The following is a 56,871-nucleotide window of genomic DNA, read 5'->3' as shown; positions in this document are numbered from 1 at the left end:
CTGCGTCGGTCGAAGACGGCGCGCAACGCTGCACCTATCTGGTCGCATACGAAGGCGTCGCACAGGACTTCAACGCATGGCTCACGCACTATCTCGCGCATCATCCGCCGTTGATGCTGCAATTGCCGGCGCTGCGCGAACTGGAGATCTACACGCGCATCGACAGCCGCAGCGGCTTGCCGTTTGCGCACTCGAGCGCGATGCAACGCAACAAGGTCGTGTTCGACGATCCGGGCGCGCTTACCGCTGCGCTAGCGTCACCGGTGCGCGATGCGATGCGCCGCGACTTCCACGCGCTGCCGCCATACAGCGGGGCGACGCCGCATTTTGCAATGCGCAGCATCTACGGTAACCTCGCCGCATCCTGACCGCGCGTCGCGCGGCCAGCGACATGCCTTCGTTTGCGAGAGCTGCGCATGAACAAGCTGAATCCCGGCATCGCCGATCTGAACCTTCTGCGCGTGTTTCTCGCGATCTGGGACCTGCGCAGTCTGACGGCGGCCGGCGATCGGCTCGGTCTCACGCAACCGGCGGTCAGTCATGCGCTGCGTCGCTTGCGCACGCTGTTCGAAGACCCGCTGTTTTCGCGCACACCCAACGGCATGGTCCCCACCGACGCCGCTTACCGTCTCTATCCGCCGCTCGCGCAAGCGTTCGCGATCATCAACGAAGCCGTGCAGCAGCTCGCGAAGTTCGAGCCGTCAACCGCTCGGCGCGTGTTTCGCGTGTCGATGTCGGATATGTCGGAGTTCTACTTCTTGCCGCCGCTCGTCGCGCTGCTCGATCGCGAGGCGCGCGGTATCCGCATCGAGGTCGCCAATGTGCCGGTGGAGTCGGTCAGCGCGGCGATGCGCGCCGGCGAAATCGATCTCGCGCTCGGCTATGTGCCGGGTCTCGACGCGGGCTGCGTGAGCCAGACGCTGTTCGTCGACGAGCACGTGTGCGTGGTGCGCGCCGGTCATCCGCTGCGCAAGACCAGGCCGAGCCGCGAAGATCTGGCCGCGCTTCGCTACGTCTATGCGAGCACGAATGCGACCGGGCATCGGATGGTCGAGCAATGGCTCGACGAGCTGAACCTGAAGCGCGACGTCGTGCTGCGGCTGCCGCACTTCGTCGTCGCGCCCGAGATCGTGATGCATACCGATCTCGCCGTGATCTTTCCGAAAAGCATCGCGAAGCGCTTCAACCGCGGCAAGGCGTTCCGGATTCTGCCGCTGCCGTTTTCGCTGCCGCCGATCGAAATCCAGCTGCATTCCCACTCGCAGTTCGCGGCGGACCCCGGCATCGCGTGGCTGCGCGAGACCATCCATACAATGTTTCATCAGCCGGCGCGCTGAACACGCCCACACGTGCCCACAAGCGCCGCGCATATTAGCTGCACTGATACCCGTCCTGCTTTTCGGCTAATTTGACGCGGCTATCTGTCGCCTTGACACTGCCTACATCGTGCGAAGCCTTTTCAAAGGCCGCAATCCCCCCATTTCAGAGGCGAGCAGACATGTCTTCCGTTCAATCCCCGATCACGGCCGGGCGCGCCACGGCAGAGTCGGATCGCGCCCTCAGGAAAATCATCATTGCGTCGGTGGCCGGCAACGCGATGGAGTGGTACGACTTTTTCGTGTACGGCACCGCGGCCGCGCTCGTGCTCGGTCAACTGTTCTTCCCCGCGCACGCGGACCCGCTGATCGGCACGATCGGCGCGTTTGCCGCATTTGCGATCGGCTTCGTCGCGCGTCCGCTCGGCGGCATCGTGTTCGGGCATATCGGCGACCGCTATGGACGCCGCGCGTCGCTCGTCTGGACGCTGCTGATCATGGGCTTTGCGACCTTCGGCATCGGGCTGTTACCGACCTATGAGCACATCGGCATGGCCGCCCCCGTGGCGCTCGCCGGATTGCGCTTGCTGCAAGGCATCGCATCAGGCGGCGAATGGGGCGGCGGCGTGCTGATGATCAGCGAGAACGCTCCGCCCGAAAAGCGCGGCTATTTTGCGGCGTGGAGTCAGCTCGGTGTGGGCGGCGGCTTCGTGTTGTCGGCGGGCGCGTTCCTCGCGGTGCAGGCGCTGCCGCACGATCAGTTCATCTCGTGGGGATGGCGTCTGCCATTTCTCGCGAGCATTCTGATCTTTGCGCTCGGCGTCTACATTCGTCACAACCTGCCGGAGAGCCGCGACTTCGAGAATGCGGAGAAGGCTGGCAAGACCGCGCATATGCCGGTGCTCGAAGCGATCAAGCGTCATCCGAAAGAGATCCTGATGGCGATGGGTCTGCGGGTCGCGGAAAACGGCGGCGCCTATATCTTTCTCGCGTTCTCGCTCGTGTATGGCAAGTTCGTCGGCATTTCGAATTCGGTGATGCTGATGGGTGTGATGCTCGCGATGGTCGTCGAAATGGGCGCGATGCTCGCCTGGGGCAAGCTGTCCGATCGCATCGGGCGCAAGCCGGTGTACATGATCGGCGCGGTGTCGCTCGCGGTGATGGCGTTTCCGTTCTTCTGGCTGCTCAATACGCAGTCCACGCCGCTGATCTGGCTTGCGCTGGTGCTCGGCACGGCCGTCTGCCACGGCGCGATGATCGGCACGCTGCCCGCGCTCGTCGGCGAACTGTTCAGCACCGAAGTCCGTTATTCCGGCGTGGCACTCGGTCACGAAGTCGCGTCGATCTTCGCGGGCGGCCTGTCGCCGCTGATCGCGACCGCGCTGCTCGCGCACTACCAGGCCTACTGGCCGGTCGCCGTGTTCCTGATCGTGCTCAGTCTCATCACCGTCGTGACGCTGAAGTTCACGCACGAAACGCGTCATCGGTAACTGCAACGCGTTTTTCCCCGCTAAACCCAAAAGCATTCGCGAAGCGGCCGCTTGCGCGAATGCTTTTCCACGCCCTTACCGGAGACACGCGATGAGCGCGCCGAGTACACCCCCCGCAGAAAGTAAGCGCTATACCTATGAGTGGTATGTCGTCATCATCTGCATGCTCGCTTACATATTTTCATTCGTCGATCGACAGGTGATTGCGCTGATGATCGAGCCGATCAAGCGCGATCTGCAACTGACCGATACGCAGTTCAGCCTGCTGCAAGGCTTCGCTTTTTCGCTGTTTTATGCGGTGATGGGCATGCCGCTCGCGTATCTCGCAGACCGCTTCCCGCGGCCGCGCATCATCGCTGGCGGCATCGCGTTGTGGAGCGTCGCGACAGCCGCGTGCGGCATAAGCCAGAACTTCGTGCAGATGTTCTTTGCGCGCATGAGCGTCGGCGTCGGCGAAGCGGCGCTGTCGCCCGGAACCTATTCGATGCTCGCCGACCTCTTTCCGAAATCGCGGCTGGGCCGCGCGGTGGGTGTCTATTCGCTCGGCTCGTTCATCGGCGGTGGGGTGGCGTTTCTGCTGGGCGGTTATGTGATCGCCTTGCTCAAGCATGCGAGCGCATTCACCTTGCCTGTAGTCGGCGACGTGCGCGCGTGGCAGATCACGTTTCTGATCGTCGGCTTGCCCGGTCTGCTGATCGCGCTGCTCTTCCGGCTGACGGTACGCGATCCCGCGCGCAAAGGTCTCGCGCAGGATCGCAGCGGCCATGTCAAAAGCGTGTCGATGGCGGAGTCGCTGCGCTTCATCGGCGCGCATCGCAAGACGTTTTTCTGCCACTACCTCGGCTTCTCGTTCTACGCGATGACGCTGTACTGCCTGATGAGCTGGAGCCCCGCGTTCTATATGCGTCACTTCGGACTGTCGCCGGTCGAAGCCGGCTACACGCTCGGTGCGGTGCTGCTCGTCGCCAATACGGCGGGGGTCTTCGGCGGCGGCTGGCTCAGCGACTGGCTGCTGCATCGCGGCCATGCCGATGCGCCGTTGCGTGCCGCGTGCATTGGCGCGGCGTGCATGTTCGTACCGGCGGTCGCGTTTGCGCACAGCACGAGCCTCGGTTCATCGCTTGCGTGGTTCGTCGTCGCGATGTTTTTTGCGTCGTTCCCGCTCGCGACCTCCGCAGCCGCGATGCAGTCGCTTGCGCCGAATCAAATGCGCGCGCAGGTTTCCGCGATGTTTCTGCTCGTGTCGAACCTGATCGGGCTGGGTCTCGGCACCACATTGGTCGCGCTGATCACGGATAAGGTGTTCGGCTCGCCGCTCGCCGTCGGTCATTCGATGAGCGCCGTCAACGCGATCGCAACCGCGCTGACGGTGGCGCTGCTGTTCGTCGGCTGCAAGCACTTTCGCGCGAGCCTCGAACGAGAGGCGCTGCAGGCGCGCATGAACGCGCAGACGCAAGCAATGGCGGAAGCCGCAACGCCGCTCGCCGGTAACATCAATGGCATTGATGCAGGAAAGGCTTTTTAATCTATTTTGTTTATTCGATGTGTGACGGTAATCTCGGCATATCGTCCCCAGCAACACATCGGAAGGCAATCATGCAAGCTTCAACCCTGAAAGTCCGCGTCGACGCGTTGTGCGAAGAAGCGCACGGTGTCCGCTCGTTCAGCATTTCGCGGCTCGATGGGCTGCCGTTCGAGCGTTATGAACCCGGCGCCCATATCGACGTGACGAGTCCTTCGGGCGTGACGCGGCAATATTCGTTGTGCGGCGACCCGGAGTGTCTCGACTCGCAGATCTTCGCGGTGAAGAAGGAAGAGCAATCGCGCGGCGGCTCGCGTTCGCTTCATGAAGAGGTCAGCGTCGGCACCGAGCTGTCGGTCGGCGCGCCGCGCAACCTTTTTCGCCTCGAAGAAAGCGCGGACGAGCACATTCTGATCGGCGCGGGCATCGGCATTACACCGTTGCTGTCGATGGCTTATCGGCTCGCCGCGCGGCAGGCGCGCTTCACGCTGCACTACTTCGCCCGCAGCGAAGCGCACGCGGCGTTCATGACGCTGCTCACGCGCGAGCCGTTCGCACAGCACGTGAAGCTGCATTTCGGCGTAGAGCCCGACCAGCTGAAGCCCGCGCTCGATGCGTGCCTGCGCGATGCAGGCGCGAACGCGCATGTCTACACCTGCGGTCCGTCGCCGTTCATGGATCTCGTCGTCGCCAGCGCTGGGCAGCGCTTGCCCGCGGAGTCGATTCATCTGGAACGCTTCAAGGCGGAGCCGGCACCCGCGCCCGAGACGTCACTCGACAGCTTCGACGTGCAACTGGCTAGCAGCGGTCAGACGGTGCGGGTCGATGCGAAGACGTCGATCGTCGACGCGCTCGCGTCGATCGGCATCGAAGTGGACACGTCATGCGGCGAAGGCGTGTGCGGCACCTGCATGGTCGATGTGGTCAGCGGCGAGCCCGAGCATCGCGATCACTGCCTGAGCAAGGCCGAGCGCGCGAGCAATAGCGTGATCTGCTGCTGCGTGTCGCGCTCGCGAACCCCCGTGCTCGTGCTCGACCTCTGATTCGCTTCGGCGCAATCACATCTTCTCGAAGCTCGCGAGGATCTCGGTGATGAGGCCGCGCATCCACGCGATGCCTTCGTCTTCGTGGAAGTGCTCGTGCCAGTGCATCGTCACGGCGGCCTTCGGCAGCGGCACGGGCAGTGCGTAGATCCGGAACGCGTGGCCGCGATTGAGGATATGCGCGAGCCGTTCGGGCAGCGTCGCGAACAGATCCGTCGCGGCGAGCACGCCAGGCACCGCGACGAAGTGCGGCAATGCGAACGCGATATTGCGGCCGACGCCTTGCGCGCGCAGCGCGTCGTCGAGCGCATGGTGGCTATGTTCGAGCGAGCGCACCTGGATGTGCGACGCGGCGAGAAAGCGTTCGAGCTTCAGCGTGTCGCCGCTCGGCAGGTCGCGGCGCTTGCGCGTCATGCACACATACGATTCCTCGAACAGCAGGCTATGCCGCGTGCGCGGCAGTAGCGACGGCAGATTGCCGATCGCGAAGTCGAGCCGGCTCGAGCGCAGCGCCTCCTCGATTTCCTCTACCGGCAACGGCTCGACCACCAGCTTCACGCGCGGCGCGGACTTCTGCAGCGCCGCGCACAGCGCGGGCAGATACGCCATTTCGCCCGCATCCGATAGCGACAGACGAAACGTGCGCGTGCTCGTCGTTGGATCGAAACGTTCCGCGTAACGCAGCGCCTGACGCACGGTATCGAGCGCGTGCCCGACGATCTCCGCGAGTTCGAGCGCGACGGGCGTCGGTTGCATGCCCGCGCGCGTGCGGATGAAGAGCGGGTCGTCGAACATCGTGCGCAGACGGCCGAGCGAATAGCTGACCGCGGGCTGCGACAGCGCGAGGCGTTCGCCCGCCTTGGTCAGGCTGCGCTCTTCGACGATCGCCTGAAACACCCTCAGCAGATTGAGATCGACGTGGTCGATGGAAGTCATGGGGGAGCCTTGTAATATCAACCGAACTTATCCGGCAACCTGTTTTTAGTCGATTTGACGCATGATCGTCGCAAAGCGAGACTGATGTCAACGAGAGGATGCGCTGATGTGTGGCACGCGGGCTTGTCGCGGCTTCACTCGTCAAGGGTGCGTCTTCATTTCAACCCGCAACTTTCCCCGCATACGATGAGTACGCCCACCTATCAAACCATCGACACCAGCGCTTTAGCGAAGCGCGCCGAGGCCGATCGCATCGCGCCTTCCCTGTACTACGATCCCGAGCTGTTCGAAGCCGAGCTCGATCGGATTTTCTATAAGACGTGGATCTGGGTCGCGCACGACAGTGAGTTGCCGAAGCCCGGCGATTTCATCACGACGACGATCGGCCGCCAGCCGGTGATCGTCGTGCGCGACAAGAGCGGCGCGGTCAACGTGCTGCAAAACCGCTGCCGTCATCGCGGCGCGACGGTGTGCGAAGAACACAAGGGCAATGCGAAGGGCTTCACGTGCCCGTATCACAGCTGGTCGTATGCGCTCGACGGCACGCTGCGCGCGCTGCCGTATGGCGACGGTTACGAAGGCGTGTGCGAGAAGGGCGATCTGCCGCTGAAGAAGCTGCGTGTCGGCGTCTATCAAGGCCTGATCTTCGCGAGCTTCAACGAAACGATCGAACCGCTCGAAGACTTCCTCGGCGGCGCGAAACCGTGGATCGACCTGTTCATGAAGCAGGGCGCGGGCTATCCGATCAAGGCCAACGGCGAGCACAAGTTCAAGTTCAAGGGCAACTGGAAGATCCAGCTCGAGAACACCACGGACCTGTACCACTTTCCGGTCGTGCACAAGTCGTGGATGAAGTCGATCGACGACGAGACCGCCGCCGCGATCACCAGCTTCATGACGAGCGACCAGGCATTCTGCCGCTCGCTCGGCAACGGCCACAGCCTCGCGGTGCTGGTGCCCGAGATCGTCGATCTCGACAAGGACGATGGCGCGCCGCTGCCCGAGCGCTTCAGCGAACTCGCCGCGCAACTCGCGCAGAAACACACGCCGGAAGAAGTGCGCCGCATCGTGCGCTCGCTGATGGGCGTCGGCTTCAACCTGAACCTGTTCCCGAACCTCGCGCTGTCGATGGCGTTCTTCCGCGTGCTGCGGCCGATTTCCGCCGAGGAAACGGAGATTCGCCACGTCGCGCTCGGGATGGACGGCGGTCCCGAAGAAGCGAACCGTGTGCGCCTGCGCATTCACGAGCACTTCCAGGGCCCGTTCGGCTTCGGCAGCCCTGACGACGCGGAAGCGTGGGAGCGCGTGCAGCGCGGTTCGCATGCGGGAGCGGACGTACCGATCCTAGTCAATCGCGGCCTGAATCGCGAAACGACCGCCCCGAACGGCGAGAAAACCGCACACGCAACCGATGAAACCGGCATGCGCGAAGCCTACAAGCAATGGCGCGCAATGATGGAGCAGGCATGATGGACGACAGAAACGCACTCTTTTCCCACCAGACCTTTGCGCGCGCGATCGAATTCATCTGGCGCGAAGCCGAATTGCTCGACCGGCGCGACTACCGCGAGTGGCTCGAGTTGTGGGACCCGGCCGGCCACTACGTGGTGCCGATCGATCCGAACACGACCGACTACGCAGCAACGCTGAACTACGCGTACGACGATCAGCACATGCGCGAGCTGCGCGTGCAGCGCATGACGTCCGGCTATTCGGCGTCCGCGTCGGATGCCGCGCGCACGGTGCGCACCGTGTCGCGCTTCACGCTTGCGAGCGACAGCGCGGACATGGTCGAAGTGAAATCGTCGCAGATCATCATCGCGTACAAGCGCGGCACGCCGACGATCTTCGCGGCCGATCTGACGCACAAGATCAGCATGGCGAGCGGCGAGCCGCGTCTCGTCGAGAAGGTGATCCGCCTGATCGATTCGACCGATGCGCTGAGCGCGATCGGCTTCCTGCTCTGACGGATCATCATGCCGACACTCGAAGTCTATCTGCCGCAAGGCTACGCGGATGAACGCAAGGCGCAACTGATCGAGGGCTTGACCGATGCGACCGTCCAGGCGATCGGCGCGCCCGCGGAGTCCGTGCGCATTCTGTTGTCGGAATTGGCGGCGGCGAACATCGGTCTTGGCGGCAAGCTCACGCCTGCCGCGTTGCCGGTCGCAATCGCGATCCTGATTGCGGGGCGCACTGACGCCCAGAAGGTAGCGTTGATTGCGCAGCTATCCGAAGCAATGTCCACGATCCTCGACGTGCCGTTGCCTGCCACGCGCGTGATGATCAAGGACATCCCGAACACGGACTTCGGTCTCGGCGGCAAGACCGCGCGGGCGCTGGGCCGCTAGCTTCGCGATGCGCTCAGGCTTGCGACAGCAGCGGCAACGCAAAGCGGCAGTCGAGGCCGCCCGTTGCCGCGCGCTGCGCCCAGATGCGCCCGTCATGGCGGGAAACGATGTTCTTGCACAACGACAGCCCGATGCCGTTGCCGGCCGCTTTCGACGAAGAAAAGCCGTCGAACAGGCGGTCGAGCACCTCGTCGGACACGCCTGGGCCGTTGTCGATCACGTGAAGCTCGGCCATGTCGTCGTTGCGCGACGTGGCCAGCGTGATCACACGGCCGGCCTGTTTCGTTTCCGTCAGCGCATCCACCGCATTGAACGCCAGATTCAGAATCACCTGCCCGATCAGCACGCGCTCGCAACGAATCGGCAGCGGTTGCGTCGCTTGTTCGAGGTTGACGCTCACGCCCTCATCGCGCGCGCGCAGTTGGATGAAGTACGCGACGTCCGCAAGCACGTCGCGCAAATCCGCTTCCGTCGCGACAGGTTCGCGCTTGCCGACGAATTCGCGCACGCTCCTGATGATCAGCGCCGCATGCTCCGCTTGCCGGTCCGCGGCGCGCAGTCCCCAAACCGCGCTGTCGATCGCATCCGGTTGATTCAGGCGCTGGATCGCGCCTTCGATGAAATTGCGCACCGCCGCGAGCGGTTGACTCAGCTCGTGCGCGATCGCGGTCGCCATTTCGCCCATGGCGTTATAGCGTCCCGCGTATTCGAGCATGCGCGCTTCAGTGCGGCGCGTTTCCTCCAACGCCACTTCTTCGCTGACGTCGCGAAAGTGCACGAGCACGCCGTTGAGTTCACCGGCGATGTCGACGCGCCGGCACGTAATGCGGAGCCACCGTTCGACTCCGTCGCGCCGTTTGATCCGGTAACGCTGCGCGCCGGTGGAATGCTCAAGTGGCGCGTCACGCAACTGGCTGGCGAGGCGGTCGCGGTCCTCGCGCGTGCAATAGTCGAGTGCCACGCCGAGCGGCGCATCGGACGCGACGCCAAGCACGCGCCGTCCGGACTCGCTCAGATAAGCGACCTTGCCGCGGCGCGTAATCAGCGCGACGCCTTCGTCGAGATCCTGCATGTACTCGCGCAAACGCGTTTCGTAGCTGCGCAGCTTCTGGCGCATCGCCTCTTCTTCGCTGATGTCGCGAAACTGCACCATGACGACAGGTCGCCCGCTCAGCGGCACATACGTCGCAATCGCCTCGGACAGCATGTCGACGCCCGTGCGGGAGCGATAGCACCACTCATACGCTTGTGGTCCCTGTTGAGCCGAACGGTCCATTGCGTCGACGGCGATTTCGCGTCGGTAGCGTGCGTCGTTGCGCGTCATGTCGTGCGCCTTCAGCGGCAGCAGTTCGTCGAGCGTAAAGCCGAGCGCGACGCAGGCGGCGCGATTCGCCCACACGATCGCTTTGGTCTCCGCGTCGTGAAGCAGCACGCATTGATTAAGCGCATCGAGCAGCACGCGGAAATCATGTTCGGTGGGCGAGGTCATGGGAAACGGTTCAATGCGCAAATGCCGACGGCGTCAACCATACCACCGGTTTTGCGACGCATCGCTAAAGAAATCCTTACCTGCATGGGGAGATTTGCCTAAGCCGCGTCATCTCTTCCCAATTGTTCCAGTTTTTTGGCGTTTCTAGACTGGCTTCACCGTGTGCAAGCAGCACGCGTCCACTTACTAATCGATGTCACAGGATACGGAGACGTCCATGTCGCTCGCCGCCGCTGTCAACAATCAGGACTACCTCGTCCCATCCACCGAACAGGCACTGGATGACGCGATCGCCGAAATCGCGAAGAGACGCGAAGAGTTCGAACGCCTGTCGCACGTGCCGCGCGATGTGATCGATATGCTCAAGCGCGCGGGCATCTATCGGGCGGCTACGCCGAAGCGCTTTGGCGGCGATGCGCGCGCGCCCAGCGAATTTCTCGCGCTGATCGAACGCATCGCGACCGTGGACGGCTCCGCGGCGTGGGTCGCGAGCTTCGGCTCGGCCAACCTGTATCTCGCCGCATTGCCGCTCGCGACTCAGGCTGAGATTTACGCCAGCGGTCCCGATCAGGTGTTCGCGGGCGGTCTCTTTCCGGTTCAAAACGCGGCGCCCGAGGCGAACGGCTTTCGCGTCAACGGTACGTGGAAATTCGCGAGCGGCTGCAAGGGCGCGGACTGGCTCGGCGTCGGCATCGGCACGGGCAAGGCCGGCGAGGCGCCCGGTAAGCCGCGCACCGCGGTCTTCCGACCCGAGCAGGTCGAGATCGTCGAGAACTGGAACGTGGTCGGCATGCAAGGCACCGGCAGTCACGACCTGCGCGTCACCAACCAGTTCGTCGAAGAAGACTGGACCTTCGTGCGCGGTGGCGCGCCGAGCGTCGATGAGCCGCTCTACCGCTATCCGACCATCGCGTACGCGGCGCAAGTGCTGGCGGTGGTCAATCTGGGTCTCGCGCGCGCGGCGCTCGATGTCGCCAACACGATGTCCGGCGGCCGCAAGACGACGACCGGCGCGCCGCAACTGGCGGACCGTGCGTACTACCGCATCGAACTCGCGAAGGCCGAAGCGCAACTGCGCTCGGCGCGCGCGTTCTTCTACGAAGCGACCGACAGCGTGTGGCAGTCGATCCTCGCGGGCAACGACGTAACGCCCGATCAGGTCAGTCTGCTGCGCCTGTCGGCCACGCAGATCGCGCACCAGGGCGCCGACGTCGTGAACCGCGCGTATCGGCTGGGCGGCACGATGGCGATCTATCGCAACCATCCGCTGCAACGTCTCGCGCGCGACGCGATGGTGGTCACGCAACACGCCTTCCTCGGCGAAGGCAATTACGACGGAGCCGGCGCCGTGTTCGTCGGCGTGCAGCCGATTCCCGGCTACCTGTGAGCTCTCTTCAATCAATCGAACCAAGGAACGTTCCCATGAGCGACAACCGAAACCTGCCTTTGCGTGTGCTGTTCTGCTGCGGCGTCTCGCAGAACTTCTTCGACTTGCCGCGCGAACAGATCGGCGAAGTGTGGCAAGCGTACGGCAAGATGCTGAACGCGATCGAAGCGATGGAAAGCGTGCGCGTGCTGGGCGTGATGGACGACGATCGGCTCGTGGTCGGCAATGCCGATGGCGCGCCGTGGACGTTCTACATCATGGCCGACGTCGCCGACTTCGATACCGCGGTGGCCGTGTGCAATCTGTATCGGACGACGCCGGTCGGCGACTACAACCTGTGGCGCTACGGCAAGATCGAGGCGCGCGTGGGCCGAGCGCTGACGGTGCCGCCGGCGGTCGCCAACCATGCGTGACGCGATGACCGATGCGATGAGCGCAGCGGCTATCGACGCGCTGCTCGCGCGCGTCAAGGCGCTCGAAGCGCAGAACGCGGTGCGCAAGACGATCGCGCGCTACATGGCGCTGTGCGATGTGCCGGTGCGCGCGCTCGAAGGCGAAGCGCTCGCCGCGCTGTTCGCCGAAGATGCGATCTGGGAAGGCATCGGCCCGCAGTACGCGAACAAGTTCGGCCGTCTCGAAGGGCCGGCGCAGATCGTCGCGATGCTGCAGCGTTATCTGCCGCCCACGCCGCATTTCGCCACCAACGTGCACTTTCTGACCGCGGAGCACATCGAGGTGAACGGCGATACGGCGAAGGGTCGCTGGATCATGTTGCAGGCTTCGGGTTATGTCGATGCGAAAGCCGAACTGATCGCGGCACGTCTTGAAGTGGACTTCGTGCCCGCCGCTCACGATGCGGGCGCGACATGGCTGATCCGGCATTTCCGTACCGAGCGTCTTTTCGATGCACCGTGGCAAGTCAACCCGGCCCAGGGAGTTTCGGCATGAGCGCATTTCTGCAGACCTTCAATCTGAGCGCGACGGACAACGCCGACGCGCCGACGATCGCGATCAAGGACAGCATCGACATCGCCGGCTACGCGACGACAGCGTCAAGCCGCGCGCTCGCCGACGCACCGCCTGCACCGGAGCACGCCGAAGTCGTGCAGCGTTTGCTCGACGCCGGCTGGCGCATCACCGGCAAAACCAACATGCACGAACTCGCGTTCGGCATGACCGGCATCAACGACTTTAGCGGCACACCGCTCAATCCTCAGGACGCGACACGCATTCCGGGCGGATCGTCGAGCGGGTCCGCATCGACGGTCGGACAGAAGCTCGTCGACGCCGCGCTCGGCACCGACACCGGCGGCTCGGTTCGCGGCCCCGCCGCATGCTGCGGCGTGATCGGCCTGAAGCCGACGTTCGGCCGCGTGTCGCGGCACGGCGTGGCGCCGCGCGTGACGACACTCGACTGCGTTGGGCCGTTCACGCGCGACATGGACACGCTGATTCGCGTGATGACGGCGATCGATCCTTCGTTTCGCGCGGACGACGCGCATCGCGACGTTTCGCAACTGCGTATCGGCATGGTCGCAGTCGATGCTGACGAAGACATCGCCAAAGCGGTCGCGGAGGCTGTCGCAAAGACCACTCTCGCCGCGCAACCGATCGAACTCGCGTCCCTGAAAGACGCATTCACGGCCGGGCTCGCGGTGATCAACGCGGAGACCTCGCGCGCATTCGGCCATTTGGTGGAAAGCGGCAAGCTCGGCGCCGATATCGAGGCGCGCCTGCGTGCAGCCGCGACCACCAGCGCCGCCGATCTCGACGCGGCCGAACGCGTGCGGCAGGCATTTACCGACGAAGTGGACCGCGCGCTCGACCGTGTCGACGTACTCGTGCTGCCGACGATGCCCTCATTGCCGATCACGCTCGAAGCGGCACGCGCAGGCACGTCGGTGATCGGCATGTCGTCGTTGATCCGGCCGTTCAACCTGAGCGGACATCCGGCGTTGACGCTGCCCGTGCCGATCGAGCACTCGACGCTGAAGGCGGGCCTGCAGATCATCGGTCGCAAGAACGACGACGAAACGGTGTGCGCGCTCGCCGCCTATATCGAAGCGCGCCTCGCGCAACCCGCCTGAACGCAATCAAGGAGTCAGCAACATGTCGAACAGAATCGCGCTCGTGACGGGCGCCGCGCGCGGACTTGGTGAAGTGCTCGCACGTCGTTTTCACGAGGCAGGCTACAAGGTCGCGCTGGCCGATATCGCGATCGAACCCGCGCAAGCGCTCGCGCATGAACTGAGCAGCGACGGTTCGAGCGCCTGCGCGATCCGGCTGGACGTCACGCGCAAGGCGGATTTCGAAGCGGCGCGCGACGCGCTGCTCGAACGTTGGGGTGGGGTAGATGCGCTCGTCAACAATGCGGGCGCCTCGAAGGTCGTGCCCGTGATGGACATCACCGCCGAGCAGTTCGATCAGGTCATCAACGTGAATCTGCGCAGCGTGCTGTTCGGCTGCCAGGTATTCGGCCAGTACTTTGCGCAGCGCGGCGTGGGCCGCATCGTCAACATCGCGTCGCTGGCGGGGCAGAACGGCGGCTCGGCCACGGGCGCGCACTATGCGGCCGCCAAGGGCGGCGTGTTGACGCTGACCAAGGTCTTCGCGCGCGATCTCGCCGCGCGCGGCGTGACGGTCAACGCGATCTCGCCGGGGCCGCTCGATTTGCCGATCGTTCACGAGAGCGTTCCGGCGGACAAACTGGCGAAAGTGATCGAAGGAATACCGGTCGGCAAGCTGGGAGCGGCATCGTATGTCGCCGACGTCGCGGTGATGCTCGCTTCCGGCGACGCCTATTTCGCCAATGGCGCGTGCTGGGACGTCAACGGAGGCCTGTACATGCGCTGATGGGTCTGCATAGGCTGCGGCGGCTGTGTCATTCCGTGCGCTCGTCCGGTGAGCCCCACACTTCGAGCACGCCGCGCACGAGCGTCGGAATCGACGAAGCGCCGAGCTTCTCCTTGATGCTCGCGCGATGCACGTCGACGGTTTTCACGCTGATCGACAGGTCCGCCGCAATCACTTTGCTGGGCTTGCCCTCGATCAAACCGTGCAGCACTTCCTTCTCGCGCGACGTGAGCGAGTTGATCCGCTCGCGCAGTTCGAGCTGGCGCATGTGTTTCGCGTGACGCTGCGACGCGAGTTTCATCGCGCGTTGGATACGTTCGAGCATCTGCTGCGAGTTGTACGGCTTCTCGACGAAGTCGATTGCGCCGTGCTGCAACGCGCGCACCGACATCGGGATGTCGCCGTGGCCGCTGACGAAAATGATCGGCAAGGTCGCGCCGCGCCGGTTCAGTTCTTCCTGCACGTCGAAGCCGCTCACCTCCGGCATGCGGACGTCGAGCACGAGGCAGCCGGGCACGTTGAGGTCGAAGGCGCGCAGGAAATCCGCCGCGCTGACGAAGCCCTGCGACCGGATGCCGACCGATTCGAGCAGCCACGCGAGCGACGTGCGCATGCCGTTGTCGTCGTCGACGATATAGACGATGGGGGCGGCATCGGTGACGGCAGGGCGGTCGCTTCGCGGCATTGGAATGGGCAGACGCGTGCGTGGAAATGGCACGCGGGAATGATCGTCAGAGGGCTTTCATCATAGCTGGCCGGAAAGCGGCCGCAAAGCACTCGCTAACACTACCGGTTCATCTTCCGATGACCGGCAACCGAACACAGGAGACTTCACTATGTCGAGCCAAGCAATACACGCTGATGCCGGGATCGATGAAAACCGCCAGCAGTTCAGGCAGGCGATGGCGCACCTCGGCGCCGCGGTCAACGTGATCACCACGGCCGGTCCGCACGGCTGCTGCGGCATCACGGCGAGCGCGGTGTGCTCGGTCACCGATGCGCCGCCGACGCTGCTGATCTGCCTGAACCGGTCGAGCGCGATGCACGCGGTGTTCGTCGGAAACCGCGATGTGTGCATCAACGTGCTGCCCGCGAGCCTCGAAAGTATTGCGCGTCACTTCGCGGGCATGACCAGTCTCTCGATGGAGGATCGCTTCAAGCTGCCTGTCTGGGATCAGGGCGAAAACGACGTGCCGGTGCTGCGCGGCGCGCTCGCGAGCTTGCAGGGGAAAATCGTGGAAGCGAAGGAGGTCGGCTCGCACTCGGTCATGTTCGTGGAGACTACGCGGATTCGCGTGCGTGCCGACGGCGACAGTCTGATTTACTTCGACCGCAATTTTCACCGGGTGCCGCGCGCGTGGAAGGGGCAATGAGTGATTCGAAGCGCTGCTGGCCCGCTCAGGCTCCGGCAGCGCTTGCGTGGTCGCTCCGGACACGGCTCCCGTAAAGCCTCACCATTGCCCGGACCTCCTGGAACTCCTCACCATTCGCACTACTTCAGTAGCGCCATCTGCACGACCTTGACGATCACGAGGGCGATCGCGAGCAGCAGATAGCCACGCAGCACGCCCATCCATACGCGTTTGGCGAGGGTCAGACGGGGCGGAGGCAGTTCGTCGAGCGGCGGCATGCGCCAATTGTTGCGCGCATCTTTCGGATAGACCGGAGCCGGCTCCGCGGACTCGCCCCGCAGCTTGCGAATCCCGATACTCGCCGTATACCCGACGACGGCGAGCAACGTGCCGCCCGCAAGGACTTCAATGATCGTTTCCGCCGCGATGTCCGGATAGATCACCGACGCGGTCAGGATGATCGACAGCATCACGAGCACCCAGATCACCGCGCCGGTAAACAGATTGAGCTTCTTCGAATTGGCCCATGGACCGAGCACCGCGCGGTCATTGCACAGCAGCAGCAGGAACACGGTCGCGCTCGGCAGCAATACGCCGGCAAGCGTCTGCACCGCTTCGGTCAACAGGCCGAGCGGGCTGCCCGGAATCAGCACCAATGCCGCGGCGGCTGCGACGATCGCGAAGTACACGACGTAGAAGCCCTTCGCATCCGACACGCTACGGTGCAGCGAGTGGCGGATCTTGAAGACGTCGCCGATCGCATAGGCGGTCGATAGCGACACGGCCGCCGCGCCGATCACACAAGCATCGAAGAGCGCGATTGCGAACAGCACCGCGGGAGTACGTCCCGCGTATTTCTCGAGACCCGCGATCACACCGCCTGCGTCCGTGAAGTTGCCGAACTCGGGCCGGCCGTCGAACAGCGCCGCGCTGAACGAGATCATCGCGACCGCGCCGATCAGCACGAACACGATGCCGATCCACAGGTCGGCCTTTTCGTAGTTCATGAAGCGCGGCGTGATGCGCTTGTCGACCACATAGCTTTGCTGGAAGAACAACTGCCACGGCGCCACCGTCGTGCCGACGATGCCGATCACGAGCAGCATCACGTCGGACAGCTTCGAATGCGCGGGCCAGTTCGGAATGAAGAAGTCGCGGGCGATCTGGCCGACCGGCGGATGAATCGACACGAGCACCGGCACGAGCAGCAGGCTCAACACGCACAACACGACCGCGAAGCGTTCGAAGCGGCGGAAGTCGCCGGTGCTGACGGCGGCCATCGTCAGCGCCGCAGCGATACACACGCCCGCGATCTTCGAGACGCCGAAGAAGTCGAGCACGAACGTGATGCCGATGAATTCGGTCACGATGGTCAGCGCGTTCAGCAGGAACAGATCGACGACGCTGAACGCGCCCCAGAACTTGCCGAAGCGCTCGAAAATGAGCCGAGCGTGGCCGACGCCCGTCACCGCGCCGAGCCGTAACACCATCTCCTGATTGACGAACAGCACAGGTACCAGCAACAGCATGGTCCACAGCAGCGTGGTGCCGTAGTTCTGGCCGGCCTGGGTGTAGGTGCCGAACGCACCCGCGTCGTTGTCGCCGACCATCACGATCAGCCCGGGGCCGAGGATCGCGAGCAGCGTGCGCAGGCGCGCCCACCAGCTGGTGCGCGGCGCGATGTCATGGTGAGCGATCGTGCCGAGCGCGCCCTTGATATCGCCAACGTGTGCCGAATCGAGCACGGCGGTGCGCGCGGAGGAAATGTTCGTCGGAGTGGACATGTCGTTCTCTCCTGGTTGTATTTGTCGAAGGTCGGATCGCGAAACGCTATGCCACGCGCGACATCACGCGACGCCAGAAGGCGACGAGCAGACGCGATTGGCGGGGGTGCAGCACGAGCAGGGCGTCGTAAAAGGCGCGCGATTCCTGCACGCGCGGGAACTTCGAAAGAAGGAGGCCGAATTGCATGAGGGATCTCCGTGCGCCGGTTTCGACGCGCTGGTGGAAAGCCAGCAGACACGGAGGCCGCGTATGTCCAGGCGCGGCGGTGGAGGTCTACTCGCTTTCCTCAGTTAATAGAACGGGGAAGCGGCATAAGGGATAACTGTCACTGTCAGGCATGGCGGCTCCTTCTCGGTATGTAGCAGGCGCTGCGTACGCTCGCTACACACGTGTTTATCCACGCGTTCGCGCGCATTGCGTTGAACTGAATGCGTTGACTGACAACGCGCGCGCAAACGCGACCGCGGGCGCGAGGCTCGCGATGCGACGCCGTATCAGCGTAGGGACGCGTTTGAACGCGGCGTTCCTGTCATGCGGATACGACGTTACGTAAGGTGCACGGGAAAAGACTGCGGCGCGCACCGTCTGCCTGCTGGCAAGACGGCGGCTGATGAAGAGAGCGCGGACGTCCTGCCGGTCAGGCAGCGAATCTGTTCGGAAGTCGGCTACTGCAGGTGTCCAAGGCGTGAGCCCCATTGATGATGATTTTTTAATTCTAGGGGTCGCCTTCCGCCGAGGTCAACCTGTTTCTTAAGCAGAGCAGAAATTATGTGCGGCGCGCAACGCTGCGCACTCTGAATGACCTGCGGGGCAAGACCAATATAGGGGGAAGGTCGAACAGGCGGCATCGAACCATCTGACCGATGCCGCCGCGCGCGCTCACTGATTGGCGCGCCGTCGCACGGTCAGCCGGTTATGCACGCTTCTGACGCCGCGAACCGATCGCGCGGCGTTGCCGGCTCGCGCGATTTGCGATTGCTGGGGTACCGTGCCGCTCAGCGTAACGACGCCGTGGCGCGCGTCGACGCGGATGTTCGCCGAATTGAGGTTCGTCGTGCGCGTGAAAGCACGGCGGACGTCGCTGACGATCGCGCTGTCGGACCGGTTGTTGTTCCGGTTCGAAGCCGCTGGGGCCGACTGGCTTTGCATCGACGCGTCGGTCGGCATCTCGCGCGTCTGTGCGTTCGCATAGGTCGCGCAAGTCGCGATGGCCACCGCGAACACTGCGCCGAAGATTCTGCTCGCGCCGTTTGTCTTCATTCTTCCTCCTTTGCCGGATTGTCAGGAACTGCCGTTCGAGCTGCGTGATGCCAGCGGGGAAGAGGCGGCGCAACGCACTGCCGCCTCGCGACGAGTAATCGACCGTCGGCTCCGATTATATTCTGCGGCGCACGCGTCGATACCGATAGGTGAGAAGATTCGGGAGCCGCCGAGGTGAGAATATGCGCACCTGTACGCGCACTGCAAAACTGAAGGTGAGGGAATTCGGGAGTCGCCTGGACGGTGCGATAAGTTGCTAATGGTTTCCTAGGAAACTAATATCGCAATCTCACCGTTGCTTCCTTTTCTGAAGGTCCGCTCACGTCGATGCAAGGTTCCCGTCAGAAGCGCAATGCGCTCAGGCCGTCTCGCAGGAAGCCGGCGCGGGCTGCGCGCACAAGCCCCGTCAGCGATGTCGAAGCGCACGTCGGTTACTGGTTGCGCCTCGTGTCGAATCACGTGTCGCATGGGTTCCAGACGAAGATGGAAGCGCACGGCGTGACGGTCTCCGAGTGGGTGCTATTGCGCGAGATCTACGCGTCGGGGCCCACGTCGGCAACCGCGCTCGCCGCGCGCACTGGCATCAGCAAGGGCGCGGTTTCTAAGCTGCTGGCCCGGATCGAGGCCAAGGGGCTGCTCGAACGCGAGACGGTCGACGAAGACCGTCGCAATCATCTGATCGCGTTAAGCGATGCCGCACAGGCGCTCGTCCCCGAACTCGCGCAACTGGGCGATCAGAACGACGACGAGTTTTTCGGCCATCTGCCTGCGCAGGTTAGAACGGCGATCGTCGACGTGATGAAAAACCTCGTCGCGGTGCATGAGCTGAAGAACGCATCGATTGAATGAGCGTGGCGCTTGCGACGCGCGAAAGGTGAGGACTTTCGGGAGTCGCGCGCGAGCGATCCTTTTGCAACTAACCGGCCGCGCCAGCAACGCAACAAACGGCGCGGCAACAGGCATGCGGCAGGGCGCGCATCTTTGCCTGTCAGCCATAGGTGAGAATTTTCGGGAGCCGTCGATGCTCTATCGGCCGGCTGCATGCTCTGTCGATGTGCTAAACGCGCTTCATACAGTCGCCAAACATTGCATCCGTTGCATCGACTGCTCGCCGGCTGCGTAACGTAAGTCGTTGAATGTCCAGGCGATCTGCCGCATGCGCGGCCGGCATCGGCGAAGCGAACCGGCCGCATTGAGTCAAAGGTGAGCCTTTTCGGGGGCGGTGCGTGAGAGCAGTAACGCGCCCTCTGAAATGCACCCGCGAGGCCGCTTTTCAACGTAAAGGTGAGGCTTTTCGGGAGCAATGAGGACGATACCTGACGCCGATCCGCCACTGCTCCATGCCTGAGGTGAGAATTTTCGGGAGCGCAAAAACCGCCCGCAACTGCCCGTCAAGCCGATTTCGCGAACTCGCGAATATCCGCGACCGGCGTCTGCCCGAACGCATCGCTGAGCGCGTAGTCGATCAGCTGCGCCGCGCATTGCTCGGGCGTCGTCAGTTGGCCGTTGCGCTTCAGGTCTTCGAAGCGTGCGCGCATCGGAAATTGCTCTTCGCCGCTTCCGCGAATTTGCGCCTGCATGTCCGTATCGATCACGCCCGGTGCAAGGCTGCAGATGCGCAGCGCGCGATTCGCGTCGAGCGCGACGGCGCGCGCGTGATGATCGAGCGCGGCCTTGGTCGCGCAGTAGATGCTCCAGCCCGGATACGCGTTGCGTGCCGCGCCGCTCGAAATGTGCACGATGCGCCGGTCCGTAGCGTCGACGGCCGCGGCGGCGAGTGCGCTCGCGAGCATCAGCGGCGTCGCGACGTTCAGGCTCACGGCGTCGCCGACATCAGCCGCGTTTTGTCCCTCGATGGGCCCGATCGGCTGCACCATGCCCGCGTTGTTGATCAGCAGCACCGTCTGAGCGCCGCGCACGAAGTTGCTCAGTGCGTCGGTGGCGATCCATTGCGCGACGCGCGCGGGCTCGGCCAGCGGCAACTCGACCTCTTCGAGCTGCGCGGCAAAGCGCGCCTTCAGCGCGGCATGCCGCGAGCGCGACAGACCCAGAACCGTGACGTTGCGCGCGAGCAGTTGTTCGGCGAGCGCCGCGCCCAGGCCGCGCGTATGGCCGGTGACGATCGCGCGAATCGGAGAAGAGGAGGTCATGTCGTTCCTTGTGATCGTTGACGTGCAGAGGCGCCGATTTTCTCACGCCGCATTCACGCCTGGCGAAAGCGCTCGCGATACTGCATCGGCGTCACGCCAAGCCGCTTCGCAAACACGATGCGCATGCGGTCGGCGGTGCCGAAGCCGCAATCGTAGGCGATCGTCTTCAGCGCCGCGGCGCTGCTTTCGAGCAGCTTGCGCGCCGCATCCACGCGAGCGCGTTCGACGAACTCATGCGGCGTCACGCCGGTTTCCTGCACGAACACGCGCGCGAAGTTACGCGCGCTCATGCCCGCGACGTCGGCGAGCTGCTTGACGGTGAAGCTGTCGTGGATGCGCGCCATCACGTGCGCCTGCACTTTCGCGGCGGCCGAGGTGTCGTCCGCGGGCGCGGTCAGATACGGGCTGAATTGCGACTGGCCGCCTTGCCGCTGCGCGAACACGACGAGCCGCTTGGCGACCGCGAGCGCGGTATGCGGACCGTGATCCTCGGCCACCAGCGCGAGCGACAGATCGATGCCGGCCGTCACGCCCGCCGACGTGACGAGCGGCCCGTCGCGCAGATAGATGCGATCGAAGTCGACCCGCGCGCGCGGAAACTGCGCGGCGAGCTGCGCCGCGTGCTGCCAGTGCGTCGTCACGTGGCGCTCATCGAGCAGGCCGGCGTAACCGAGCGCGAATGCGCCGGTGCAGATCGAACCGTAGCGGGCGCAACGTGTCGCGAGGTTAGCGAGCCATTCGAGCAGGCGAGCGTCGGGCACTTCGTCGTGCGGCAGCGCGGGGCCGCCGGCGACCAGCGCGAGATCGAACGGGTCGCGCGCCTGCTCGAAGGTGGCGTCCGCCACCAGCGTCATGCCGTTCGACGCGCGCAGCGGCGCCGGGTCCGCTGCCAGCAGCTTGACCTCGTAGTGCTGCGCGGGCGCGACGAAGCGGTTCGCTTCGGAGAACACGTCGACGGGGCCGGCGACGTCGAGTGCCTGCACACCAGGGAAGATCGCGATCGCGACGGTGGGCATCGAATGAGTTCCTTTGACGGGAAACGTGAAGGGCACGCCGCGGCAGTCATTGCCGTGCGGTTGGCAGTGTTCGACGGCTCGCGGCGATTGTTTGAGGCGCCGCGCTGGCCAATACTCGATTCATCGGACGCGCGGTCTCACAGGCAGGCGGCAGGCATCGACATCACGGCGCGGACCAGCATACCAAAACGCGCGTTGAAGCCGCGGCGCGCGTCCCGTTGATCACATTTACGTTCGCATACGAAGGAGTACGTCGCATGACTACGACGATCGCAGGTATCCAGATTCCCGACAGCATGATGGCGCGCGAAGCCACCGAACTCGTGCGCGACACCGAAACGGAGCTTCTGTATCACCATTCGCGGCGCGTGTTTCTGTTCGGCGCGCTGGCCGGTCAGCGCAAGCAGCTGAAGTTCGACCCCGAACTGCTGTACATCGGCGCGATGTTTCACGACATGGGGCTCGTCGCGCCGTACAGCAGCGAGCAGGAACGTTTCGAAGTGGACGGCGCGAACGCCGCGCGCGAATTTTTGCGGCGGCATCGGATCGGCGAGGACGAAATCGAGCAGGTGTGGACCGCGATCGCGCTGCACACGACACCAGGCATTCCGCAGCATATGAAGCCAGTGATCGCGCTCGTCACCGCGGGCGTCGAAATGGACGTGCTCGGCCTCGCCTACGACGAATTCAGCGAGCAGCAACGCGAGGAAGTCACGCATGCGCATCCGCGCGGCGCGCACTTCAAGGAGGGCATCATCGATGCGTTCGCGCACGGCACGATCCACAAGCCGCACACGACGTTCGGCAACGTGAAGGCCGACGTGCTCGCGTTGAAAGATCCGCATTATCACCGTGAGAATTTCTGCACGATGATTCTGGGTTCGGCGTGGAAGTCGTGAATGCCTGCTTGCAGCAGGAATGAGGTAACGCGATAGTGCATCGCAGATGCGATGCATGGAGCCGAACGATGAAAAGCGCTACTTTCCCGTCGGTTCGGGTCGAGCCTGAACTGCGGGCTGCGGCCGAAGAGGTGCTGCAGGACGGCGAAAGCCTGTCCAGTTTCGTCGAGCAGGCGATCCGGGACAACATCGCGCGGCGCCTGAATTTGCGTGAATTCGTCGCGCGAGGGCTCGAGTCGCGTGCCGAAGCGAAGCAAGGCGGCGACTACGTATCGGCCGACGACGTGCTCTCTGGTCTCGAATCGCGGCTCGGCGAAGCAAGGGCGAAGGCCCACGCAAAGAAGAACCGATGACCTATCAGGGTCGTTTGACACGCGCCGCGGCGGCGGACCTGCAGAGACTGTACGATTTCATCCTCGAGCGGGACGGCATGGATTTCTCGCTCGTCGAGAGCGCCTTGCAAGCCATCCGCGCGGGTATCGCCACGCTGCGTACTTCGCCGTTCACTTGCCGAAAGGTTCAGCGCGATACGCCGTTTTTGCGCGAGCTGCTGATCCCATTTGGTCGCGTGGGCTACGTCGCGCTGTTCGAGATCGACAACAGCCAAACCGTGACCGTACTGGCGGTGCGCGATCAGCTAGAGGATGATTGTCACTGACCGAACTTCCGTCGCCGCGCCATGGTCATCAAAAACCTTCTCCGCAAGCTCGACCTCACCACGCTGCAACTCTTTCTCGCCGTCTTCGAGGAGGGCACGCTCACGCGTGCCGCCGAGCGCGAGGCGATCGCCGTGTCCGCCGCCAGCAAGCGGCTGGTCGAACTCGAACAGGCGGTCGGCGCGTCGCTATTTCAGCGTAACGCGCGCGGCATGACGCTGACGCCGGCCGGCGAAACGCTGCTGCATCATGCGCGCCGGGTGCTGCGCGACATCGAGAGCATCGGCATCGAACTGGCCGGCCATGCCAGCGGCGTGCTCGGCTATGTGCGGATGATGGCGAACCTGTCGGCGATCGTCGAATTCCTGCCTGAAGATCTGCGCGCGTTCCAGTCGTTGCACGAGCGCGTGAAGGTCGATCTCGAGGAGCGACCGAGCGGCGGCGTCGTCAAAGCCATCGACGAAAGCCTCGCCGATCTCGGCATCTGCTCCGGCGACGCCGATACGCGCGAGCTGCACGCCGAGCACTACCGGCGCGATTCGCTCGTGATCGTGATGCGCGACGATCATCCGCTCGCGGTACGCACGAGCATCGCGTTCGCCGAAACGCTCGATGGCGATCACGTCGGCCTGCATTCGGCGAGCTCGATCAACGCGCGCACCCACCTCGCCGCGCGCCAGGCCGGCAAGCCGCTACGGCTGCGCATCCACGTGCCGGGCTTCGATGCGGTCTGCCGGATGGTGCAGGCGGGCATGGGCGTCGGCGTGCTGCCGCAAAAGGTGTATCAGCTGATGGGCCGCCCGCTCGGTCTCGTCGGCATGCCGCTCGACGACGATTGGGCCGAGCGCAGCCTCGTGCTCGTCGTGCGCGACGTCGATGCGCTGTCGCCGGTGAGCCGGCTGCTGTTCGATCATCTGCGCACGGTCGAGGCGCGCGAAACAGCAGACGCGCAAAGCGAACCCAGTCCCTCCACCACCTCCCAGCCTTCGCGCCGAGCCCGTGGCCGCCGCTGAGCGTTCGCCGTTGGCGAACGGTCGTTGGCGAATTGCGGTTGGACGCCGCCGCCACGCCGCTCCTAAGCTGTCTACCAACACGAAACGAGTTCGGAGACAGCAACATGGGTGGACCACTGCAAGGTATTCGCGTCGTCGAGATCGGCACGCTCATCGCCGCGCCGTTCGCTGCGCGCCTGATGGCGGAGTTCGGCGCCGACGTGATCAAGATCGAGGCGCCCGAAACCGGCGACCCCCTTCGCAAATGGCGCAAGCTGCATGAAGGCACCTCGCTGTGGTGGTATCTGCAGTCGCGCAACAAGAAGTCCGTCTGCGTGAATCTGAAATCGGCCGATGGCGTCGAGGTCGTCAAGCGCCTTGCAGCCGACGCCGACGTCGTCATCGAGAATCTGCGTCCCGGTGCGCTCGAAAAACTCGGCCTCGGCTGGGACGTGCTGCATGCGCTCAATCCGAAACTGACGATGGTGCGCATTTCCGGCTACGGTCAGTCCGGTCCGTATCGCGACCGGCCCGGCTTCGGCGCGATCGGTGAGGCGATGGGCGGCATTCGCTACACGACCGGCGAGGTGGACGGCGCACCGGCTCGCGTCGGCGTGAGTCTCGGCGATTCGCTCGCGTCGCTGCACGGCGTGATCGGCGCGCTGATGTCGCTGCTGCGCGTGAAGACAGGGCAGGGCGAAGGCCAGGTGGTCGACGTGTCGCTCGTCGAGAGCGTATTCAATCTGATGGAAAGCCTCGTGCCCGAGTATGACCTGCTCGGCCATGTGCGCGAGCGCAGTGGCGGCGCGTTGCCTGGCATCGCGCCGTCGAACACGTATCGCACCGAGGACGACAGCTTTGTCGTGATCGCCGGCAACAGCGATCCGATCTTCAAGCGGCTGATGCAGCTGATCGGCCGCCCCGATCTCGCCGACGATCCCGCGCTCGCGCACAACGACGGCCGCGTCAAGCAGGTTGCGATGCTCGACCAGGCGATCACCGAGTGGACTTCGCGTCACGCGATCGAAGACGTGCTGGCCGCGCTCGAACGCGCCGAAGTGCCGGCGGGGCGCATTTATTCGGTGGCCGACATCGTCGCCGATCCGCATTACCAGGCGCGCGACATGTTGCTGCAGGCGCAATTGCCGGGCGGCGCGTCGGTGAAGATGCCGGGCATCGTGCCGAAGCTGTCGGACACACCGGGCGAAGTGCGCTGGCAAGGACCGACGCTCGGCGAGCACACCGGCAGCGTGCTCAGCGAGCTTGGATTTGCGAACGAAGACATCGAGCGGCTGCGCCGCGAGGGAGCCGTGCAATGAATTCCACGATCTTTTCCACGCGCGATGGCGCGTCCTTCGACCGCCTGATCGTGCAGGAAGTCGCTCCGCGCGATGGCCTGCAGATCGAGCCAACCTGGGTCGAAACCGCCGACAAGATCGCGCTGATCAACGCGCTGTCCACCTGCGGATTCACGCGCATCGAAGCGGGTTCGTTCGTGTCGCCGAAAGCGATTCCCGCGTTGCGCGACGGCGAGGCCGTGTTCGAGCGGATCGAGCGGCAACCCGGCGTGATCTACGTCGCGCTGGTGCCGAACCTGAAGGGCGCCGAGCGCGCATTGTCCGCGCGCGCCGACGAACTGAACCTGGTGATGTCCGCGAGCCAGACGCACAACCGCGCGAACATGCGCATGAGCTGCGAGTCGTCGCTCGCGGCGTTCGACGACATCGTGCGTCGCGCGTTGGCCGCGGGCGTGCGGCTCAACGCGACGGTGGCAACCGCGTTCGGCTGTCCGTTCGAAGGCCGCATCGACGAAGACCGCGTGATCGGCATCGTCGACGCGTATCGCGAGATGGGCATCGAGGGCATCACGCTCGCCGATACGACCGGCATGGCGAGTCCGCGCCAGGTCGCGCGGCTCGTCGCACGCGTGCTCGAACAACTGCCGGCCGCGGCGCTCACTCTGCACTTTCACAACACGCGCGGCCTCGGTCTCGCCAACGTGCTCGTCGCGTATGAAACCGGCGCGCGCCGCTTCGACGCGGCGCTCGGCGGCCTCGGCGGCTGCCCGTTCGCGCCGGGCGCCTCGGGCAACATCTGCACCGAAGACCTCGTGAACCTGTGCGATGAAATGGGCATCCCGACCGGGATCGATCTGCCGAAGCTGCTCACGCTGTCACGCGGTTTGCCCGCGTTGCTCGGCCACGACGTGCCGGGGCAACTTGCCAAAGCGGGCCGCAATTGCGACCTGCATCCGGCGCCCGACTACGTTCGGCAGATCTGAACCGCACCCCGACGAACAACCCCTCAACCGATCAAACGACCGGACGGCACCGCCGAATCCGGCATTGGAGACAAGCATGAGTGACCTGGGCGTAGTGGCGGGCAGTACCCGCGAACATGGCGCTGACGATCTCGCGGCCATCGTCCGCAAAGTCGCGTGGCGGCTGATGCCGCTCATCATGATCTGCTATCTGTTCGCGTTCTTCGACCGCATCAACATCAGCTTCGCGAAGTTCCAGCTGCAAAGCGATCTGGGCTTGTCCGATACCGCGTACGGTCTCGGCGCGAGTCTGTTCGTGATCGGCTACGTGCTGTTCGAGGTGCCGAGCAATCTGTTCCTGTACAAGGTTGGCGCGCGACGCTGGATCGCGCGGATCATGATTTCCTGGGGTCTTGCGACCGCGGCGATGGTGTTCGTGAACAACGAATGGCAGTTCTACGGGCTGCGCTTCGTGATCGGCGCGATGGAAGCGGGCTTCGCCCCCGGCGTGCTGTACTACCTGACGCTGTGGTTTCCGACCGAGTATCGCGGCCGCATCACGTCGATGCTGTTTCTCGCGTCGGCGTTTTCGGGGCTGGTCGGCGCGCCGCTCGCGGGGCTCGTGATCGGCCATATGGACGGCGTGCTAGGCATGCCGGGCTGGCACTGGCTGTTCCTGCTCGGCGGCTTGCCGTGCGTCGTGCTCGGTCTGCTGGTGCTGAAGCTGCTGAAGGATCGTATCGACGATGCGGGCTGGCTGTCGTCGTCAGAAAAGAGCCTGCTCGCTGGGGAGATCGCGCAGCAAAGCCGCCCGGCCGCGACCGGCCATTCGTTGCTGGGCGCGCTGAAGACGCCGGGCTTCCTGACGCTCGGGCTCGTGTACTTCCTGATTCAGATCGCGTCGTACGGTTTGAACTTCTGGGCACCCCATCTGATTCACGTGGCGGGTACGAAGAATCCGACCGTGGTCGGCCTGCTGACGGCGGTGCCTTATGTGTGCGGCGCAATCTGCATGGTGGTGGTCGGCCGTCTGTCGGACGCGAGCGGCGAGCGTCGCAAGTTCGTGTTCGGGCTGCTGTTGATGTCGGCAGTCGGCTTCTTCGCCGCGGGCTACTTCGACAAGCAGACCGCGTTGCTGGTGGTCGCGCTTGCGGTGATGGGCGCGGGCGTGGTCGCCTCGATTCCGGCGTTCTGGGCGCTGCCGCCGAAGCTTCTCACCGGCGCGGGCGCCGCGGGCGGTATCGCGTTGATCAACACGCTCGGGCAACTTGGCGGGATCGTGAGCCCGGTGATGGTGGGGCGAGTGAAGGATCTGACCGGCAGCACGACGCCGGCACTGTATGTGATCGGCGCGTTGAGTGTGGTGTGCGCGCTGATCGTGCTGTATGGGTTGCCGGAGTCGTTGCGCAGTCGTGAAACGGCGCAGTGAAATCGAGGCGGTGTGCGCGGTCGTGGGCTCGCATCGCGCGACGTGCCGCGCCGCTGCCCGCTACCGCATCCGCGAACGATAGGCCTGCCGCATCAATTACTTGGCAGGCCTGTGCGCAGGTTGTCCACAAGCTTGTTCCCAAATTATGTGGACAACTGGTCTTCGAGGTCGGCGCGAGTGCTACGGCGTCCTTGCAATGCTGGCTCGCCAGTATCACGGACTCCGTAGCGACACTCGCTGCCTACGCGTGCACCGCGCGCGGATAGTTCTCTCGCTTCAAACACTTAAGCCCGCTGTGCGAAGGTTGTCCACAGGCTTGCCAACAATTTAGGTGGACAACTTTTGTTGGCCGGCACGGGAAGCGATGCGAGGTGCGGCACCGATCGTGCGCGTCACGCTTTCAACCCCGACGCCGAAGCCACCACCTCCTCCTGCACCTGCACCTGCAAAACCGCATCCCGCTTATCCAGCAGATGCTGCCGCAGAATCGCGCTGAGCTTCTTCCCGTCGCGAGCCTCGAGCGCCTTCAGCATCTCATCGTGATCGTGAATCGCGCGGTCCCACTTCGGCGTCTGATAGTTCGAGCGAAAGCGCAGCGCCTGCAGCCGCCGGTTGACCGACACATACGTTTGCCGCAGCGCCGAATTTCTCGCCGCTTCGTTGATCTTGTCGTGGATCGCCTGGTTGCGGCTGTAGTAGCCCGCCAGATCGTTCTGCGCGCGGCACGCGAGCATCGTGTAATGCAGTGCCTTGATCTCGGCGAGTTCCGTCGCGGTAATGCGTTCCGCCGCGAGTTCGCCCGAAAACGCTTCGAGGCCGCTCATGAGTTCGAAGGTCTCGCGCACCTCGGCTTCCGACATCTTCGACACCGACGCGCCCCGATTCGGCGAAATCTCGATCAGACCTTCGGCAGCCAGCACCTTCAGCGCCTCGCGCAGCGGCGTGCGCGAAATGCCGAGCGTTTCGCACAACTCGCGCTCGTTCAGTTTTTTGCCGGGCTCCAGCACCCCCTCGACGATAAAGCGGCGAATGTGCTCCACCACCGTGTCGTGCAGGCGCTGACGCTCGACCTTCGGCATTGCCGGGGCAGCGGCCATACCCGCGTCGAAATCCGAATTTTGCATACAAAAACCCTCAGCTTCACATGACGTGGGATTTTATCGGAACCCTATCGATTAGTTAATCATCGCGCAAATGCGGGTAAACACGGGCCTCGACGGCCAATTTTCGTCTTGGGAGCGTCGCGCTTCGTCTGATATAGTTTTTTGCATGCAAAATTCAATTGGAGGAACCCGATGCTGAAGCTAGATTTTCATCCCGCTGGCCGTCACTTCCTGCAGATTCCCGGGCCGAGCCCGGTGCCCGATCGCATCCTCCGCGCGATGAGCTATCCGACCATCGATCATCGCGGACCCGAATTCGGCGAACTGGGTCTCAAGGTGCTCGACGGCATCAAGAAGATCTTCAAGACGCAGCAGCCGGTCGTCATCTATCCGGCGTCCGGCACGGGCGCGTGGGAAGCCGCGTTGTCGAACACGCTGAGTGCCGGCGATCACGTGCTGATGTTCGAGACCGGCCACTTCGCGACGCTGTGGAAAAAAATGGCCGAGAAGCTCGGCCTGAAGCCCGAATTCCTGGGTCTGCCTGGCATTGAAGGCTGGCGGCGCGGTGTGCAGCCGCAGATGATCGAAGAGCGTTTGCGCGCCGACACGCAGCATGCGATCAAGGCGGTCTGCGTCGTGCACAACGAAACCTCGACCGGCGTCACGTCCGACATCGCCGCCGTGCGCCGCGCGATCGACGCCGCGGGCCATCCGGCGCTGCTGCTCGTCGATACGATCTCCGGTCTCGCCTGCGCTGACTATCGTCACGACGAATGGGGTGTCGACGTGACCGTCTCGGGTTCGCAAAAGGGCTTGATGCTGCCGCCGGGCATCAGCTTCAACGCGATCTCGCCCAAGGCGATGGCCGCGAACCAGCACGCGAACCTGCCGCGCAGCTTCTGGGACTGGTCGGAAATCGTCGAAATGAACAAGACGGGCTACTGGCCGTACACGCCGAACACGAACCTGCTGTACGGCCTGCACGAAGCGATCGAGATGATCCTCGGCGAAGGGCTCGACAACGTGTTCGCGCGTCACGAGCGGCTCGCCGAAGCGACGCGCCGCGCGGTGCGAGCGTGGGGGCTCGACATTCAGTGTGCCGACCCCGCCGTCTATAGCCCGGTGCTCACGGGCGTGATGATGCCCGACGGCGTCGACGCCGACGCGGTGCGCAAGCTGATCTACGAACGCTTCGACATGTCGCTCGGCACGGGCCTCGGCAAGATGAAAGGCCGCATGTTCCGCATCGGCCATCTCGGCGATTGCAACGATCTGATGCTGCTCGCGACATTGGCCGGCTGCGAAATGGGTCTGCGGCTTGCTGGCGTGCCGCTCAAGGAAAGCGGCATGCCGGCCGCGATGGAGTGGCTGAGCCAGGCACCGAAGACGCCGGGGTTGAAGGCCGCGGCGTGAGTGTCGGGCGGTGTTCGTAGCGGCGTCGCGCCGCGAACCATAGCGAACCCGTCAAGCCTCGGTCACGCAAACAATCGGCAACAAGGAACAACCCGCAACACCAGGGAGCGCTTCCCTCATCGAGCCGCGCGCAGAACGCGGCCAGAACAACATGCAATGCGTCCACAGCGGCTCTCGCGGCCGACGGGCGACGACGCAGCGCGCCACTTCAGGCGCGCCGTCGACACATGCCATGGAGAGAGACGATGAAGCGGTTTCGTTTGACCAGTGCGACCAGTATCGTTCTAGTGATGCTCTGCATCATGTACTTCATCACGTACCTCGATCGCGTGAACGTCAGCACAGCGGCCGCGGGTTTCGGCAAGGAATTCAATCTCACGCATACGCAGGTCGGCCTCGTGTTCTCGGCCTTCGCGTATCCGTATCTGCTGTTTCAGGTGATCGGCGGTTGGGTCAGCGATCGCTTCGGCGCGCGACGCACGCTGCTGTTCTGCGGCGCGATCTGGGGTCTCGCGACGGTGTTCACGGGCCTCGCGGGCGGACTCGCTTCGTTGCTCGCCGCGCGGCTCGTGCTCGGCTTCGGTGAAGGCGCGACGTTCCCGGCTGCAACGTCGGCGATGTCGCGCTGGGTCGCGAAAGAAAAGCGCGGCTTCGCGCAGGGCATCACGCACGCGGCGTCGCGAGTCGGCAATGCGGTCGCGCCGGCGCTCATCGTGCTCGTGATGACCAACTGGGGCTGGCGCGAGTCGTTTTATATCTGCGGCGCGCTGAGCCTGGTGTGGGTCGTGATGTGGGCGCTCACCTTCACCGAGCATCCGAAGGATCATCCGCGCATCACGCCCGAGGAACTCGCCGTGCTGCCCGCGTCGAAGCCGAAAGTCACCGGGCTGCCGTGGGGCAAGCTGTTTCGCCGCATGACGCCGGTCACGATCGTCTACTTCTGCTACGGCTGGACGCTGTGGCTGTTCCTGAGCTGGATTCCGCTGTACTTCCTGCATAACCATCATCTGCAATTGCAGAAGTCGGCGATCTTCGCGTCGGTCGTGTTCTTCGCCGGCGTGATCGGCGACACGCTCGGCGGTATCGTCACCGATGCGATCTTCAAGCGCACCGGCAGCCTCAAACGCGCGCGCAGCTGGATGGTGTCGGTGTGCATGCTGTTCTGCCTGCTGTCGCTGATTCCGCTGATGTTCACGCATGACCTGACGCTGTCGATCGCCTGTCTCGCGTCGGGCTTCTTCTTCGCCGAGATGACGATCGGCCCGATGTGGGCGATCCCGATGGATATCGCGCCGGAATTCTCCGGCACCGCGAGTGGCATGATGAACACGGGCTCGGCACTCGCCGCGATCATCTCGCCGGTGATGGGCGGCTTTCTGATCGACCACTTCGGCAACTGGGATCTGCCGTTCGTCGGCAGCATGTTGCTGATGGGCGTCGGCGTCGTGCTGGCGTTCCGCATGCAGCCGGAGAGCCGCTTCGAAGCGGGCGCATCGGAGAAGGCGCGTGTTTCCACCCGGATGGGGGTGTAAACATGACTTCGTCACTGAGCCAGCTTCTTGCCGATGCGCGCCGCAATCGTGCGGTGCTCGATACGTTGCCGCCGGAGCCGCTTCCTGCCGATGCCGAAGCGGCCTACTCGATCCAGCACGAGATTCTGGGCGCGGGCGGCGCGCGAATCGGCGGCTGGAAGATCGGCGCGAAATCGGCCAGCGGACCGATTCAAGGCGCGCCGTTGCCCGACACCGATCTGCATGCGGACGGCGCGCGCGTGTCGCGCGAAGGCTTCGCGCCGCTCGGGCTCGAACTCGAAGTCGCGTTCCGTTTCGGCCGGCGTTTCGAGCCGTCCGCGACGCCGTACCGCGAAGACGAAGTGCTCGCGGGCATCGGCTCGATCGGCGGGACCATCGAGATCGTCGCGAGCCGCTATGCCGCGTGGCCCGCCATCGACAAACTCGCGCAGCTCGCGGACTTGCAGAATCACGGCGCGCTGATCGTCGGCGAATTCACGCGGTATCGCGAGGACTTTCCGTACCTCTCGCCGTCGCTGCGTTTCGAGTTCAACGGACGCGATGTCGTTCAGGCGCCGCCCGCGAATCCGGCCGGCGATCCACGGCGGCTGTTGACGTGGCTCGTCAATCACGCAAGTGCGCGCGGCATCGCGGTGACACCGGAAATGGTGATCACCGCCGGGTCGTACACCGGCATGTTTTTTCCGCGCGAGGCGGGCACCGCGAGCGGGCATATCGAAGGACTCGCGCCGGTTCATCTGACGCTCTACTAGGCAATTCGAGCCGCGCGGTTCAGGCGCACTCCTCTCAAGGCCGACGAAATGACGAATCCCACCGCGGGCTTGCTCGTCAAGCCGATCCATCTGGTTCCTTCCGCCGCGCGCGCGACGAGCCCGCTCGCGCAGCATCTGCGCAAAGCGCTGCGCGGCGACGTGCTGTTCGATCTCGCCAGCCGTGGCCGCTACGCGACCGATGCGTCGATTTATCAGATCACGCCGGTCGGCGTGGTGGTGCCGCGCGATCAGGACGATCTGCGCATCGCGCTCGAGATCGCGCGCAGCGAGAGAGTGCCGCTGCTCGCGCGCGGCGCGGGCACGAGCCAGTGCGGGCAGACGGTCGGCGAAGCGCTGGTGGTCGATACCAGCAAGTGGCTGAACAACATCGTCGCGTTCGATGCCGACGCGCGCACGGTGACGGTCGAGCCCGGCGTCGTGCTCGATCATCTGAACGCGTGGCTGAAGCCGCACGGACTGTGGTTCCCGGTCGATGTATCGACGGCCGCGCAGTGCACGATCGGCGGCATGGCCGGCAACAACTCGTGCGGCTCGCGCTCGATCGAATACGGCAACATGGTGCACAACGTCGAGGCGATCGACGCGATTCTCGCCGACGGCAGCGAAGCGCGCTTCGCGTCGCTGCGCGAGCCGCCGCAAGGCGAGCGCTTGCAGCAGATCGTCGCGGGCGTCACGCGGATCGCGCAGCGCGAGCGTGACGAAATCGTCGCGCGCGTGCCGAAGGTGCTGCGCCGCGTGGCGGGCTACAACATCGATCTGTTCGACTGCCAGAATCCGCGCGCCTATACCGACGATGGCAGCGCGAACCTCGCGCATCTGCTGGTCGGCTCGGAAGGCACGCTCGCATTCAGCCGGCAGATCACGCTGAAGCTCGCACCGCTGCCTGCGCACAAGGCGCTGGGCGTGGTCAACTTTCCGACCTTCCGGCAGTCGATGGCGCTCACGCAGCACATCGTCAAGCTGAAACCGGTCGCGGTCGAACTGGTCGATCGCACGATGATCGACCTCGCGTTGAGCAATCCCGCCTTTCGTCCGGTGATCGAGAAGGCGCTGGTCGGCGAGCCGCAGGCGATTCTGCTCGTCGAGTTCGCGGGCGAGGATCGCGACGCGCAGCTCGCGTCGCTGAAGCAACTCAGCGAGTTGATGGGCGAGCTGGGCTTGCCCGATGCGGTCGTCGAGATGGCGGACGCGAATGCGCAAAAAGCGCTGTGGGAAGTGCGCAAGGCCGGGCTCAACATCATGATGAGCATGAAGGGCGACGGCAAGCCGGTGTCCTTCATCGAAGATTGCGCGGTGCCGCTCGAACATCTGGCCGACTACACGAGCCGCCTGACCGATGTGTTTCATCGCCACGGCACCGAAGGCACGTGGTACGCGCATGCGAGCGTCGGCACGCTGCACGTGCGGCCGATTCTCGACATGCGCCGCGACGGCGCGACGAAGATGCGCGCGATCGCCGAGGAAGCGGCCGCGCTCGTGCGCGAGTACAAGGGCGCGTATTCCGGCGAGCATGGCGACGGGCTATGCCGCGGCGAATGGGTCGCGTGGCAATATGGGCCGCGCCTGAATGAGGCGTTCAGCGAGATCAAGACGCTGTTCGATCCGGACAACCGCTTCAATCCCGACAAGATCGTGCGTCCGCCGAAGATGGACGACGCGCGCAATTTCCGCTTCGCGCCGGGCTATCGCGAACAGCGCATCGACACGGCGCTCGACTGGTCGGCGTGGAACGTCGGGCGTAATCCGCTGACGGGAGAAGAAAGCGCGGCGGGCAGCGGCGACGATCTGAGCGGCGGCCTCGCGAAAGCGGTCGAGATGTGCAACAACAACGGCCACTGTCGCAAGTTCGACGCAGGCACGATGTGCCCGAGTTATCGCGTGACGAAGGACGAGCAGCATCTGACGCGCGGGCGGGCGAACACGTTGCGGCTCGCGATTTCAGGGCAGCTCGGCGAAAGCGGGCTCGCGAGCGACGACGTGAAGGAAACGCTCGACCTGTGCGTGTCGTGCAAGGGCTGCAAGCGCGATTGTCCGACCGGCGTCGATATGGCGAAGTTCAAGATCGAGGCGCGGGCGGCGCGTGCAAAAACTCATGGCGTGCGCTTGCGCGACAGGCTCGTCGCGTTCATGCCGCGCTATGCGGGCGCGGCGAGCCGCATGCCGGGGCTGCTGGCGCTCGCGGACAACGTGCCGGTGCTGTCGACATGGTTCAAGCGCTCGGTCGGGTTCGCCACTGAGCGGAGCTTGCCGCGGTTCAAAAGGGCCTTTCTGGCCGATGCGGTGTCCACGCAGTCCGCACGCAACGCGACACAAGTCTCCACCCTGAAAGAAGTCGTGCTGTTCGTCGACACCTTCAACAATCATCTCGAGCCCGACAACGCGCGTGCCGCGCAACAGGTGCTCGAAGCGGCAGGCTACACGGTCCACTTCAACGCACGCCCAGGCGAGCGTCCCGTGTGTTGCGGCCGCACGTTTCTCGCCGCGGGTCTCGTCGATCAAGCGAAGCAGGAAGCACGGCGCATGCTCGATCTGTTCAGGCCGTTCGTCGAACGCGGCGTGCCGGTGGTGGGTTTGGAGCCATCGTGCCTGCTGTCTTTGCGCGATGAATTCCTGCAATACGGTTTCGGCGACGAAGCGCGGCGCCTGTCGCAGCACGCGTTTCTATTCGAGGAATTTCTCGTGCGCGAAGAAAAGGCCGGACGTTTGCAGCTCAAACTGAAACCGCTGCCGATGCAGCAGGCGCTCGTGCACGGCCACTGCCATCAGAAGGCGTTCGACGCATTCACGCCGGTGCAGACCGTGCTGAAGTGGATTCCCGAATTGAAGGTATCGACGGTCGAATCGTCGTGCTGCGGCATGGCCGGCAGCTTCGGCTATGAAGCGGAGCACTATGCGACGTCGCAGGCGATGGCCGAGTTGTCGCTGCTACCCGCGGTGCGCAAGCTCGACGCCGCCACGGTGATGGTCGCCGACGGCACCAGCTGCCGGCATCAGATTCACGATGGAGCCGGTGTCGACGCGATCCACGTCGCGCGCGTGCTGGCGATGGCGCTCCAATGACGCGAAGCTAACTGGAAAGCGAGATTCAAACGCCGATAGCTTGCCGAAACCCACCTGGCGTCACTCCAACCGCCTCGCGAAACCGGTGACTAAAGTGACTCGCGTTCGCAAAGCCACACTGCTCGGCGATCTGCACGAGCGGCAACGTCGTCGTGCGCAGCAGCGTGCGTGCGCGATCGAGCCGTTGCCGCGCGATCCACGCGGCGGGCGGCAACCCGAACGACTCGCGAAACATCCGCGCCAGATGAAACTCCGACAGCGCCGCGACACCCGACAACTCACCGAGCGTCAACGGCTGCGCGAGGTGACTGTCGATATAGTCGCGCAGGCGGCGCCGCGTCGCGGCCGACAGCCCGCCCTTCAGCGCCACGTTCGCGCGCCGTACGCCTTGCCCGCGCAATAGCAGGCTCAGCACTTCGTGCGCGGTCTCGTTGGTGCGCAGCTGACCGTCGGGACTTTCCCACTCCTCGTTGACGAGCGACTGACACAGACTCGCGATGCGCGGGTCTTCGAAATAGGTGCGATCGGCGAGCGTCAGTTCGCGCGGTTCGCGGTCGAGCTCCTGCACCGCGCGTCGCGTGAAGTGCTCGGGCAGGAAGTACAGGTGCATGAAGTGCATGTGACCGCGCACCCACCAGCGCGATTCGTGATCGCCGGGCAGCGCGCACAGTCGCGACGGTGCGCCGTAGTGGCCCGGCATTTTCTGGCGCTCGGTGCGATAGCCGCCGTCCAGATAGCACGACAGCGTGTGATGGCCGGGCCGCTCGTAGACGGTCTCGGCTTCCTCCGTGTCGCGGGTCCATAGCGCGATCGCGAGTCCGTCGCCGAGCCACGCGAAGCGGTCCAGATTCGCGTTCGCACTGGCGAGCGTGTGACAGACCGACTGCAGACCAAAGGGTGTGCCGGCGGCGGGTGTCACGGGGGCGGACGGGCTGGCGTTCACGGCGGCGAGCGGAGGTGTTCCGGTGAGAGGCAACGGTTGAGCGGCCAGTATACGGCGAGCCCTGCATGGCCGCGCAGCGGCGCGAAAAAGTGCGCAATTTTGGACAATTGCGAGCGGCGGCGCGGTTGCATAGTCGGGCTTTCGTCACTGCTGCGCGTTATTGCAGCCCGTCATCGCAGCCCGTCATCGCAGCCCGTCATCGCAGCCCGAGGCCCGACCATGAATCTCCTTCTTTATGCCGCCACCGTGCTGATCTGGGGCACTACGTGGATCGCGATCAAATGGCAACTCGGCGCGGTACCGCCGCCGGTATCGATTGCGTGGCGGTTCTGGATCGCCGCGCTGCTGCTGTTCGCGCTGCTGCGCATCATGCGCCGGCCGATCTGGCCGCCGCGCGACGCCTGGCGCTACCTCGCCGCGCAGGGTCTCGCGCTGTTCTGCCTGAATTTCCTGTGCTTCTACTACGCCGAGCAGATCGTGCCGAGCGGACTGGTCGCGGTGGTGTTCTCTACTGCGCCACTGCTGAACTCGATCAACGGGCGGCTGTTCATGGGCCGGCCGCTGCAGCCTGGCGCGATAGCAGGCGCATTGCTCGGGCTCGTCGGAATCGTCTGTCTGTTCGTGCAGCAGATGGCCGGGCATCTCGGCGATCACACCGCATGGCTCGGACTCGGCGTCGCGTTTCTCGGCACGCTGTGCTTTTCGGCCGGCAACCTGCTGTCGAGCCGCATGCAGTCGATGGGCCTGCATCCGTTCGCGACCAACAGCTGGGCGATGCTGATCGGCGCGGCCGTCCTGACGCTCGGCAGCCTGTTCGCCGGCTATTCGTTCGCGGTGGAACCGTCTGCTCGCTATCTCGGCGCGCTCGCGTATCTCGCGGTGTTCGGCTCGGTAATCGGCTTTACGGCGTACCTGATGCTGGTCGGCCGGATGGGCCCGGAGCGGGCGGCCTATTGCACGGTACTGTTTCCGATCGTCGCGCTCGCGGCATCGACGCTGTTCGAGGGCTACCGCTGGTCCGCGCTCGCGGTGGTCGGTCTGCTGCTGGTCGTGGCCGGCAATCTGGTCGCGTTCGATCTCACGCGACGGATTTTCGTGCGTCATCGGGCGGCGTGAACATGATGTGCGGATTGCTCGAGGTGAGGATTTACAGGAGCGGAAAGAGCGACTGAAGCTCCGACCGGTGAGTCTTTACGGGAGCCGGTTTTTACCGGATTCGTGAAGGAAAGATTGGGTTGGAAACGCAATTCGATGCAAATGGAATGAATTGGATGAATCCCCATTCAATTATCATTTTTTCATCAATAAATTTACTATTTTTATATGAGAGGATAAAGCGCCAACTCTAATGTGCGCGCATCGTGACGCCAGACGCCATGATGCGCGTACAGGCGAAGCACGCCGGTCAGCCTTACCCTGCGTGCCTCGCGTCTTGCAAGGAATGCCGCCGTGAAGCCTTTCTCCCGCCTGGGCGTGGCCGTGGTTTTAATCCATAGCCTGATCTCGCCGAATGTATCCGCACAATCCCAATTGAATTACACGACCTCGTGGATCGGTAATAGTTTCGGATTTGGCGATGGTAAATGGATGCAGCAGGATATTCAGGCCATTAGCGTCGGCGCCAATGGCACCGTTTATACGAATTCGCCGTGGGACGAAAGCGGCAGCGAAATCGCCGCGTATCGCGCGGGCGACAAGCTCGCGGTCGCCGGTTCGACGCACGGCTGGGGTGCGGCCGGCGGCGACGCGGTGGCGGTGAATCAGACCTACCTGTATGCGGCGATGTCGATCGGCAATGAGAGCAATGCGCTGGTCGGCGCCGACTATCCGCCGGCCAATCAGACCTGGTACGGCATCACGCGACGCACGCTCGCGAATCTCGCGACCGGCGCGCCGTTTTCCGGCGGCATCGGCAATAGCGCGAACGCGACGAAGAACAGTTTCGTCGCGGTTGAAACGGTGACGACCGGCACCGAAGCGAGCATTCGCGGCCTCGCCGCGACCGACAGCGAACTCTACGTGGCCGACACCTACGGCAACCGCATCGTCGTGTACGACGCGCAGTCCATGCAGCCGCTGCGCTCCTGGAGCGTCGCATCGCCCGCGCGCATCGCGATCGACACCGACTCGACGTTGTGGATCATCAGCGGCTTCGGCACCGGCAACCTGAGCATCAAGCACTTCCGCGCCGACGGTACCGCGCTCGCCGGTCCACTGGCGCTGCCCGCCGGCACCGTGCCGACCGACATCACCGTCACGCCATCGGGTCAACTGCTGGTGGCCGACAACGGCGTGGCGCAACAGATTCTGGTGTTCAACAAGGGCGCGGGCGGCCAGATGCAGGCCGGCGCGTCGATCGGCACGCGCAACGGCATTTTCCATCCGGTGCGCGGCGTGCCCGGCGATACGCGTTTCAACGGCATCACCGGCATCGGCGTCGATGCGGCCGGCAATCTGTATGTCGCGCAAAACGGCGAGGGGCCGCGCGCGCCGGGCTCGGCATCGGTCGGCCAAGGCGCGGTGCTGGAGAGCTACGTGTACGGCACGCGCGTGCTCAACTGGCGGCTCTACGGTCTGACCTTCGTCGATAGCGGCGCATTCGATCCCGCCACGCCCGCTTCGATCTACACGGGCTCGAAGCGCTTCACGCTCGATTACAGACAGCCGGTCGGCCATGAATGGTCGTATGCGGCGTTCACGCTCGACCGCTTCGACTACCCCGACGACCCCGCGTTTCACGAGCCGCGCGGCGTGCGCGGCGAACCGATGGTGCGCAGATTCGACGGCCGGCGCTTTCTCTATACGCTCGATCCGGGCGCGCACTATCTGAACGTCTATCGCTTCGATGCGGCGCACGGCGAGATCGCGATTCCGTCGGGAATGCTCGCGCAGAATCCGCTGCCCGGCACATGGCCCGCCGCGCAACCCACGTACGGCGAATGGCTGTGGCGCGACAGCAATGGCAATGGCGCCGTGGACGCGAGCGAGATCAGCGGCAATCCGTCGACCGGCAGCACGGTCGGCGACGGCTTCTGGTGGGTCGATGACCCCGGCAACGTATGGCTCGCCACGCCATTGAGCGGCGTGCGCGAGATGCCGCTGCAAGGTCTCGACTCCGCCGGCAATCCGATCTACACGTACGCGAGCGCGAAGATGTTCGCGATGCCCGCGCCGTTTACGCGGCTCGCGCGGCTCGTCTACGTCGCGGCGACCGACACGATGTATCTATCCGGTTTCACGAGCGCGATTCCGTGGGACTCGACGCACTGGAAGGAAGCGGGTCCGGTGCTGGCTCGCTACGACAACTGGAGCCGCGGCAACTCGACGCCGACGTACACGATCGCGCTGCCGTGGAACACGCAGAGCGATCCGCAGACCACCACGGTCGGCGTCGCGGTGGCGGGCAACTATATCTTCGTCGCCGAGCTATACACCGATCGCGTCGACGTCTACGACGCGCGCAACGGCACGGCGGTCGGTTACATGACGCCGGGTGCGAGCGTCGGCGGCACGAGCGGCTGGGTCGACGTGTATCTCGGCATCAGCGCGGTGCGGCGCGATAACGGCGAGTATGTGGTGCTGGTCGAAGACGATGCGCGCGCGAAGCTGCTGATGTATCGCTGGACACCTTGACGTGGATCGTCGTCGCGCCGAACACGAATAGACGGCGGCGCACGATCGGTATATAACAACTTTACCGATGCACTTAAAAGGAGCGATGTTCGATCATGACGCAAGACGTTTCTCCCAAGCCGCCCTCCGACGATCGTCCCGAGATCGAGCAGCTCGACGCCGCGCTCAGTCACGTCGATCAGCAGGTGTCGTCAGGCGGCATTGCGTCGGGCGCGGCGAAAGGCATTGTGTACAGTCTGATCGAAACGCTCGGCGCGCTGGTCGGCGATCCCGATCTGCCGGAGCACGCGCGTTCGGGTTACGAAGGACTGCTGGAGGCCGCGCGCGAGTTGCGCGCGAAGCTGGACCGCTGATTCGACGCAGCCATCGTGTCGTCTGTGATACAAAAGCGCACCGTGTAACTCACCGTGCGCTTTTTTTATGCTCTCTGCGACCGAGATCGCGTTGCTGGCCACCGGCATCGTGGTGGTACTGGTGACGCCCGGCCCCACCAACACGCTACTGGCCGCGGCAGGTTTGCGCGACGGTCTGCGCCGCGCGCTGCCGCTGATCGCCGCCGAACTGGCGGGCTATCTGGTTTCGATCTCCGCGTGGGGACGCTTCTTCGCGCACGCGGCGCAAGCGTGGCCGTGGCTGCCCTCGCTGCTGCGCGTGGCCGCGAGCGCGTATATCGCGTGGCTTGCGCTCGACATGTGGCGCGCGGCGGTTGCGCTGCCCGGCTCGACGCAACGCGCTGGCAACGCGCGCACGCTATTCGTCGCGACCTTGCTCAATCCGAAAGGGCTGCTGTTCGGCGGCACGATCTTTCCGGCCGCCGCATTCATGCATTTGCCCGCTTATTTGCTCGCGATGGGGATGTTCGCGGGCCTCGCCGCGCCGATCGCGCTCGCGTGGATCGCGTTCGGCGCGGCGCTCGGCAGCGGCCGGCTCGGCAGGCTCGAACCGGTGAAGGTGCAGCGCGGCGCGTCGATCGTGCTCGGGGCGTTTTCAGTATCGCTCGTGTGGGCGGCGTTGCACTGAAGACGGATGCGCTACACACGATGCGTTGAAGATCGCACCGAGACTCACGCCCCGAGCGCCACCGCTTCCCCGCTCGTCTGCGCCAGCAACTGGTGAATCTGCGCGACCACGGCCGCGCCTTCGCCGACCGCCGCGGCCACGCGTTTGGTCGAGCCGGCGCGCGCGTCGCCGATCGCATAGACGCCTTCGACCGTAGTTCCGAGATCGCACGCGGTGGCCGAGCCGTCCGCGCTGATGCCGGTCAGCACGAAGCCTTTCGCGTCGAGTTGCACACCGCAGGTGCGCAGCCATTCGGTGTTCGGGTCCGCGCCGGTGAAGAGAAACAGATGCCGCGTGTCGAAGTGATCGACGCCATCGGGTAGCGGCTTCTTCAACGCGACCGACACGAGCCCGTCCTCATCGCCCTCGAGCCGGCCGACTTCCGAGTTCGGATGCACGAACACGTTCGGCAGCGAGCGGATGCGGTCGATCAGATAGCGCGACATCGTCGCCTCGAAACCGCTGCGGCGGATCAGCACGTGAACCTTGGCCGCGTGCGTCGCCAGATAGACGATCGCCTGGCCCGCCGAATTGCCGCCGCCCACCAGCACCACCTCCTGGCGCTTGCACAACTTCGCCTCGACCGGCGACGCCCAGTAGTAGACGCCGCGTCCGTCGAAGCGCTCGAGCCCTTCGAGGTTCGGGCGCCGGTACACGGCGCCGCTCGCGATCACGATCGCCCGCGCGCTGATGTGGCCGCCGCATTTCGTTTCGAGCCGATACGGCGACTGCCCGCAATGCAGCGCCTGCACGCTGACCGGAATCGCGACGTGCGCGCCGAACTTCTGCGCCTGCACGAAGGCTCGGCCGGCGAGAGCCTGGCCCGAGATGCCGGTCGGAAAGCCGAGATAGTTTTCGATGCGCGAGCTCGCGCCCGCCTGGCCGCCCGGCGCGCGGCTGTCGAGCACGATCGCCGAAAGTCCTTCGGAGGCCGCGTACACCGCTGCGGCAAGTCCCGCCGGCCCCGCGCCGACGATCGCGACGTCGTACACGTACGTGTCGTCGAGATCGGGCAGCAGCCCTAAGCGAGTGGCAAGTTCCGGCATGCTCGGATGACGCAGCACCGAGCCGTCCGGGCAGATCACGAGCGGCAGGTCCTCGCGCTGCGCGGCGAACTGCTCGATCAGACGCAGCGCGTCTTCGTCGCGTTCGTCGATCACCGAATGCGGATGGCCGTTGCGCGACAGGAAGCCTTGCAGCATCACGAGCCGCGCGTCATTGCTACTGCCGATCAGAATGGGCCCGCCCGCGCCCTTTTCGATCAGCGACACGCGCCGCAGAATCAGCGCGCGCATGATGCGCTCGCCAAGTTCGGCTTCGGCAACGATCAGCGCGCGCAGGCGGTCGGGCGGAATCAGCAGCGCTTCGACGGCGCCGATCGCAACGCCGTTCACGAGCGACGGCTTGCCCGACAGCTGCCCGACCTCGGCGAGGAAATGCCCGGCGCCGCGCTCGCTGATGACGTGCTCGCGGCCGATGCCGTCACGCTGATAGACCTTCACGCGTCCTTCGAGCACCACGAACATGCCGGGGCCGCGGTGCCCGGTTTCGAACAGTAGCTCGCCGGACTTCCAGCGACCGATCTCGCCGAAGCGGCGCAGCCGATCGATCTCCGCGCAAGTGAGCTCGGGAAACATCTGGTGCAAGCGCGTCGACAGCGACGAAAACGGCGCGTCGGCGACGACTCCCTGCTGTCCTGCCACTTCTTGAGTCGGAACCTCTTGATTCGAAACGTCCTGAGTCGAAAGCATTGAACCGCTCCTTCGATGTTCATTGCACGATTGAACGGGAGGCGACGCGATGCGCGCTCGTACGCTGGGGCGAGCCGCGCCGCGCGCTTCAGAGGCGGACGATGCCGCCGCTCATTCCAACTAGACGGCTTTGGGCGCGACGTCGTCGACCGCGACTTCCGGCCGCGACATCTCGGGCAGCGAGTCGACTGTCTTGCCCGAGTCGCGCCAGGCTTCCATGCCGCCGCGCAGCGGCAGCACGTCGGAGAAGCCCGCTTCGTTGAGCTGCTTGGCCATCCATGCCGCGGAAATCTCATTCGGGCACGAGCAGTAGATCACCAGCTTCTGATCGTGCGGGTAGGTGGCGACGATGTCGTCGAGTTGACGTTCGTCGGCGAATTGCGCGCCTGGAATCACGAACGGATCGAGCTTGCGCTTCTCCTCTGAACGAATGTCGAACACGACCGGCGCCTGGCCGGCCGAGTACAGCGTCGCGAGTTCGTCGACCTCGATGCGCGCGGACGCGAGCTTCGCGATCAACTGACGCCGCCGGATCCACCGGTACAGCGCGTACAGCACCAGCAACGCGACGACGACGAGCGCCGCCGTGCGTCCGAGTCGCCCGGCGACCGCGAACAGCATGTCGATCTGCCGCGCGAACAGTGCACCGATGATGAGCCCGGTGCCGGACCACAACGCGGCGCCGACGCCGTCATAGCTGAGGAAGGTGCGATAGCGTGTGCCCATCGCACCGGCCATCGGGATCGACACGATCGACAGCCCCGGCACGAACTTCGCGACTGCCAGCACGCGCACGCCCCAGCGGCCGAAGAAGCGCTCGGTCTTTTTCACGCAGGTGTCACGCGACAGCGACAGCCGGCAGATCGCCTTCAGCGTGTTGCCGCCGTAGATGCGGCCCGCGAGGTACCACGCGCTGTCGCCGATCAGCGTCGCGAAGATCGACAGCACGAGGACGGGTAGCAGCTGTGTGCCGACCGAGCCGGGGTGCATCGCGGCCATCGCGCCGAACAGCACGAGCGACGGCATGGCCGGCACCGGCAGCCCCAGCGCGGCGGCCAGCACGTTGAGGAAGACGAGCGCCGGTCCGTATTGCTCGACGAGGTCATGTAGCATCGGTTTAACATCCGCGGCCCTTGCGGGCGCAGCGTGATAAGGAATGCAAAGGGGAATGCAAGGATTATGGACGTATTTTCGAGACGTGCAACCGGCCCGAAAATTGGCTTGTCGTCCGGCTGCGAACGAATCCCCATATGTGGTGGCATTGCCCGAAACACAAGGGTGGCAACCGCTTGTGACAACGTGCTGAAGGACGCGCAAGCGTACACGGCAAGGCGCGCGCAAGCGCTTGCAAAAACCCGTAGGAATGCAGGGGATTGGCGGCGTGCGCCGAACAAACGGAAGCACCGAGACGCGCGCGGGCGCGCCCAACGCGAATAATCCCGCGCTGACGCGTCGAAGTGCGACGCAGCGGGCGCGAGAGGCTGACGAGTCACGCGACGGTCACACCCGCCGCGCGCCTGCTTCACTGACGATGATTGTGCTGCTCGCCCGGCAACTCGGCGCCATGCGCGCGGATCGCGGCGATCAGCTCCGCGGGCGTGATTTCGTAGCGCACTTCGCGATGTATGCCCGGCTTGCGCTCATCGACCTCGATCAGCAGGATGCCTTTGCCGTCTTCGGTCGATTCGAGGCGCAGCGAGCGAAGTTCGCGCGCCGTTGCGTCGTCGTATTCGGTGAGCAGGGCCATTGACCCGGAGGACCCGGTGATGCGCATCGAAGTTGTCCTTGTTGCGTTGGTGATGGAACCATTGTACGGGGCGGACGGCGTGCCGTCTGCCGCGTCGTCGAGCCGTGTTGCGTCTGCCTCCGTCTCGCCCGGGATTTAGTCGAGTGTGACGCCGCCGCTAGCGCATTCGCGGTTGCGGAGCGTGCAGCCAGTTTAACGCGACTCCTCGTCGCGACGGATGCATTTTTCATGCCCCGCGGCCGGCGCGAAGTGCGTTCGGGTATTGTCATGCGGGTGACGCGAGCGCGGGCTAGGAAGCGTTCGGCGGCCCATGCGCCGCGCGGCCGCGCGAGTCACCGCTCCATCGGTGTGCATGCCACGGGCTCGCTGCGCGGGGATAGGGCAATTCGCTCGCGCATATGGGGAGGTCCGCGGGCGCCGCCGTCGCCACGAACGTCGTCGCGGGCTTCGCACACTCCCGGATTCCCTCACCTTTCGCGCACGAATCGCGCGCGCAAAAAAATAGCCCGTCCGGATAGGGACGGGCCGTTAAACGCCGTTGTTACTCGGGTCAGCCTGCCCTTGCAACGATTGGGCGCTGACGACTACATCCTCGTGCTTCGTTGGCGGGCTGTCGAGGTGGGAGTAATGCGGATCTATCAGATAAAAGTACAGTTTTCCGATTCGGCGTTCACACGAGGCCGGTCGCGTAGTACACCGCGATTACGAAGAACACCGCGAGCGTCTTGATCACCGTGACCGCGAAGATGTCGCGATACGACTGCCGATGCGTGAGACCCGTCACGGCGAGCAGCGTAATCACCGCGCCGTTGTGTGGCAGCGTATCCATGCCGCCGCTCGCCATCGCGACCACGCGATGCAGCACTTCGAGCGGAATATTCGCGGCCTGCGCACCCTTGATGAACGTATCGGACATCGCCGCGAGCGCAATGCTCATACCACCCGATGCCGAACCCGTGATGCCCGCGAGCGTGCTGACCGACACCGCGGCGTTGACGAGCGGATTCGGAATGCTCTTCAGCGCATTGCTGACGACCAGAAAGCCCGGCAATGCCGCGATCACACCGCCGAAGCCATATTCCGATGCGGTATTGAGCGACGCCAGCAGCGCGCCCGCCACCGCCGCCTTGGTGCCGACCGCGAAGCGCTGGCTGACGCGACCGAATGCCGTCACGACGACCATCACGATGCCGAGCAGCAGCGCGCCCAGCACGGCCCAAATTCCCACGAGTGCCTTGACGCTCGTTTCGACCGGCGCATGCAGCCCCGGCAGGATGTCCGGCGTGACCGTGAAGGTCGGGCCGTACCAGGTCGGAATCCAGCGCGTCAGCAGGAAGTTCGAAACGCCGACCAGGATGAGCGGCGCGATCGCCAGCAGCGGATGCGGCAGGTCTTTCGATTCGACGCGCTCCGGCTCGTTGACGAGTTCGGTGCCGTAACCCTCGCCGGTCGCCATCGCAGCGCGGCGGCGCCATTCCAGATACGACAGACCGACCACGATGATGAACAGCGAGCCGAGCACGCCGAGCGTCGGCGCGGCCCACGAGGTGGTCTTGAAGAACGTCGTCGGGATGATGTTCTGGATCTGCGGCGTGCCGGGCAGCGAGTCCATCGTGAACGAGAACGCGCCGAGCGCGATCGCGCCGGGCATCAGCCGCTTCGGAATGTTGCTCTGGCGATACAGCTCGGCCGCGAACGGGTAGACCGCGAACACGACGACGAACAGCGACACCCCGCCGTAGGTGAGCAGCGCGCACACCGCGACGATCACCGCGTTTGCGCGCGAGCGACCGATATAGCGGATCGCCGCCGCGACGATCGATTCCGAGAAGCCCGACAGCTCGATCACCTTGCCGAATACGGCGCCGAGCAGAAACACCGGGAAGTACAGCTTCACGAAGCCGACCATCTTGTCCATGAAGATGCTCGTGAAGACCGGCGCGACGGCGGCGGGCTCGGTGAGCAGGACGGCGGCGAGCGCCGCGATCGGCGCGAACAGGATCACGCTGTAGCCGCGATACGCGGCAAACATCAGAAACGCCAGCGCGGCGATAACGATGAGAAAGGTCATTGAGTCTCCATAGCCTGGTTGTTCTACACGTTTGCCGCCCTGATCGAGCGACGGCGCGGCGGGGTCGGAACGCAGGTTCCATGCCACACATTGCGTTTTGCCGCTGAAGCGCCGTAGTGCCTGCCACGGCCGTGCAGCGGCGGCCGGGGCAACGTTGGCGGATTGTACTCAAGCGTCTCTGAAACGGGACTTCAATCTGGTGAAGATAACCTGAAACCAGGGTAAGTCATGATGCATAAGGCCTGTCGGGTGTCTCAATTTGGAGATAAATTCGTCTACCAATTGAGATTGATGCAGTCAAAACGATAAGCGGAGACAGCGACAGCATGATGACCGACTGGACGGGCCTGCCCGCCACCTATGACGACGTACTGCGCCGGGCAATGGATTCGCTGTTTCGCACGTTCGAAAACTTCAGCGAAGGCACCTTCATAGTAGATGGCCAGGCGCGTGTCGTCTGGATCAACAAGCGTTATGCGGCGCGCTTCGGCTTCGCGGACCCGCAGCAGGCGATCGGCCGCGATTGCGAAGCGGTGATTCCGAACAGTCTGATGCGCGAGGTCGTCAACACCGGCAAGCCGATCCTGCTCGACATCATGGAGACGGATCGCGAGCCGCTCGTCGTCACGCGTCTGCCGCTGAAGGACGATGCCGGCGCGACGATCGGCGCGGTCGGCTTCGCGCTGTTCGACGAGCTGAAAGCGCTGTCGCCGCTCTTTTCGCAGTACTCGCGCTTGCAGCAGGAGCTGATCGCGACGCGCCAGTCGCTCGCGCAGGCGCGCCGCGCGCGCTATACGTTCGGCAGTTTCGTCGGCACCAGCGCGGCATCGCTCGAAGTGAAGCGCCAGGCGCGGCGCGCGGCGCAACTCGAAGCGCCGGTGCTGCTGCTCGGTGAAACCGGCACCGGCAAGGAGCTGCTCGCGCACGCGATTCATGGTGGCTCGGCGCGCGCCCATAAGCCTCTCGTCAGTGTCAACGTCGCGGCGATTCCCGACACGCTGCTCGAAGTCGAGTTCTTCGGCGCCGCACCCGGCGCGTACACCGGCGCGGATCGCAAGGGGCGAGTCGGCAAGTTCGAACTCGCCGACGGCGGCACGCTGTTTCTCGACGAGATCGGCGACATGCCGCTGCCATTGCAGGGCAAGCTGTTGCGCGTGCTGCAGGATAAGGAGTTCGAGCCGCTCGGCTCGAACCGCGTCGTGCGCGCGGATGTGCGGATCATCGCCGCGACCTCGGCCGACCTGCCCGCGCTCGTCGCGGCCGGGCGTTTTCGCGCGGACCTGTTCTACCGGCTCAACGTGCTGACGATCCACGCGCCCGCGCTGCGCGCACGGCCGTCCGACATCGAGGCGCTGGCCTACGCGATGCTCGAAGATCTGGCCGCGCAGGCACGCAGCGGCAGCCACTTCGAATTGCACGACGACGCGTTGCGGCTGCTGTGCGCGCACGACTGGCCGGGCAACGTGCGCGAGCTGCGCAACACATTGGAGCGCGCGGTGATGCTGTCCGACAGCGAACGGATTGATGCGCGCGCGCTCGCGCCGTTCATCGGCTCGGGCCAGGGCGGCGCGGTTGCGCCGACGCGGTCCCCGTCTGCCGCGGCCGCCAGCGTGGATGTCGCCGCCGCCGAACCCACCTCATGGAGCGACGCGATGGCGGAGTTCGAAAAGCGCTTTCTGAGCGACGCGTTGCGCGCGAACGGCGGCCGCGTCATCGACACTGCGAAACAGATCGGCATGGGCCGCGCGACGCTGTACAAGAAGATCGCCGCGCACGGCATCGAAGTTTGACGCGCGGCGCCCGCCCGGCCGGCCACGCCGCGCGAACTGACGCAGCGCAAGGGCCGCGTGGCACAATCGCGAGATCGAAAAACAAGACGTGACCGGGGTCTCCATGAAACGCAGCTTTTCCTTTTTCGCTCATCGCTCGAGCGTCATGCTGGCCGTGGGCGCGATCGTCGCGCTTGGCGGTTGCAGCAGCAGCGCGCCGCTGTTCCTGTCGGATGGCCGCGCGACCACGCTCGTACAATGCCCGGTCGGTTCCGACTCGTGCTCGCAACAGGCGGCCGCCAGTTGCAACGGCGCGTTCGACGTCGTGCGCCAGTCGAGCGAGGGCGGTACGTTGAGCCTGCTCTACGCCTGCCGCGCAAGCGCGAAGTAAGCACCTGATCACGCGCCGGCGCAATGCCGGCGCGCACGGCTGGCCGATCCGCTGGCGGCGTCCGGTCTGCTTTCACCTGTTCCCGGTCATTTGCCGGCAATTCCCGATACCTCGCTTAACCACGCTCGTGTCATTTCGGTTACCACATGGCCGTCATAAATTCATGCGCCTAATGTGTGTCCGATAAGCGGTTAGCATGCGAGTTGGGCTAAATAAGCCGGCACGCTGCATTTTTACAACTTGAATCACCGCGCACCGATTATCCTTTGCACCCCGACAGCGAAATATCTTTACCTTTCTGGGCGTCGATCGAAGTCGGTGCGGCAGCTAACGGAACGTGAGGTTTGACAGCAGTATTCTTTTTAAACCGTTGGGGATTTAACCCCAGCGAGAAGAAACTGCCGGTTTTTTCCGACACAGTAGAGGTTCAGGAAGGTTTTTCCGCTACCGGCGGGCATTTCTTCGGGTCGCGCGGGCCAACGCGGCTTCATGCTTTCGATTTTTTTGCTTCAACACTAATTCAATAGAATCCGGGGAAAGCAATGAATCATCAGCAACTCGAAAAAGACATCGAGCATCTCGAGCAGATAATTTCCCATATTTCCGCACAAGACCGTATTCCGCTGTCTTACTGGCGAAATCGCCTCGAGCACGTTTCCGGTGCGGTACTCGTGCCAGCGCAGGCAACCCGCGTCAAACGCCTCGATGCCGCGCTTTGCGCACTGGAAAAACGGCAGAAAGCCTGAATCTCGTCACTGCGTCGGCCAATCGGAATCGGCAATCAGGAAATCCGTCGTGTGCGTTTTCGCCGGACAAGTTTTATCTTTCGGTCTAGTCGCCAAACCGACATGGGCGAGCGGCCCGCGAGGCGCGCGCACGTTTTCTTTCACCGACCCAGGATGAACATGCAGATAGCAGGACTTGCCGCGACCCGGCTTGCGACTTTGACCAACGCGATGCAGGGCTACGTGGAGCGGGGCGAAGTGGCGGGGGTGGTATCGCTCGTCTGGCGGCGCGGCGAAATCGGCTATTTCGAACCGGTGGGCCTACGCGACGAAGCCGCGCAATTGCCGATGGAGCGCGACACGCTGTTTCGCATCGCGTCGATGACGAAGCCGGTGACGAGTGCCGCGATCATGATGCTGATCGAGGAAGATCGCCTCTCGCTCGATGCGCCCATTTCGTCATGGCTACCCGAGCTTGCGGCGCCGCGCGTGCTGCGCGACCCGACCGGCCCGCTCGACGAGACCGATCCGAGCCGCGCGCCGATTACGGTGCTCGACCTGCTCACGCATCGCGCGGGCTTCGCGTATCACTTCACGGCCACGGGTCCGCTCGCCGAAGCTTACGCAGCCGCGTTCAACGGCTTCGAGGCGAGCGGCGGCAACAGCGCGTGGCTCGCGCGCATCGCCGCACTGCCGCTGATGTTTCAGCCGGGCTCGCGCTGGCACTACGGCGTGGCGACCGACGTGCTCGGCGTGCTGATCGAACGCGTGAGCGGCATGCCGCTCGGCGAGTTTTTCCGCACGCGCATTTTCGAGCCGCTCGGTATGCGCGACACCGCGTTCTGGGTGCCCGACGCGCAGCTTGCGCGCCTCGCTACCGCGTACAACATCGATCCGGGCACGCGGCGTCGCGTGGTCGAGGATCATGCGGCGGCGAGCCGCTGGGCCAATCCGCGGCGGTTTCAGAGCGGCGGCGGCGGGCTGGTCTCGACCGCCGAGGACTATCTGCAATTCGCGCAACTGCTTCTCGGGCGCGGCCGCGTCGGCGACACGCGGCTGCTGTCGCATCGCTCGGTCGACCTGATGCGCAGCAATTTCCTGAGCCGCGACCAGCGCCGCCTGCCCGCCTTCGGTCACGTGATCTGGGCGGGGCAGGGCTTCGGCCTCGGCCTGTCGATCGTCGACGATCCGGCGCAGCAATTGCCGCTCGGCTATCGTTCGCCCGGCTCGTTCGGCTGGCCTGGCGCATACGGCACGAGCTGGTTCGCCGATCCGGTCGAGAACATGATCGGCCTGATGCTGATCCAGCGCCGCTCGATCGACCCCTTCCCGATGGCCATCGACTTCGAACGTCGCGTCTACGATGCGATCGACGATTGAGTGCGGCCCCCGTGCATGCGCTCGGCCACGCGATTCACTATCCTGTGATTTATTCGTCTGATAGTGTGCGCGAACCATTCATTGCGATTCATCGCAGTGCGTCCAACCGAGGGGGAACGCCGGCATGGCCTCTTACAAACAGTTGACTGCGCAGCTCGAAAAGCTCCACAAGGAAGTCGCAGCCGCGCGCGAGAAAGAAGTCGCGCAAGCTATCGAGGATATCAAGCAGAAGATTGCCGAATACGACCTGACCGCTGAAGAACTCGGCTTCACGAGCGCCTCGCCGAAGCCGCGCCGCAAGTCGTCGACGACGTCGGTCGCCAAGTATCGCAATCCGAAGACCGGCGAAACATGGAGCGGCCGTGGGCGCTCGCCAGCCTGGCTGGTTGGAAAGAACCGTGAGCGGTTTCTGATCGAAGGTTGAGCTTCGTCGTGGATGCCGAAGCATCCGTGTTCTCTGAAGTGATGCGTAGTTTGATTCGTTCCGCACCGTTGCGAAGGTCCCGAAAACGCTCACCTTTGCGTGACACCTGAACGTGTCCAGCCAGATTCGCCGATGCATTCGAAGCTCGCGAGATGCTTCGGTGAGCCAGGCTTTGTCGCGCGACGCACCGCCGCGTGTAGCGCTTGCCGTCGTGTCGCGCCGCTGCGCACCGCTCGCTGAAAACCCGCGCCAGCCTTTGCTGGCGGGCGTTTCCAGGCGGCGAGCCGGATCGTGCCCGCAGCGGTGCGAAGCTTGAGCGCCGTTTTTCCACACATCGTGTTCGCGCTGCGCGCGCCATAGCAGGTGCGCGCATGCGCTTCGCGATCCTCACCTTTGGCCGCGAATCGCGGCTGGCCGCCGCAAGTCCCGAAAACGCTCACCTTTCGCCGCACGGATGCGCGGTGCGCTCACGCTCGCGCCGCCGCTCGGGGCGAACCTGGAGTTGAGTTCGCCTCATACCCGGCTCAGAAGCTCCCCCCGGCCCGGCGCGGAGACCGCCACCGTCTGGCGCCGCGCCCCTTTCCCCCTGGCGTCGCGCCAGGCGTGTATCATTCGCACCTTGCGCCGTTTTTGCGCCGGCGATTCCCGCATCGTCGAACGCTGGGTCGTGACCCGTTCGCCACCCGTTTTCGAAGCGCGGCGCGAGCGCCGGCCGATTCCGGCTCGCGCCCGACTCCCGCAGCTCGACGCCGCCGCGCCACGCGCGGCATACCGGCCGCCCAGGGCCGCCGGGAACCGCCCGAACCCCTTTCCGTGACCGCCAGACCCGATGTCAGTCTCCGAACTCAAACGCCGCCGCACGTTCGCGGTCATTTCCCACCCGGACGCGGGTAAAACCACGCTCACCGAAAAGCTGCTGCTGTTCTCGGGCGCGATCCAGATCGCCGGTACCGTGAAGGGCCGCAAGAGCAACCGCTACGCGACGTCCGACTGGATGGAAATCGAAAAGCAGCGCGGCATTTCGGTCGCGAGCTCGGTGATGCAGTTCGAGTACGGCGAATGCGTGATCAACCTGCTCGACACGCCGGGCCACGAGGACTTCTCCGAAGATACCTACCGTGTGCTGACCGCGGTCGACGCAGCCGTGATGGTGATCGACGGCGCGAACGGCGTCGAAGCGCAGACGCTGAAGCTGCTCGAAGTCTGCCGCAGCCGCAAGACGCCGATCGTCACGTTCATCAACAAGCTCGACCGCGAGGTGCGCGAGCCGCTCGAACTGCTCGACGAAATCGAGCAGCACCTCGGCGTGGCGGCGGTGCCTTTCACGTGGCCGATCGGCATGGGCAAGGATTTCCAGGGCGTCTACGACGTCCAGCGCGATCAGGTGCGCGTATTCCGCGCCGGTCAGGACACGGCCGGCGGCGCGGTCGAAACGCTGCAGGCACTGAGCAACGAGGAAGGCGAGCGCCGTTTCGGCCACGCGTGGGTGCGCGCGAAGGAAGAAATCGACCTGATCAGCGGCGCGACGCACGAGTTCGACCGCGAGAAGTTTCTCGCCGGCCAGCAGTCGCCGGTGCTGTTCGGCTCGGCGATCAACAACTTCGGCGTGAAGGAAATTCTCGACGCACTGGTCGACCTCGCGCCGCCGCCGTCGATGCGCATGACCGTGCAGCGTCCGGTGCAGCCGGAAGAGTCGAAGTTCACCGGCGTCGTGTTCAAGGTGCAGGCGAACATGGACCTCGCGCACCGCGACCGCGTCGCGTTCATCCGCGTGTGCTCGGGACGTTTCGAGCGCGGCATGGCGGTGAAGGTCACGCGCTCGAACAAGACGTTCCGCGCGAACAACGTGGTCACGTTCCTGTCGCAGCGTCGCGAGACCGTGAGCGAGGCGTATCCGGGCGACATCATCGGTATTCCGAACCATGGCACGCTGAGTCTCGGCGACACGCTGACCGAAGGCGAGCAGCTGCAGTTCGTCGGCCTGCCGTTCTTCGCGCCAGAAATTTTCCAGACCGTCGAAGTGGTCGATCCGATGCGCGCGAAGCAGCTCGGCGAAGCGTTGAAACAGCTCGGCGAGGAAGGCGCGATCCAGGTGTTCCGTCCCGAAGCGGGCGGTCTGATGATTCTCGGCGCGGTCGGGCAGCTGCAGTTCGAAGTGGTGTCGCATCGCCTGTCGACCGAGTACAAGGTCGACGTGCGGATGGCGCCGGCGCGCTACCGCCTGTCGCGCTGGGTGACCTGCGACGATGCGTCCGAGCTGCGCCGCTTCACCGATTCGTACTCGGCGCGGATCGCGCTCGATGCGTCCGATGCGCCGACCTATCTGGCCTCGCACGTGTCGGAGATCGAAGTCGCGCAGAAGGCGTGGCCGAAGATCGTGTTCAACGAGTTGCGCGAGCACTCGGGGGCGCCGTTCCGGAAGGCGATGTAAGCCCGCAAGTCCGCGGGTTTCGCAGGTAAAGAGCCGCGTTCGACGCGGCTTTTTCTTTTGTGCGCTGCGCTTGCGCGGCAAGCGCAGCCATCACTGGATTTTCAACACCTCGTCGCGCAACCAGCTTCCGAACGCCTGCACATACTCGAACCCCGCGTGCGCCTGCGCGATGTCGAGCCACTAGCCGAACGGCCCCGTCGAATCCCTTTGTGATCGCGCTCGAACAGCAGACGTCGGCGCGCCGGCAATCGCGATGGCGCCCGTCGCGCGCTCACCCCGGCCCGCTTCCGCACGCAGCGGATCGTCGTCGCAACAACCCCGCACCCGCGCGCGACTTCGCCTATGCTGACGAAACCACCCCGCCGCCGCGTTGCCGGCGCCCATTCCTGTCCACCGCCTGGAGCGACCGTGACCGTTCGCAACCTCGACGCCTTGTTTCGCCCGAAATCCGTCGCCGTGATCGGCGCGTCCGAGCGGCCGGGCAGCACCGGCGCGATGGTTTGGGCGCGCGTGCTCGAAGGCGGCTTCGACGGTCCGCTGTGGCCGGTCAATCCGAAGCACGCGACGCTCGGCGTCCACAAGGTGATCCCTGGTGTCGGCGATCTGCCGCAGGCGCCCACCGTCGCGGTGATCTGCACGCCGCCAGCGACGTGGCCCTCGTTGATCCATAAGCTCGGGGGCATGGGCACGCGCGCCGTGATCATCGTCGGCGAGGTGCGCAGCGACGAAGACCGGCTCGCAATGCGGCATGCGCTGTCGGCGGCGCGGCCGCATCTGCTGCGCATCGTCGGACCGGGCAGTCTCGGCGTGGTGTCGCCGGCGCTCGGCGCGCATCTGGGCGCGCCGTCGTGCACGGTCAAGGCGGGCGGCGTGGCGTGGGTGTCGCAGTCGAACGCGCTGACCAACGCGGTGCTCGGCTGGGCGCAGGCGCGCGGGCTCGGTTTCTCGCACGCGGTGGCACTCGGAGGAGAGGCGGACGTCGATGCCGGCGACGTGCTCGATTACCTCGCGAGCGACCCTAACACCCGCGCGATCCTGCTCGAACTCGACAGTGTGCGGGCGGCGCGCAAGTTCATGTCGGCCGCACGCGCGGCGGCGCGCAACAAGCCGGTGCTCGCGCTGCGCTCCGGCCGCGACGATCCCGCCGACGGCCTCTATACGGCGGCATTCCGGCGCGCGGGCCTGGTGCGCGTCGACGCGCTCGACGATCTGCTCGACGAAATCGAAACGCTCGGCGTCGGCCGCGTGGCGGCGGGCGGCACCGCGACGCTGATCACCAGCGACCAAGGTCTCGCGACCCTTGCTCGCGACGCGTTCTGCGCCGCGGGCGGCCTGCTCGCGCCGTGGCCGGCCGCGGCGTCGGACGCGCTGCGCGAGGCGCTACCGCTCGCGGTCGGCGGCAATCCGCTGCTTCTCGGCGACGGCGCGCGTCCTGAGCACTTCGGCACCGCGCTGAAGCTGCTCGGCGAGTATCGCGAGACGGGTACCGCGTTCGTGGTGCACGCGTCGACGCATGGCGCGCCGGTCGACGATGTCGCGCAGGCGCTGATCGAGCATCAGCGCTTCGCGTATCGCGGGCTGCTCGCGTGCTTTTTCGGTGGCGTCGATGCGACCAGGCGCGACGCGCTGCACGCGCAGGGCATCCCGGTGCACACGACGCCGCAGCGGCTGGCGCGCGCGTTCGCGCGTCTGGTCGAGTACCGGCTGGGCCGCGAGTTGCTGATGCAAACGCCGGAAGGCTTGCCTGCGCAGATTCCCGAGTCGATCGACGGCGCCCAGGCGCAAGCTCGCGAAGCGTTGGCGGCGGGTGAAAACGAACTCGTCGGGGAGGCGGCGGCGCGGTTTCTGGCGCGGTTCGGGTTGCGGGTGGAGGGTGTGGAAGGAGCGGGCGCCGATGCGCCGCGCGCCGATGCCGACGACGCGCCGTGCGCCGATGCCGACGACGCGGCCAAACCCATCGTCGACGTCGCCGTTGAACTGCACGACGACGACAACTTCGGCCCGGTGTTCCAATTCACCGCGCCGCCGATCGACGGCGTTTCCAGCGGCTTGCACGTCTACGGCCTGCCGCCGCTCAATCCGATGCTCGCGCGCGACCTCGTCACGCGCTCGCACTACGCGCGCCAGGTCTCGCCGGAGCCGATACTCGCGGCGTTGACGGCGCTGTCGCAAGCGGTTTGCGACGTGCGCGAGATCGTCGGCCTGGCGTTGAAACTCAGGGTCTACCGGGACCGCGTGACGGTGGTCGATCCCGTGTTGCGGGTCGGCGCGCAGCGCAGCCGTCTCGCGATCGTGCCGTACCCGCGTCGCTTTGAGGAAACGCTCGACTGGCAGGGTCTGCGAGTGACGGTGCGGCCGATTCGCCCCGAAGACGAAAACGCGCATCGCGAGTTCGTGAATGCGATGACGCCGGAAGATTTGCGGCTGCGTTTTTTTGGCGCGGTCAGCAGTTTCGAGCACTCGCAACTCGCGCGCATGAC

At 64.8% G+C, this 56,871-nt stretch carries 52 protein-coding genes (2 of these 52 cut by a window edge); 38 read left to right on the top strand and 14 right to left on the bottom strand.

The genetic code is table 11. From position 1 onward, the window contains the following. The 5 genes from L0U84_RS34585 to L0U84_RS34565 form a co-directional block, all read left to right on the top strand. Window positions 1-368, top strand: partial view of an EthD family reductase gene (locus L0U84_RS34585; RefSeq protein WP_233856622.1) — the 3' portion only. It extends 340 nt beyond the left edge of the window; only the last 368 of its 708 coding nucleotides appear in the window; its start codon lies off the left edge, out of view; it ends in the stop codon at window positions 366-368. Between the two features lie 48 nt (window positions 369-416). Further along, window positions 417-1,337, top strand: coding sequence for a LysR family transcriptional regulator (locus tag L0U84_RS34580; protein WP_233856620.1), 921 nt, complete (start codon window positions 417-419; stop codon window positions 1,335-1,337). Between the two features lie 161 nt (window positions 1,338-1,498). Continuing rightward, entirely contained in the window at window positions 1,499-2,806 is a 1,308-nt protein-coding gene (locus L0U84_RS34575) for an MFS transporter (protein ID WP_233856618.1), read from the top strand. Window positions 2,807-2,897: 91 nt separating this feature from the next. Further along, window positions 2,898-4,331 (top strand): spinster family MFS transporter, encoded by a 1,434-nt coding sequence (locus L0U84_RS34570; RefSeq protein ID WP_233856616.1) that lies wholly within the window; start codon window positions 2,898-2,900, stop codon window positions 4,329-4,331. A gap of 71 nt (window positions 4,332-4,402) precedes the next feature. Further along, window positions 4,403-5,371, top strand: coding sequence for a PDR/VanB family oxidoreductase (locus L0U84_RS34565; protein ID WP_233856614.1), 969 nt, complete (start codon window positions 4,403-4,405; stop codon window positions 5,369-5,371). A gap of 15 nt (window positions 5,372-5,386) precedes the next feature. On the opposite strand, the gene L0U84_RS34560 is transcribed toward L0U84_RS34565, so the two are convergent. Then, window positions 5,387-6,307 carry a LysR family transcriptional regulator gene (locus tag L0U84_RS34560; RefSeq protein WP_233856612.1) on the bottom strand — a complete coding sequence of 307 codons (921 nt, stop codon included), beginning with the start codon at window positions 6,305-6,307 and terminating at the stop codon, window positions 5,387-5,389. A 186-nt stretch (window positions 6,308-6,493) separates the two neighbouring features. On the opposite strand from L0U84_RS34560, the gene L0U84_RS34555 reads away from it, so the two are divergent. Genes L0U84_RS34555 through L0U84_RS34545 form a run of 3 tightly spaced genes read left to right on the top strand, consistent with a single transcriptional unit; the run spans window position 6,494 to window position 8,658 of the window. Beyond that, window positions 6,494-7,777: an aromatic ring-hydroxylating oxygenase subunit alpha gene (locus L0U84_RS34555; protein WP_233856610.1), complete on the top strand. Its 1,284-nt coding sequence runs from the start codon at window positions 6,494-6,496 to the stop codon at window positions 7,775-7,777. After that, a complete protein-coding gene (locus L0U84_RS34550; RefSeq protein ID WP_233856608.1) occupies window positions 7,774-8,274 on the top strand; it encodes an aromatic-ring-hydroxylating dioxygenase subunit beta in 501 nt (166 codons plus the stop codon). Before L0U84_RS34555 ends, L0U84_RS34550 begins: the two co-directional genes overlap by 4 nt. Window positions 8,275-8,283: 9 nt before the next feature. Further along, window positions 8,284-8,658 (top strand): tautomerase family protein, encoded by a 375-nt coding sequence (locus L0U84_RS34545; RefSeq protein WP_233856606.1) that lies wholly within the window; start codon window positions 8,284-8,286, stop codon window positions 8,656-8,658. A gap of 13 nt (window positions 8,659-8,671) precedes the next feature. On the opposite strand, the gene L0U84_RS34540 is transcribed toward L0U84_RS34545, so the two are convergent. Beyond that, window positions 8,672-10,147, bottom strand: a complete 1,476-nt coding sequence (locus L0U84_RS34540; protein WP_233856604.1) for a PAS domain-containing sensor histidine kinase — start codon at window positions 10,145-10,147, stop codon at window positions 8,672-8,674. A gap of 217 nt (window positions 10,148-10,364) precedes the next feature. On the opposite strand from L0U84_RS34540, the gene L0U84_RS34535 reads away from it, so the two are divergent. The 5 genes from L0U84_RS34535 to L0U84_RS34515 are packed head-to-tail and all read left to right on the top strand — an operon-like array spanning window position 10,365 to window position 14,387. Beyond that, the gene (locus L0U84_RS34535) at window positions 10,365-11,534 is read left to right on the top strand and encodes an acyl-CoA dehydrogenase family protein (protein WP_233856602.1); all 1,170 of its coding nucleotides are present in this window, start codon (window positions 10,365-10,367) and stop codon (window positions 11,532-11,534) included. 35 nt (window positions 11,535-11,569) lie between these two features. Next, window positions 11,570-11,947, top strand: a complete 378-nt coding sequence (locus L0U84_RS34530; RefSeq protein WP_233856600.1) for a hypothetical protein — start codon at window positions 11,570-11,572, stop codon at window positions 11,945-11,947. Beyond that, window positions 11,940-12,482 carry a nuclear transport factor 2 family protein gene (locus tag L0U84_RS34525; RefSeq protein ID WP_233856598.1) on the top strand — a complete coding sequence of 181 codons (543 nt, stop codon included), beginning with the start codon at window positions 11,940-11,942 and terminating at the stop codon, window positions 12,480-12,482. Before L0U84_RS34530 ends, L0U84_RS34525 begins: the two co-directional genes overlap by 8 nt. Continuing rightward, the gene (locus L0U84_RS34520; protein WP_233856596.1) at window positions 12,479-13,621 is read left to right on the top strand and encodes an amidase; all 1,143 of its coding nucleotides are present in this window, start codon (window positions 12,479-12,481) and stop codon (window positions 13,619-13,621) included. Before L0U84_RS34525 ends, L0U84_RS34520 begins: the two co-directional genes overlap by 4 nt. Window positions 13,622-13,643: 22 nt before the next feature. Further along, window positions 13,644-14,387 (top strand): SDR family NAD(P)-dependent oxidoreductase, encoded by a 744-nt coding sequence (locus L0U84_RS34515; protein WP_233856594.1) that lies wholly within the window; start codon window positions 13,644-13,646, stop codon window positions 14,385-14,387. A 28-nt stretch (window positions 14,388-14,415) separates the two neighbouring features. Here L0U84_RS34515 and L0U84_RS34510 read toward each other — a convergent pair whose 3' ends face one another. Then, window positions 14,416-15,072 carry a response regulator transcription factor gene (locus L0U84_RS34510; RefSeq protein ID WP_233856592.1) on the bottom strand — a complete coding sequence of 219 codons (657 nt, stop codon included), beginning with the start codon at window positions 15,070-15,072 and terminating at the stop codon, window positions 14,416-14,418. Window positions 15,073-15,223: 151 nt separating this feature from the next. Here L0U84_RS34510 and hpaC point away from each other — a divergent pair, with 151 nt between their 5' ends. Then, a complete protein-coding gene (gene hpaC, locus L0U84_RS34505) occupies window positions 15,224-15,760 on the top strand; it encodes a 4-hydroxyphenylacetate 3-monooxygenase, reductase component (protein WP_233856590.1) in 537 nt (178 codons plus the stop codon). A gap of 119 nt (window positions 15,761-15,879) precedes the next feature. Here hpaC and L0U84_RS34500 read toward each other — a convergent pair whose 3' ends face one another. The 3 genes from L0U84_RS34500 to L0U84_RS34490 form a co-directional block, all read right to left on the bottom strand. Continuing rightward, the gene (locus L0U84_RS34500; protein ID WP_233856582.1) at window positions 15,880-17,523 is read right to left on the bottom strand and encodes an NRAMP family divalent metal transporter; all 1,644 of its coding nucleotides are present in this window, start codon (window positions 17,521-17,523) and stop codon (window positions 15,880-15,882) included. Window positions 17,524-17,569: 46 nt separating this feature from the next. Continuing rightward, a complete protein-coding gene (locus tag L0U84_RS34495; protein WP_233856580.1) occupies window positions 17,570-17,710 on the bottom strand; it encodes a hypothetical protein in 141 nt (46 codons plus the stop codon). A 693-nt stretch (window positions 17,711-18,403) separates the two neighbouring features. Continuing rightward, complete coding sequence (locus L0U84_RS34490) at window positions 18,404-18,784, bottom strand: BON domain-containing protein (RefSeq protein WP_233856578.1); 381 nt, start codon at window positions 18,782-18,784, stop codon at window positions 18,404-18,406. A gap of 327 nt (window positions 18,785-19,111) precedes the next feature. Between L0U84_RS34490 and L0U84_RS34485 the strand changes: the two genes are divergently transcribed. Further along, window positions 19,112-19,633, top strand: coding sequence for a MarR family winged helix-turn-helix transcriptional regulator (locus L0U84_RS34485; protein ID WP_233856576.1), 522 nt, complete (start codon window positions 19,112-19,114; stop codon window positions 19,631-19,633). A gap of 542 nt (window positions 19,634-20,175) precedes the next feature. Here the strand turns inward: L0U84_RS34485 and L0U84_RS34480 are convergent. Continuing rightward, on the bottom strand, window positions 20,176-20,934 hold the full coding sequence (locus tag L0U84_RS34480; RefSeq protein WP_233856574.1) for an SDR family oxidoreductase: 759 nt from the start codon (window positions 20,932-20,934) through the stop codon (window positions 20,176-20,178). A 53-nt stretch (window positions 20,935-20,987) separates the two neighbouring features. Beyond that, a complete protein-coding gene (locus L0U84_RS34475) occupies window positions 20,988-21,950 on the bottom strand; it encodes a GlxA family transcriptional regulator (RefSeq protein ID WP_233856572.1) in 963 nt (320 codons plus the stop codon). A gap of 257 nt (window positions 21,951-22,207) precedes the next feature. Here L0U84_RS34475 and L0U84_RS34470 point away from each other — a divergent pair, with 257 nt between their 5' ends. The 7 genes from L0U84_RS34470 (at window position 22,208) to L0U84_RS34440 (ending at window position 28,186) form a co-directional block, all read left to right on the top strand. Further along, window positions 22,208-22,849: an HD domain-containing protein gene (locus L0U84_RS34470; RefSeq protein WP_233856570.1), complete on the top strand. Its 642-nt coding sequence runs from the start codon at window positions 22,208-22,210 to the stop codon at window positions 22,847-22,849. A gap of 68 nt (window positions 22,850-22,917) precedes the next feature. Continuing rightward, window positions 22,918-23,202 carry a YlcI/YnfO family protein gene (locus tag L0U84_RS34465; RefSeq protein WP_233856568.1) on the top strand — a complete coding sequence of 95 codons (285 nt, stop codon included), beginning with the start codon at window positions 22,918-22,920 and terminating at the stop codon, window positions 23,200-23,202. Beyond that, window positions 23,199-23,507 carry a type II toxin-antitoxin system RelE/ParE family toxin gene (locus L0U84_RS34460; RefSeq protein WP_233856566.1) on the top strand — a complete coding sequence of 103 codons (309 nt, stop codon included), beginning with the start codon at window positions 23,199-23,201 and terminating at the stop codon, window positions 23,505-23,507. Before L0U84_RS34465 ends, L0U84_RS34460 begins: the two co-directional genes overlap by 4 nt. 21 nt (window positions 23,508-23,528) lie before the next feature. Further along, a complete protein-coding gene (locus L0U84_RS34455) occupies window positions 23,529-24,518 on the top strand; it encodes a LysR family transcriptional regulator (RefSeq protein WP_233856565.1) in 990 nt (329 codons plus the stop codon). 104 nt (window positions 24,519-24,622) lie between these two features. Further along, window positions 24,623-25,816 carry a CaiB/BaiF CoA transferase family protein gene (locus tag L0U84_RS34450; RefSeq protein ID WP_233856563.1) on the top strand — a complete coding sequence of 398 codons (1,194 nt, stop codon included), beginning with the start codon at window positions 24,623-24,625 and terminating at the stop codon, window positions 25,814-25,816. Beyond that, on the top strand, window positions 25,813-26,778 hold the full coding sequence (locus L0U84_RS34445; protein ID WP_233856561.1) for a hydroxymethylglutaryl-CoA lyase: 966 nt from the start codon (window positions 25,813-25,815) through the stop codon (window positions 26,776-26,778). Before L0U84_RS34450 ends, L0U84_RS34445 begins: the two co-directional genes overlap by 4 nt. Window positions 26,779-26,854: 76 nt before the next feature. Beyond that, entirely contained in the window at window positions 26,855-28,186 is a 1,332-nt protein-coding gene (locus L0U84_RS34440) for an MFS transporter (RefSeq protein WP_233856559.1), read from the top strand. 392 nt (window positions 28,187-28,578) lie between these two features. Here L0U84_RS34440 and L0U84_RS34435 read toward each other — a convergent pair whose 3' ends face one another. Next, window positions 28,579-29,310, bottom strand: a complete 732-nt coding sequence (locus L0U84_RS34435) for a GntR family transcriptional regulator (protein WP_233856557.1) — start codon at window positions 29,308-29,310, stop codon at window positions 28,579-28,581. 171 nt (window positions 29,311-29,481) lie between these two features. Here L0U84_RS34435 and L0U84_RS34430 point away from each other — a divergent pair, with 171 nt between their 5' ends. The 4 genes from L0U84_RS34430 (at window position 29,482) to L0U84_RS34415 (ending at window position 36,067) form a co-directional block, all read left to right on the top strand. Next, window positions 29,482-30,702 carry a pyridoxal-phosphate-dependent aminotransferase family protein gene (locus L0U84_RS34430; RefSeq protein WP_233856555.1) on the top strand — a complete coding sequence of 407 codons (1,221 nt, stop codon included), beginning with the start codon at window positions 29,482-29,484 and terminating at the stop codon, window positions 30,700-30,702. Between the two features lie 245 nt (window positions 30,703-30,947). Further along, window positions 30,948-32,234: an MFS transporter gene (locus tag L0U84_RS34425; protein WP_233856553.1), complete on the top strand. Its 1,287-nt coding sequence runs from the start codon at window positions 30,948-30,950 to the stop codon at window positions 32,232-32,234. A 2-nt stretch (window positions 32,235-32,236) separates the two neighbouring features. Further along, window positions 32,237-32,986, top strand: a complete 750-nt coding sequence (locus L0U84_RS34420) for a 2-keto-4-pentenoate hydratase (protein ID WP_233856551.1) — start codon at window positions 32,237-32,239, stop codon at window positions 32,984-32,986. A gap of 48 nt (window positions 32,987-33,034) precedes the next feature. Then, entirely contained in the window at window positions 33,035-36,067 is a 3,033-nt protein-coding gene (locus tag L0U84_RS34415; protein ID WP_233856549.1) for an FAD-binding and (Fe-S)-binding domain-containing protein, read from the top strand. A gap of 25 nt (window positions 36,068-36,092) precedes the next feature. Here L0U84_RS34415 and L0U84_RS34410 read toward each other — a convergent pair whose 3' ends face one another. After that, complete coding sequence (locus L0U84_RS34410; protein WP_326491218.1) at window positions 36,093-37,010, bottom strand: AraC family transcriptional regulator; 918 nt, start codon at window positions 37,008-37,010, stop codon at window positions 36,093-36,095. Between the two features lie 219 nt (window positions 37,011-37,229). On the opposite strand from L0U84_RS34410, the gene L0U84_RS34405 reads away from it, so the two are divergent. From L0U84_RS34405 to L0U84_RS34390, 4 genes are all read left to right on the top strand, one after another. Continuing rightward, window positions 37,230-38,126 carry a DMT family transporter gene (locus L0U84_RS34405; RefSeq protein WP_233856547.1) on the top strand — a complete coding sequence of 299 codons (897 nt, stop codon included), beginning with the start codon at window positions 37,230-37,232 and terminating at the stop codon, window positions 38,124-38,126. Window positions 38,127-38,459: 333 nt separating this feature from the next. Then, window positions 38,460-40,643, top strand: coding sequence for a hypothetical protein (locus tag L0U84_RS34400; RefSeq protein WP_233856545.1), 2,184 nt, complete (start codon window positions 38,460-38,462; stop codon window positions 40,641-40,643). 95 nt (window positions 40,644-40,738) lie between these two features. Then, entirely contained in the window at window positions 40,739-40,996 is a 258-nt protein-coding gene (locus L0U84_RS34395) for a hypothetical protein (RefSeq protein ID WP_018424067.1), read from the top strand. Between the two features lie 67 nt (window positions 40,997-41,063). Next, window positions 41,064-41,663, top strand: coding sequence for a LysE family translocator (locus L0U84_RS34390; protein ID WP_233856543.1), 600 nt, complete (start codon window positions 41,064-41,066; stop codon window positions 41,661-41,663). 44 nt (window positions 41,664-41,707) lie between these two features. Here L0U84_RS34390 and L0U84_RS34385 read toward each other — a convergent pair whose 3' ends face one another. From L0U84_RS34385 to L0U84_RS34370, 4 genes are all read right to left on the bottom strand, one after another. Next, window positions 41,708-43,453, bottom strand: coding sequence for an FAD-dependent oxidoreductase (locus L0U84_RS34385; protein WP_233856535.1), 1,746 nt, complete (start codon window positions 43,451-43,453; stop codon window positions 41,708-41,710). 120 nt (window positions 43,454-43,573) lie between these two features. Beyond that, on the bottom strand, window positions 43,574-44,566 hold the full coding sequence (locus L0U84_RS34380) for a DedA family protein/thiosulfate sulfurtransferase GlpE (protein ID WP_233856533.1): 993 nt from the start codon (window positions 44,564-44,566) through the stop codon (window positions 43,574-43,576). A gap of 409 nt (window positions 44,567-44,975) precedes the next feature. After that, entirely contained in the window at window positions 44,976-45,227 is a 252-nt protein-coding gene (locus L0U84_RS34375) for a hypothetical protein (protein ID WP_008921056.1), read from the bottom strand. Between the two features lie 643 nt (window positions 45,228-45,870). Further along, the gene (locus L0U84_RS34370; RefSeq protein WP_233856531.1) at window positions 45,871-47,271 is read right to left on the bottom strand and encodes a GntP family permease; all 1,401 of its coding nucleotides are present in this window, start codon (window positions 47,269-47,271) and stop codon (window positions 45,871-45,873) included. A 326-nt stretch (window positions 47,272-47,597) separates the two neighbouring features. Between L0U84_RS34370 and L0U84_RS34365 the strand changes: the two genes are divergently transcribed. From L0U84_RS34365 to L0U84_RS34330, 8 genes are all read left to right on the top strand, one after another. Next, entirely contained in the window at window positions 47,598-49,061 is a 1,464-nt protein-coding gene (locus tag L0U84_RS34365) for a sigma-54 interaction domain-containing protein (RefSeq protein WP_233856529.1), read from the top strand. Window positions 49,062-49,164: 103 nt separating this feature from the next. Further along, on the top strand, window positions 49,165-49,431 hold the full coding sequence (locus L0U84_RS34360; RefSeq protein ID WP_233856527.1) for a hypothetical protein: 267 nt from the start codon (window positions 49,165-49,167) through the stop codon (window positions 49,429-49,431). 344 nt (window positions 49,432-49,775) lie between these two features. Beyond that, window positions 49,776-49,958 (top strand): hypothetical protein, encoded by a 183-nt coding sequence (locus tag L0U84_RS34355; protein ID WP_233856525.1) that lies wholly within the window; start codon window positions 49,776-49,778, stop codon window positions 49,956-49,958. A 15-nt stretch (window positions 49,959-49,973) separates the two neighbouring features. After that, complete coding sequence (locus L0U84_RS34350; protein ID WP_129956028.1) at window positions 49,974-50,177, top strand: hypothetical protein; 204 nt, start codon at window positions 49,974-49,976, stop codon at window positions 50,175-50,177. A 159-nt stretch (window positions 50,178-50,336) separates the two neighbouring features. Then, window positions 50,337-51,536: a serine hydrolase domain-containing protein gene (locus L0U84_RS34345; protein ID WP_233856523.1), complete on the top strand. Its 1,200-nt coding sequence runs from the start codon at window positions 50,337-50,339 to the stop codon at window positions 51,534-51,536. Window positions 51,537-51,660: 124 nt separating this feature from the next. After that, on the top strand, window positions 51,661-51,960 hold the full coding sequence (locus L0U84_RS34340; protein ID WP_233856521.1) for an H-NS histone family protein: 300 nt from the start codon (window positions 51,661-51,663) through the stop codon (window positions 51,958-51,960). 829 nt (window positions 51,961-52,789) lie between these two features. Next, the gene (locus L0U84_RS34335) at window positions 52,790-54,391 is read left to right on the top strand and encodes a peptide chain release factor 3 (RefSeq protein ID WP_233856519.1); all 1,602 of its coding nucleotides are present in this window, start codon (window positions 52,790-52,792) and stop codon (window positions 54,389-54,391) included. A 408-nt stretch (window positions 54,392-54,799) separates the two neighbouring features. After that, on the top strand, window positions 54,800-56,871 hold the 5' portion of the coding sequence (locus L0U84_RS34330) for a GNAT family N-acetyltransferase (RefSeq protein WP_233856517.1). The gene runs 388 nt beyond the window's last position; 2,072 of the gene's 2,460 nt are visible here — the first part of the coding sequence; it begins with the start codon at window positions 54,800-54,802; its stop codon lies beyond the right edge, outside the window.

The sequence above is a fragment of the Paraburkholderia sp. HD33-4 genome, assembly GCF_021390635.1.
Lineage (GTDB): Bacteria > Pseudomonadota > Gammaproteobacteria > Burkholderiales > Burkholderiaceae > Paraburkholderia.
Note: the sequence above shows the minus strand (reverse complement) of the source record. Positions and strands in the feature narration are given on the sequence as shown.

Excerpts from the sequence above, each read along its gene's own strand:
- L0U84_RS34580 (WP_233856620.1), top strand. The coding sequence starts at position 417 with ATGAACAAGCTGAATCCCGGCATCGCCGATCTGAACCTTCTGCGCGTG.
- L0U84_RS34575 (WP_233856618.1), top strand. The coding sequence starts at position 1,499 with ATGTCTTCCGTTCAATCCCCGATCACGGCCGGGCGCGCCACGGCAGAG.
- L0U84_RS34570 (WP_233856616.1), top strand. The coding sequence starts at position 2,898 with ATGAGCGCGCCGAGTACACCCCCCGCAGAAAGTAAGCGCTATACCTAT.
- L0U84_RS34565 (WP_233856614.1), top strand. The coding sequence starts at position 4,403 with ATGCAAGCTTCAACCCTGAAAGTCCGCGTCGACGCGTTGTGCGAAGAA.
- L0U84_RS34560 (WP_233856612.1), bottom strand. The coding sequence starts at position 6,307 with ATGACTTCCATCGACCACGTCGATCTCAATCTGCTGAGGGTGTTTCAG.
- L0U84_RS34555 (WP_233856610.1), top strand. The coding sequence starts at position 6,494 with ATGAGTACGCCCACCTATCAAACCATCGACACCAGCGCTTTAGCGAAG.
- L0U84_RS34550 (WP_233856608.1), top strand. The coding sequence starts at position 7,774 with ATGATGGACGACAGAAACGCACTCTTTTCCCACCAGACCTTTGCGCGC.
- L0U84_RS34545 (WP_233856606.1), top strand. The coding sequence starts at position 8,284 with ATGCCGACACTCGAAGTCTATCTGCCGCAAGGCTACGCGGATGAACGC.
- L0U84_RS34540 (WP_233856604.1), bottom strand. The coding sequence starts at position 10,147 with ATGACCTCGCCCACCGAACATGATTTCCGCGTGCTGCTCGATGCGCTT.
- L0U84_RS34535 (WP_233856602.1), top strand. The coding sequence starts at position 10,365 with ATGTCGCTCGCCGCCGCTGTCAACAATCAGGACTACCTCGTCCCATCC.
- L0U84_RS34530 (WP_233856600.1), top strand. The coding sequence starts at position 11,570 with ATGAGCGACAACCGAAACCTGCCTTTGCGTGTGCTGTTCTGCTGCGGC.
- L0U84_RS34525 (WP_233856598.1), top strand. The coding sequence starts at position 11,940 with ATGCGTGACGCGATGACCGATGCGATGAGCGCAGCGGCTATCGACGCG.
- L0U84_RS34520 (WP_233856596.1), top strand. The coding sequence starts at position 12,479 with ATGAGCGCATTTCTGCAGACCTTCAATCTGAGCGCGACGGACAACGCC.
- L0U84_RS34515 (WP_233856594.1), top strand. The coding sequence starts at position 13,644 with ATGTCGAACAGAATCGCGCTCGTGACGGGCGCCGCGCGCGGACTTGGT.
- L0U84_RS34510 (WP_233856592.1), bottom strand. The coding sequence starts at position 15,072 with ATGCCGCGAAGCGACCGCCCTGCCGTCACCGATGCCGCCCCCATCGTC.
- hpaC (WP_233856590.1), top strand. The coding sequence starts at position 15,224 with ATGTCGAGCCAAGCAATACACGCTGATGCCGGGATCGATGAAAACCGC.
- L0U84_RS34500 (WP_233856582.1), bottom strand. The coding sequence starts at position 17,523 with ATGTCCACTCCGACGAACATTTCCTCCGCGCGCACCGCCGTGCTCGAT.
- L0U84_RS34495 (WP_233856580.1), bottom strand. The coding sequence starts at position 17,710 with ATGCAATTCGGCCTCCTTCTTTCGAAGTTCCCGCGCGTGCAGGAATCG.
- L0U84_RS34490 (WP_233856578.1), bottom strand. The coding sequence starts at position 18,784 with ATGAAGACAAACGGCGCGAGCAGAATCTTCGGCGCAGTGTTCGCGGTG.
- L0U84_RS34485 (WP_233856576.1), top strand. The coding sequence starts at position 19,112 with ATGCAAGGTTCCCGTCAGAAGCGCAATGCGCTCAGGCCGTCTCGCAGG.
- L0U84_RS34480 (WP_233856574.1), bottom strand. The coding sequence starts at position 20,934 with ATGACCTCCTCTTCTCCGATTCGCGCGATCGTCACCGGCCATACGCGC.
- L0U84_RS34475 (WP_233856572.1), bottom strand. The coding sequence starts at position 21,950 with ATGCCCACCGTCGCGATCGCGATCTTCCCTGGTGTGCAGGCACTCGAC.
- L0U84_RS34470 (WP_233856570.1), top strand. The coding sequence starts at position 22,208 with ATGACTACGACGATCGCAGGTATCCAGATTCCCGACAGCATGATGGCG.
- L0U84_RS34465 (WP_233856568.1), top strand. The coding sequence starts at position 22,918 with ATGAAAAGCGCTACTTTCCCGTCGGTTCGGGTCGAGCCTGAACTGCGG.
- L0U84_RS34460 (WP_233856566.1), top strand. The coding sequence starts at position 23,199 with ATGACCTATCAGGGTCGTTTGACACGCGCCGCGGCGGCGGACCTGCAG.
- L0U84_RS34455 (WP_233856565.1), top strand. The coding sequence starts at position 23,529 with ATGGTCATCAAAAACCTTCTCCGCAAGCTCGACCTCACCACGCTGCAA.
- L0U84_RS34450 (WP_233856563.1), top strand. The coding sequence starts at position 24,623 with ATGGGTGGACCACTGCAAGGTATTCGCGTCGTCGAGATCGGCACGCTC.
- L0U84_RS34445 (WP_233856561.1), top strand. The coding sequence starts at position 25,813 with ATGAATTCCACGATCTTTTCCACGCGCGATGGCGCGTCCTTCGACCGC.
- L0U84_RS34440 (WP_233856559.1), top strand. The coding sequence starts at position 26,855 with ATGAGTGACCTGGGCGTAGTGGCGGGCAGTACCCGCGAACATGGCGCT.
- L0U84_RS34435 (WP_233856557.1), bottom strand. The coding sequence starts at position 29,310 with ATGCAAAATTCGGATTTCGACGCGGGTATGGCCGCTGCCCCGGCAATG.
- L0U84_RS34430 (WP_233856555.1), top strand. The coding sequence starts at position 29,482 with ATGCTGAAGCTAGATTTTCATCCCGCTGGCCGTCACTTCCTGCAGATT.
- L0U84_RS34425 (WP_233856553.1), top strand. The coding sequence starts at position 30,948 with ATGAAGCGGTTTCGTTTGACCAGTGCGACCAGTATCGTTCTAGTGATG.
- L0U84_RS34420 (WP_233856551.1), top strand. The coding sequence starts at position 32,237 with ATGACTTCGTCACTGAGCCAGCTTCTTGCCGATGCGCGCCGCAATCGT.
- L0U84_RS34415 (WP_233856549.1), top strand. The coding sequence starts at position 33,035 with ATGACGAATCCCACCGCGGGCTTGCTCGTCAAGCCGATCCATCTGGTT.
- L0U84_RS34405 (WP_233856547.1), top strand. The coding sequence starts at position 37,230 with ATGAATCTCCTTCTTTATGCCGCCACCGTGCTGATCTGGGGCACTACG.
- L0U84_RS34395 (WP_018424067.1), top strand. The coding sequence starts at position 40,739 with ATGACGCAAGACGTTTCTCCCAAGCCGCCCTCCGACGATCGTCCCGAG.
- L0U84_RS34390 (WP_233856543.1), top strand. The coding sequence starts at position 41,064 with ATGCTCTCTGCGACCGAGATCGCGTTGCTGGCCACCGGCATCGTGGTG.
- L0U84_RS34385 (WP_233856535.1), bottom strand. The coding sequence starts at position 43,453 with ATGCTTTCGACTCAGGACGTTTCGAATCAAGAGGTTCCGACTCAAGAA.
- L0U84_RS34380 (WP_233856533.1), bottom strand. The coding sequence starts at position 44,566 with ATGCTACATGACCTCGTCGAGCAATACGGACCGGCGCTCGTCTTCCTC.
- L0U84_RS34375 (WP_008921056.1), bottom strand. The coding sequence starts at position 45,227 with ATGCGCATCACCGGGTCCTCCGGGTCAATGGCCCTGCTCACCGAATAC.
- L0U84_RS34370 (WP_233856531.1), bottom strand. The coding sequence starts at position 47,271 with ATGACCTTTCTCATCGTTATCGCCGCGCTGGCGTTTCTGATGTTTGCC.
- L0U84_RS34365 (WP_233856529.1), top strand. The coding sequence starts at position 47,598 with ATGATGACCGACTGGACGGGCCTGCCCGCCACCTATGACGACGTACTG.
- L0U84_RS34360 (WP_233856527.1), top strand. The coding sequence starts at position 49,165 with ATGAAACGCAGCTTTTCCTTTTTCGCTCATCGCTCGAGCGTCATGCTG.
- L0U84_RS34350 (WP_129956028.1), top strand. The coding sequence starts at position 49,974 with ATGAATCATCAGCAACTCGAAAAAGACATCGAGCATCTCGAGCAGATA.
- L0U84_RS34345 (WP_233856523.1), top strand. The coding sequence starts at position 50,337 with ATGCAGATAGCAGGACTTGCCGCGACCCGGCTTGCGACTTTGACCAAC.
- L0U84_RS34340 (WP_233856521.1), top strand. The coding sequence starts at position 51,661 with ATGGCCTCTTACAAACAGTTGACTGCGCAGCTCGAAAAGCTCCACAAG.
- L0U84_RS34335 (WP_233856519.1), top strand. The coding sequence starts at position 52,790 with ATGTCAGTCTCCGAACTCAAACGCCGCCGCACGTTCGCGGTCATTTCC.